The sequence below is a fragment of the Roseovarius conchicola genome (assembly GCF_041403425.1).
Classification (GTDB): domain Bacteria; phylum Pseudomonadota; class Alphaproteobacteria; order Rhodobacterales; family Rhodobacteraceae; genus Roseovarius; species Roseovarius conchicola.
In genome coordinates, this window is record NZ_JBGEHK010000005.1 from 333,607 (window position 1) to 377,679 (window position 44,073).

At 59.7% G+C, this 44,073-nt stretch carries 47 protein-coding genes and 1 pseudogene (1 of these 48 only partly in view); 32 read left to right on the top strand and 16 right to left on the bottom strand.

Translation table 11 applies throughout. The annotated features are described in order from the left end of the window. On the bottom strand, positions 1 to 413 hold the 5' portion of the coding sequence (locus V6N02_RS16075) for a hypothetical protein (RefSeq protein WP_371227039.1). It extends 28 nt beyond the left edge of the window; only the first 413 of its 441 coding nucleotides appear in the window; the start codon lies at positions 411 to 413; its stop codon lies off the left edge, out of view. Positions 414 to 540: 127 nt separating this feature from the next. On the opposite strand from V6N02_RS16075, the gene V6N02_RS16080 reads away from it, so the two are divergent. From V6N02_RS16080 to V6N02_RS16160, 17 genes are all read left to right on the top strand, one after another. Then, on the top strand, positions 541 to 1,737 hold the full coding sequence (locus V6N02_RS16080; RefSeq protein WP_371227041.1) for a phage portal protein: 1,197 nt from the start codon (positions 541 to 543) through the stop codon (positions 1,735 to 1,737). Then, positions 1,734 to 2,036 carry a hypothetical protein gene (locus V6N02_RS16085; RefSeq protein WP_371227043.1) on the top strand — a complete coding sequence of 101 codons (303 nt, stop codon included), beginning with the start codon at positions 1,734 to 1,736 and terminating at the stop codon, positions 2,034 to 2,036. The genes V6N02_RS16080 and V6N02_RS16085 overlap by 4 nt, the downstream gene beginning before the upstream one ends. Positions 2,037 to 2,088: 52 nt before the next feature. Beyond that, a complete protein-coding gene (locus V6N02_RS16090) occupies positions 2,089 to 2,643 on the top strand; it encodes an HK97 family phage prohead protease (protein WP_371227045.1) in 555 nt (184 codons plus the stop codon). Positions 2,644 to 2,679: 36 nt separating this feature from the next. Then, positions 2,680 to 3,864, top strand: a complete 1,185-nt coding sequence (locus V6N02_RS16095) for a phage major capsid protein (protein ID WP_371227047.1) — start codon at positions 2,680 to 2,682, stop codon at positions 3,862 to 3,864. 160 nt (positions 3,865 to 4,024) lie between these two features. After that, positions 4,025 to 4,630: a head-tail connector protein gene (locus V6N02_RS16100; RefSeq protein ID WP_371227049.1), complete on the top strand. Its 606-nt coding sequence runs from the start codon at positions 4,025 to 4,027 to the stop codon at positions 4,628 to 4,630. After that, positions 4,630 to 4,968 carry a head-tail adaptor protein gene (locus V6N02_RS16105; RefSeq protein WP_371227051.1) on the top strand — a complete coding sequence of 113 codons (339 nt, stop codon included), beginning with the start codon at positions 4,630 to 4,632 and terminating at the stop codon, positions 4,966 to 4,968. The genes V6N02_RS16100 and V6N02_RS16105 overlap by 1 nt, the downstream gene beginning before the upstream one ends. Beyond that, complete coding sequence (locus V6N02_RS16110) at positions 4,965 to 5,378, top strand: DUF3168 domain-containing protein (RefSeq protein ID WP_371227053.1); 414 nt, start codon at positions 4,965 to 4,967, stop codon at positions 5,376 to 5,378. The genes V6N02_RS16105 and V6N02_RS16110 overlap by 4 nt, the downstream gene beginning before the upstream one ends. Positions 5,379 to 5,401: 23 nt before the next feature. Further along, entirely contained in the window at positions 5,402 to 5,815 is a 414-nt protein-coding gene (locus V6N02_RS16115) for a phage major tail protein, TP901-1 family (protein WP_371227055.1), read from the top strand. Positions 5,816 to 5,819: 4 nt separating this feature from the next. After that, positions 5,820 to 6,140, top strand: a complete 321-nt coding sequence (locus V6N02_RS16120) for a gene transfer agent family protein (RefSeq protein WP_371227057.1) — start codon at positions 5,820 to 5,822, stop codon at positions 6,138 to 6,140. Further along, complete coding sequence (locus tag V6N02_RS16125) at positions 6,137 to 6,343, top strand: rcc01693 family protein (RefSeq protein WP_371227059.1); 207 nt, start codon at positions 6,137 to 6,139, stop codon at positions 6,341 to 6,343. Before V6N02_RS16120 ends, V6N02_RS16125 begins: the two co-directional genes overlap by 4 nt. Beyond that, positions 6,336 to 6,995: a phage tail tape measure protein gene (locus V6N02_RS16130; protein ID WP_371227061.1), complete on the top strand. Its 660-nt coding sequence runs from the start codon at positions 6,336 to 6,338 to the stop codon at positions 6,993 to 6,995. Before V6N02_RS16125 ends, V6N02_RS16130 begins: the two co-directional genes overlap by 8 nt. Positions 6,996 to 7,013: 18 nt before the next feature. Next, positions 7,014 to 7,646 carry a phage distal tail protein, Rcc01695 family gene (locus V6N02_RS16135; RefSeq protein ID WP_371227063.1) on the top strand — a complete coding sequence of 211 codons (633 nt, stop codon included), beginning with the start codon at positions 7,014 to 7,016 and terminating at the stop codon, positions 7,644 to 7,646. Beyond that, positions 7,643 to 8,533, top strand: a complete 891-nt coding sequence (locus V6N02_RS16140; protein ID WP_371227066.1) for a DUF2163 domain-containing protein — start codon at positions 7,643 to 7,645, stop codon at positions 8,531 to 8,533. The genes V6N02_RS16135 and V6N02_RS16140 overlap by 4 nt, the downstream gene beginning before the upstream one ends. Continuing rightward, a complete protein-coding gene (locus V6N02_RS16145) occupies positions 8,530 to 8,973 on the top strand; it encodes a C40 family peptidase (protein ID WP_371227068.1) in 444 nt (147 codons plus the stop codon). Before V6N02_RS16140 ends, V6N02_RS16145 begins: the two co-directional genes overlap by 4 nt. Before the next feature lie 3 nt (positions 8,974 to 8,976). Continuing rightward, positions 8,977 to 12,978, top strand: coding sequence for a baseplate multidomain protein megatron (locus V6N02_RS16150; protein WP_371227070.1), 4,002 nt, complete (start codon positions 8,977 to 8,979; stop codon positions 12,976 to 12,978). Between the two features lie 117 nt (positions 12,979 to 13,095). Beyond that, the gene (locus V6N02_RS16155; protein WP_371227072.1) at positions 13,096 to 14,898 is read left to right on the top strand and encodes a Na/Pi cotransporter family protein; all 1,803 of its coding nucleotides are present in this window, start codon (positions 13,096 to 13,098) and stop codon (positions 14,896 to 14,898) included. 82 nt (positions 14,899 to 14,980) lie between these two features. Beyond that, complete coding sequence (locus V6N02_RS16160) at positions 14,981 to 15,229, top strand: hypothetical protein (protein ID WP_371227074.1); 249 nt, start codon at positions 14,981 to 14,983, stop codon at positions 15,227 to 15,229. A gap of 15 nt (positions 15,230 to 15,244) precedes the next feature. Here V6N02_RS16160 and V6N02_RS16165 read toward each other — a convergent pair whose 3' ends face one another. Then, entirely contained in the window at positions 15,245 to 15,583 is a 339-nt protein-coding gene (locus V6N02_RS16165; RefSeq protein ID WP_371227076.1) for a TraR/DksA family transcriptional regulator, read from the bottom strand. 85 nt (positions 15,584 to 15,668) lie between these two features. On the opposite strand from V6N02_RS16165, the gene cysE reads away from it, so the two are divergent. Next, positions 15,669 to 16,490 carry a serine O-acetyltransferase gene (gene cysE / locus V6N02_RS16170; RefSeq protein ID WP_371227078.1) on the top strand — a complete coding sequence of 274 codons (822 nt, stop codon included), beginning with the start codon at positions 15,669 to 15,671 and terminating at the stop codon, positions 16,488 to 16,490. Here cysE and V6N02_RS16175 read toward each other — a convergent pair. The 5 genes from V6N02_RS16175 to V6N02_RS16195 form a co-directional block, all read right to left on the bottom strand. Further along, positions 16,487 to 16,783, bottom strand: coding sequence for a CBU_0592 family membrane protein (locus tag V6N02_RS16175; RefSeq protein ID WP_371227080.1), 297 nt, complete (start codon positions 16,781 to 16,783; stop codon positions 16,487 to 16,489). The genes cysE and V6N02_RS16175 overlap by 4 nt on opposite strands. Positions 16,784 to 16,964: 181 nt before the next feature. Beyond that, positions 16,965 to 18,266, bottom strand: coding sequence for a pyruvate dehydrogenase complex dihydrolipoamide acetyltransferase (locus V6N02_RS16180; protein WP_371227082.1), 1,302 nt, complete (start codon positions 18,264 to 18,266; stop codon positions 16,965 to 16,967). Positions 18,267 to 18,278: 12 nt separating this feature from the next. Then, on the bottom strand, positions 18,279 to 19,646 hold the full coding sequence (locus V6N02_RS16185) for a pyruvate dehydrogenase complex E1 component subunit beta (protein WP_371227084.1): 1,368 nt from the start codon (positions 19,644 to 19,646) through the stop codon (positions 18,279 to 18,281). A gap of 27 nt (positions 19,647 to 19,673) precedes the next feature. Further along, positions 19,674 to 20,669, bottom strand: coding sequence for a pyruvate dehydrogenase (acetyl-transferring) E1 component subunit alpha (pdhA, locus tag V6N02_RS16190; RefSeq protein WP_371227086.1), 996 nt, complete (start codon positions 20,667 to 20,669; stop codon positions 19,674 to 19,676). A gap of 205 nt (positions 20,670 to 20,874) precedes the next feature. Further along, positions 20,875 to 22,500 (bottom strand): acyl-CoA dehydrogenase family protein, encoded by a 1,626-nt coding sequence (locus tag V6N02_RS16195; RefSeq protein WP_371227088.1) that lies wholly within the window; start codon positions 22,498 to 22,500, stop codon positions 20,875 to 20,877. A 157-nt stretch (positions 22,501 to 22,657) separates the two neighbouring features. Here V6N02_RS16195 and V6N02_RS16200 point away from each other — a divergent pair, with 157 nt between their 5' ends. Continuing rightward, positions 22,658 to 22,933, top strand: a complete 276-nt coding sequence (locus V6N02_RS16200) for an FtsB family cell division protein (protein ID WP_371227091.1) — start codon at positions 22,658 to 22,660, stop codon at positions 22,931 to 22,933. A gap of 241 nt (positions 22,934 to 23,174) precedes the next feature. Continuing rightward, positions 23,175 to 24,200, top strand: a complete 1,026-nt coding sequence (locus V6N02_RS16205; RefSeq protein ID WP_371227093.1) for an adenosine deaminase — start codon at positions 23,175 to 23,177, stop codon at positions 24,198 to 24,200. Positions 24,201 to 24,289: 89 nt separating this feature from the next. On the opposite strand, the gene V6N02_RS16210 is transcribed toward V6N02_RS16205, so the two are convergent. The 3 genes from V6N02_RS16210 to V6N02_RS16220 form a co-directional block, all read right to left on the bottom strand. Beyond that, a complete protein-coding gene (locus V6N02_RS16210; RefSeq protein ID WP_371227095.1) occupies positions 24,290 to 25,183 on the bottom strand; it encodes a fructose bisphosphate aldolase in 894 nt (297 codons plus the stop codon). 124 nt (positions 25,184 to 25,307) lie between these two features. After that, entirely contained in the window at positions 25,308 to 26,915 is a 1,608-nt protein-coding gene (locus V6N02_RS16215) for a hypothetical protein (RefSeq protein ID WP_371227097.1), read from the bottom strand. 77 nt (positions 26,916 to 26,992) lie between these two features. Beyond that, complete coding sequence (locus tag V6N02_RS16220; protein WP_371227099.1) at positions 26,993 to 28,180, bottom strand: phosphoglycerate kinase; 1,188 nt, start codon at positions 28,178 to 28,180, stop codon at positions 26,993 to 26,995. Positions 28,181 to 28,308: 128 nt separating this feature from the next. Between V6N02_RS16220 and V6N02_RS16225 the strand changes: the two genes are divergently transcribed. From V6N02_RS16225 to V6N02_RS16235, 3 genes are read left to right on the top strand one after another with little or no spacing between them, the layout of a single operon-like run. Next, positions 28,309 to 28,815: a peptidylprolyl isomerase gene (locus V6N02_RS16225; protein WP_371227101.1), complete on the top strand. Its 507-nt coding sequence runs from the start codon at positions 28,309 to 28,311 to the stop codon at positions 28,813 to 28,815. Beyond that, complete coding sequence (locus tag V6N02_RS16230; protein WP_371227103.1) at positions 28,808 to 29,356, top strand: peptidylprolyl isomerase; 549 nt, start codon at positions 28,808 to 28,810, stop codon at positions 29,354 to 29,356. Before V6N02_RS16225 ends, V6N02_RS16230 begins: the two co-directional genes overlap by 8 nt. A gap of 3 nt (positions 29,357 to 29,359) precedes the next feature. Beyond that, positions 29,360 to 30,139, top strand: a complete 780-nt coding sequence (locus tag V6N02_RS16235; protein WP_371227105.1) for a DUF4336 domain-containing protein — start codon at positions 29,360 to 29,362, stop codon at positions 30,137 to 30,139. 65 nt (positions 30,140 to 30,204) lie between these two features. Here the strand turns inward: V6N02_RS16235 and V6N02_RS16240 are convergent, their stop codons facing one another. From V6N02_RS16240 to soxR, 3 genes are all read right to left on the bottom strand, one after another. Then, complete coding sequence (locus tag V6N02_RS16240; protein WP_371227107.1) at positions 30,205 to 31,743, bottom strand: trimethylamine methyltransferase family protein; 1,539 nt, start codon at positions 31,741 to 31,743, stop codon at positions 30,205 to 30,207. Positions 31,744 to 31,969: 226 nt separating this feature from the next. Beyond that, complete coding sequence (locus tag V6N02_RS16245; RefSeq protein WP_371227109.1) at positions 31,970 to 33,142, bottom strand: pyridoxal phosphate-dependent aminotransferase; 1,173 nt, start codon at positions 33,140 to 33,142, stop codon at positions 31,970 to 31,972. A 49-nt stretch (positions 33,143 to 33,191) separates the two neighbouring features. Then, complete coding sequence (soxR, locus tag V6N02_RS16250) at positions 33,192 to 33,680, bottom strand: redox-sensitive transcriptional activator SoxR (RefSeq protein ID WP_371227111.1); 489 nt, start codon at positions 33,678 to 33,680, stop codon at positions 33,192 to 33,194. An 80-nt stretch (positions 33,681 to 33,760) separates the two neighbouring features. Here soxR and V6N02_RS16255 point away from each other — a divergent pair, with 80 nt between their 5' ends. The 5 genes from V6N02_RS16255 to V6N02_RS16275 all read left to right on the top strand — a co-directional run bounded on the left by V6N02_RS16255 (position 33,761) and on the right by V6N02_RS16275 (position 38,863). Next, on the top strand, positions 33,761 to 34,135 hold the full coding sequence (locus V6N02_RS16255; protein WP_371227113.1) for a VOC family protein: 375 nt from the start codon (positions 33,761 to 33,763) through the stop codon (positions 34,133 to 34,135). A gap of 129 nt (positions 34,136 to 34,264) precedes the next feature. Further along, positions 34,265 to 34,714, top strand: a complete 450-nt coding sequence (locus tag V6N02_RS16260) for a DUF411 domain-containing protein (protein ID WP_371227115.1) — start codon at positions 34,265 to 34,267, stop codon at positions 34,712 to 34,714. Positions 34,715 to 34,901: 187 nt separating this feature from the next. Then, on the top strand, positions 34,902 to 36,302 hold the full coding sequence (gene cysS, locus V6N02_RS16265) for a cysteine--tRNA ligase (RefSeq protein WP_371227117.1): 1,401 nt from the start codon (positions 34,902 to 34,904) through the stop codon (positions 36,300 to 36,302). A gap of 187 nt (positions 36,303 to 36,489) precedes the next feature. Beyond that, the gene (gene cimA / locus V6N02_RS16270; protein WP_371227119.1) at positions 36,490 to 38,100 is read left to right on the top strand and encodes a citramalate synthase; all 1,611 of its coding nucleotides are present in this window, start codon (positions 36,490 to 36,492) and stop codon (positions 38,098 to 38,100) included. Continuing rightward, a complete protein-coding gene (locus V6N02_RS16275) occupies positions 38,090 to 38,863 on the top strand; it encodes a squalene/phytoene synthase family protein (RefSeq protein WP_371227121.1) in 774 nt (257 codons plus the stop codon). Before cimA ends, V6N02_RS16275 begins: the two co-directional genes overlap by 11 nt. A gap of 39 nt (positions 38,864 to 38,902) precedes the next feature. Here the strand turns inward: V6N02_RS16275 and V6N02_RS16280 are convergent, their stop codons facing one another. Both V6N02_RS16280 and V6N02_RS16285 read right to left on the bottom strand, forming a co-directional pair. After that, positions 38,903 to 39,490, bottom strand: coding sequence for a YceI family protein (locus tag V6N02_RS16280; protein ID WP_371227123.1), 588 nt, complete (start codon positions 39,488 to 39,490; stop codon positions 38,903 to 38,905). 66 nt (positions 39,491 to 39,556) lie between these two features. Next, positions 39,557 to 40,774, bottom strand: coding sequence for an MFS transporter (locus V6N02_RS16285; RefSeq protein WP_371227125.1), 1,218 nt, complete (start codon positions 40,772 to 40,774; stop codon positions 39,557 to 39,559). A 151-nt stretch (positions 40,775 to 40,925) separates the two neighbouring features. On the opposite strand from V6N02_RS16285, the gene V6N02_RS16290 reads away from it, so the two are divergent. The 3 genes from V6N02_RS16290 to V6N02_RS16300 are packed head-to-tail and all read left to right on the top strand — an operon-like array spanning position 40,926 to position 42,942. After that, positions 40,926 to 41,654: a cobalt-precorrin-6A reductase gene (locus tag V6N02_RS16290; RefSeq protein ID WP_371227127.1), complete on the top strand. Its 729-nt coding sequence runs from the start codon at positions 40,926 to 40,928 to the stop codon at positions 41,652 to 41,654. Next, positions 41,651 to 42,280 carry a DNA-3-methyladenine glycosylase family protein gene (locus tag V6N02_RS16295; RefSeq protein WP_371227129.1) on the top strand — a complete coding sequence of 210 codons (630 nt, stop codon included), beginning with the start codon at positions 41,651 to 41,653 and terminating at the stop codon, positions 42,278 to 42,280. The genes V6N02_RS16290 and V6N02_RS16295 overlap by 4 nt, the downstream gene beginning before the upstream one ends. Next, positions 42,277 to 42,942: an alpha/beta hydrolase gene (locus tag V6N02_RS16300; RefSeq protein WP_371227131.1), complete on the top strand. Its 666-nt coding sequence runs from the start codon at positions 42,277 to 42,279 to the stop codon at positions 42,940 to 42,942. Before V6N02_RS16295 ends, V6N02_RS16300 begins: the two co-directional genes overlap by 4 nt. A gap of 366 nt (positions 42,943 to 43,308) precedes the next feature. Here V6N02_RS16300 and V6N02_RS16305 read toward each other — a convergent pair whose 3' ends face one another. Next, positions 43,309 to 43,818, bottom strand: coding sequence for an ABC transporter permease (locus tag V6N02_RS16305; protein ID WP_371227133.1), 510 nt, complete (start codon positions 43,816 to 43,818; stop codon positions 43,309 to 43,311). Here V6N02_RS16305 and V6N02_RS16310 point away from each other — a divergent pair. Further along, positions 43,736 to 44,073 (top strand): annotated as a pseudogene (locus V6N02_RS16310) (transposase); the annotation flags it as partial. The gene V6N02_RS16305 and the pseudogene V6N02_RS16310 sit on opposite strands and share 83 nt — an antisense overlap.

A 44,073-nucleotide genomic window follows, 5' to 3' on the forward strand; every position in this document is an offset into this window, starting at 1 on the left:
GCGGCTACATAGGTGCCGGTGCTGGGATGCGGCGCAAATGTAGAAAGGTCGTGCTTAACAAGTATACTGCGTGCAAGTTCTCTGATTTCTGACCAGAACTGCGATCTTTCTAGGGCTTCGTCAGTCCAGAATTCCGGTATTCCCCCCTTCGAGTCAATCAGTGCGTCGAGAGCAGTGATTTGGGGATGTTGATCAAGGAATGCCTGCGTGCACGTCAAAAATTGATCATGGAAATCCAGAATCAGTTCGTCGGCTACCAAGACGAATGGAGGATAGAGCTCTTTCTGAACAGCGGCATTTTGAGCTAGCGCGCGCAGGCACCAGATGAGATCACTGCTGAACTTGGCAGATTGTGAGTCTTGCATGCCGCGAAGAAACCAGAGCTTGGCTAAGAAATCAAAGGTTTCCTCCATAGAATCCCACACCGCACGGTGCTGTTTAGATTTCTTAAAGCTTTAAGCGTCTGATGCCCATCAACGGGTCGGACGCCACGGTGCCTCGGACCCCGCGACGCGAGGCATGATCAAGGAGCATGAGCCGATGATTTTGGATTTCTTCCGGCAAGGCGATACCCCCGCCAGCCCCCCTGAGAAAAAGGCCAGCGCCACCGGTGCGGTGATGGCATGGCATGGCTCGGGCCGGGTGGCGTGGAGCCCGCGGGACACGGCCTCGCTGGCGCGGACCGGCTTTGCCGGGAACCCGGTTGGGTTTCGCTGTGTGAAGATGATTGCCGAGGCGGCCGCGGCGCTGCCGCTGGTGTTGCAGGGCGAAGAGACGCGCTTTGCCACGCATCCGGTTCTGGACCTGATGAAGCGGCCCAACCCGGCACAGGGGCGTGCCGAACTGCTGGAGGCGCTTTACGGTCAGCTGCTGCTGAGCGGGGACGCCTATATCGAGGCGGTAGGTGCCGAGGCGGATACGCCGGTTGAGTTGCATGTTCTGCGCAGTGACCGGATGAGTGTGATCCCTGGCCATGATGGCTGGCCGATTGGCTATGAATATGCTGTGGGCGGACGCAAGCATCGTTTTGATGTCAGCCAGGGCCATCCGGCGATCTGTCATATCAAAAGCTTCCATCCGCAGGACGATCATTATGGTCTGAGCGCGATGCAGGCGGCGGCGCAGGCGGTGGATGTGCACAACTCGGCCTCGCGCTGGTCTAAGGCGCTGCTGGATAATGCGGCACGGCCCAGCGGGGCGATCGTGTTCAAAGGCTCGGAAGGGCAGGGCACCTTGTCGGCGGATCAATATGACCGGCTGGTGGGCGAGATGGAAAGCCACCATCAGGGGGCACGCAACGCAGGCCGCCCGATGTTGTTGGAAGGCGGTTTGGATTGGAAGCCGATGGGGTTCAGCCCCTCGGACATGGAATTTCAGAAAACCAAGGAAAGTGCCGCGCGTGAGATTGCCTTGGCCTTTGGGGTGCCGCCGATGTTGCTGGGGGTTCCTGGTGATGCGACCTATTCAAACTATCAGGAGGCCAATCGTGCCTTCTTCCGCCAGACCGTATTGCCTTTGGCGCAGCGGGTTGCGGCGTCTCTGGGCAATTGGTTGGCTGGGCACAGCGGTGAAATGCTGGAACTGAAACCGGATCTGGATCAGGTGCCAGCATTGGCCAGCGAGCGCGATGCGCAATGGAGCCGCGTGGCCACGGCCGATTTCCTAAGCGAAGCCGAGAAACGTCAGTTGTTGGGTTTGCCACCGCGTGAGGTGGAGACCGACGGGGGCGCGGCATGAGGGATGAACGGGACGTGGACAGCACGGTAACGGTCTATGCCACGTTCGAGACGACCCAGGCGATGTTCCGGCATGTGGAAAAACGGCTGACCTCGCTTGAGTTATCCGTTGCGGCAATGGAGACCGAGCGCGCGGTGAGTGAAGAGAAACGTAAGTTCATGGATGCAAGGTTCAATCATATCGACCGGCGTCTGGAGAAAATCGACGGGCATATTTCGCGGCTGGTCTGGCTGATCATCGCGGCGATCCTGGGCGGATTTATGTCGGTGATGATGCAAGGCGGGTTGCTGAGCGTGTGATGCGCAACTGCCTGAGAATGAAGACCCCGTCGCGGGTGTAAGGAGAGAGATGATGGATCACGAGACCGGATTGGAGCGCAAGTTCTGCAAGTTCGATACCGAGATGAACACGGTCGATGGCATGGTTATCGAGGGCTATGCCAGCCGGTTCGGGGACAGCGATCAGGGCGGTGATATCGTGTCCAGCGGGGCCTATGCCCGGTCGCTGAGCCGACTGGAGGCCGAGAACCGCCAGATCAAGATGCTCTGGCAGCACGACCCGGCCCAGCCGATTGGTGTCTGGGACGAGGTGCGCGAAGATGAACAGGGCCTTTATGTGAAGGGCCGTCTGCTGGACAGCGTGGCCCGCGCCCGTGAAGCGGCCGCCCTGATCGAGGCAGGGGCCATTGACGGGCTGTCGATCGGTTATCGCACCGTGAAAGCGGCGAAGAATGACAAGGGCCAACGGCTCTTGACCGAACTGGAGCTGTGGGAGGTGTCGCTTGTGACCTTCCCGATGCTGCCCAGTGCGCGGGTGGGGGCCAAGGGGGAGACCCTGGATGCCGATGCCCTGCGTGATGTGGCGCGGGTTTTCGAGACCGCGCGACAGGAGCTGGCGCAGATGTAGCGCCTCAACGACCACCCCAAATCTAAGGACCGAAAGATGAGCAAGACCGAGGTGAATTCTCGGGCCGGTGGAGATGTGTCTCCGGTGGCCGAGGTGAAGTCTGCCGTGGCGGGTTTCATGAATGACTTCAAAGGCTTTCAGGCCGACATCCAACAGAAACTTCAACAGCAAGAAGAGAAACTGACCATGTTTGAACGTAAATCCAACGCCCAAGTGGCCCGCCCTGTGCTGGCCCGTAGCGCCGAGGCAGAAGCCCCCCACCAGAAAGCGTTCAACGCCTATCTGCGCTCGGGGGATGATGATGCCCTGCGCGGTCTGCAACTGGAAGAAAAGGCGCTGAGCACGGCCGTGGCAGGCGATGGTGGCTACCTGGTGGACCCCGAAACGGCGGCGATGATCAAATCGACCCTGTCCTCGACCGCGTCGATCCGTGCAATTGCCAATGTTGTCAACGTTGAAGCGGCCAGCTTTGATGTGCTGATCGACCATTCCGAGCTGGGCCATGGTTGGGCCACCGAGACCGACCCGACGGCTGAAACCGGAACCCCCACAATTGACCGGATTACTATCCCGCTGCACGAGCTTTCGGCCCTGCCGAAAGCCAGCCAGCGTCTGTTGGATGACAGCGCGTTTGATATCGAAAACTGGCTGGCGGGTCGTATTGCCGACAAGTTTGCCCGTGCCGAAGCGGCTGCGTTTGTGTCTGGTGACGGCATCGACAAGCCTATGGGTTTCCTGACGCATCCGAGCGTCGGTAACGATGCATGGGCCTGGGACAGCCTGGGCTATGTGCCGACCGGTGCGGATGGCGATTTCGCCGATGCAGATGCGATCATTGATCTGGTTTATGCGCTGGGTGCGCAGTACCGCGCCAATGCAAGCTTCGTGATGAACTCGAAGACGGCAGGTGCCGTGCGCAAGATGAAAGACGGTGACGGCCGCTTCCTGTGGTCGGATGGTCTGGCCGCGGGTGAGCCTGCGCGTCTGCTGGGCTACCCGGTGCTGATTGCCGAGGACATGCCGGATATCGCGAGCGACTCGATGTCGGTGGCCTTTGGTGACTTTGCCGCGGGTTACACCGTCGCCGAGCGTCCTGATCTGCGCGTTCTGCGGGATCCGTTCTCGGCCAAGCCGCATGTTCTGTTCTACGCCACCAAGCGCGTGGGCGGCGACGTGAGCGACTTTGCCGCGATCAAGCTGCTGAAATTCGCCGTCTCCTAACAGACAGGCGAAGGGGGCCGGGGCGCATGATGTCCCAGCCCCAGAAAGACGCGCGCGGCCAGACCAATTTGCGTTGTCCTGCTGCTCCCCTCCGTCCGAGCAACGCCGGGCTGTGCGCGTCTTACCAAACAGAGGGTCCGGGATTTATGGAGAGGCATCCATGATGTTAATCGAAGAAACGGCGGTGCCCCAGGCCGCGCTTCCCCTGGCGGAATTCAAGACGCATTTGCGGCTGGGGACTGGGTTTGCGGATGATGATATCCAGGACCCGGTTCTGGAAAGCTTCCTGCGGGCCGCAATGGCTGCAATCGAAGCGCGGACCGGCAAGATCCTGATTGCGCGTAGTTTTTCATGGACGTTGACGATCTGGCGTGACCCGACCGGTCAGGCGCTTCCGGTGGCTCCGGTGAATGAGATCACCAGCCTAACGCTGCGCAACCGTGCGGATGAGGAAGAGGTGGTGGCCTCGGATCACTACCTGCTTGAAAAAGACATGCAGCGCCCTGTGTTGCGCCCGGCCGGTTCGATGCTGCCGATGGTGCCGCCTGGTGGAACTGCAGAAGTGCAGTTTGAGGCGGGGATGTCGGCCAGATGGGGTGAATTGCCTGCCGATCTGGGTCAGGCGGTTCTGCTGCTGGCGGCGCATTACTATGAGTATCGCCACGAGACGGCCCATGGCGATGGCAGCATGCCCTTTGGCGTCAGCAGCCTGATCGAACGCTATCGCACCGTACGCCTGTTTGGCGGCACTGGGGGGCGGGGCTGATGGGGGCGCCGAGGTTAAACCGCAAGCTGGTTCTGGAGGTGCCCGACCGGGTGCCGGACGGGGCCGGGGGCTTTAGCGAGGCATGGATCGCGCGCGGCACGTTGTGGGCGCAGATCACTGCCGGTTCTGGGGCCAAGACCCTGGGCGAGGCTGTGCAAATCTCGCGGTCGCGGATGAAGATCATCGTGCGCGCCATGCCCTATGACGCGCCATCGCGCCCCCGGGCCGAGCACCGGTTTCGTGATGGCACCCGTGTGTTTCGCATTCTGGCTGTGCAGGAAAGCGATGCCGATGCCCGGTATCTGATCTGTCAGGCTGAAGAGGAGGTGGCGACATGAGCTATGGTGTTGCAGCGGCCCTGCAAACGGCTGTGTATCAGGCCCTGGCCAATGATGCCGCGCTGTCGGCGTTGGTCGGATCGGCGATTTATGATGCGGTGCCTGCGGGTACGTTACCGGCCACTTACGTCACGCTTGGTGCAGAAGAGGCGCGGGATCGTTCTGACAAGACCGGGGGTGGAGCCGAGCATAGACTGAACGTGTCCGTGATCACCGAGGTCGCAGGTTTCCAGACTGCAAAGAACGTGGCGGCCGCGATCAGCGATACGTTGGTGGATGCCGATCTGACGCTGACACGCGGCACTTTGGTGACCCTGAAATTCTACAAGGCGCAGGCGCGCCGGGAAGGCACTGGCGGAATGCGCCGGATCGACCTGACCTTCCGCGCTCGCGTAGATGACACCCTCTAACCAACTGATTTTGGAGATAAACGATGGCAGTGCAAAATGGCAAAGACCTGCTGGTCAAGATCGACCTGACCAGTGATGGCAATTTCGAAACCGTGGCGGGGCTGCGTGCGACGCGGGTCAGCTTTAACGCCGAAAGTGTGGATGTGACCAGCCTGGAAAGTCAGGGCGGATGGCGCGAATTGCTGGCCGGGGCGGGTGTGAAAACCGCTGCTGTCAGTGGCTCGGGCGTGTTCCGTGACGAGGCCAGCGACGAGCGTGTGCGCGACATCTTTTTCAATGGCGTGACCCCGGACTTCCAGGTGGTGATCCCGGATTTCGGCATCGTTGAAGGCCCGTTCCAGGTAACTGCGATCGAGTATGGCGGCACCCATGACGGTGAGGCGACTTACGAGCTGGCGCTGGCGTCTGCCGGGCAGCTGGTTTTCACGGCGCTTTGATCTGATGGCGAACCCCTGGGCAGGCGAGGTGCGGCTGGTGATCGACGGGACGTCCCATGTGTTGAAGCTGACGCTGGGTGCGTTGGCCGAGCTGGAGTCCGAGTTGAAGACCGGCACGTTGATGGAATTGGTCGAGCGTTTTGAGACAGGCCGCTTTGCCACCAGTGATCTTTTGGCCCTGATCGTTGCCGGCTTGCGCGGTGGCGGCTGGCAGGGGGTGACATCTGATCTGTTGAGCGCCGAGATCGAGGGCGGATTGGCGGGGGCGGCAAGCGCGGCAGGAGCCTTGTTGGCGCGCGCATTTGCCTTGCCCGGTGAGACATGAGCCAGCCCCTGGACTGGACCGGCCTGATGCGGGCCGGCCTGAAGGGGCTGGGGCTGCGCCCGGCGGAGTTCTGGGCGCTGACGCCAGCCGAATTGCGCCTGATGCTGGGCCGGGAAAGCGGGGCAGCGCCCCTGGCCCGGGATCGGCTGGAAGAATTGCTGATGGCCTATCCCGATGCAAAAAGAGGGACCGAGAATGACTGAGTTTGACCGAGCAAGCGATCTGGAAGCACAGATCGACGCGTTGGATGACACATTTGATACTGCCACCAATATGGCCGCGGCGTTCAATGCCGAACTGGCCAAGGTGCGCGAAAGCTTTGGCACCACGGGATATGACGTCGCGACGCTGGACCGTGGGCTAAGTGGTGGGTTGCGCAAGGCCATCAAGGGAGCGGTGCAGGATGGCGACAGCCTGTCCCAGGCGATGGATACATTGGCCAACACGTTGATCAACACGGCGTTCAACGCGGCGGTGAATCCGGTGGCGGATCACTTTGGCGGGGCCTTGGCGAATGGGATCGGCAACCTTGTGGGCGGCCTGTTGCCCTTTGCCAAGGGCGCCAGCTTTTCGCAGGGACGAGTGCAGCCCTTCGCCAATGGCGGTGTTGTCAGTTCGCCCACAACCTTCCCCATGCGGGGCGGTACGGGCCTGATGGGCGAGGCGGGGCCGGAGGCGATCATGCCCTTGGCACGCGGGGCCGATGGCAAGCTGGGGGTGCGCGGCGCGGGCGGTGGAACCACGAATGTGGTGATGAACATCAACACCCCCGATGCCGAAAGTTTCCGGCGCAGCCAGGGCCAGATTGCCGCCCAGATGGGCCGTGCGCTTGGCCGTGGTCAACGCAACCGATAATTCAGAGGAGAGCATGACATGGGATTTCACGAGGTGCGTTTTCCTGCCAGCCTGAGCTTTGGCTCGGTCGGGGGCCCCCAGCGGTATACGGATGTTGTGACGCTGGCGAACGGATTTGAAGAGCGCAATACGCCCTGGGCGCATTCGCGCCGGCGCTATGATGCGGGCGTGGCAATGCGCTCACTGGATGATATCGAAAAGCTTATTGGGTTTTTCGAGGCGCGGCAGGGGCAGGTCTATGGCTTTCGCTGGAAAGACTGGACCGACTTCAAATCAAGCAGCGCCAAGCTGGATCCGGTCTTTACCGATCAGGTGATTGCTATTGGTGATGACGTCACGCCGTCTTTTCAGTTGAAGAAGACATATTGGTCTGGGCAGCAGAGCTATTTGCGCCCGATCACCAAGCCCGTGAAGGGCACTGTGGTGATGGGGCTTGCGGGCGAAGAGCAGCAGGAAGGCATTCATTACGAGGTTGATGAGACCAGCGGAATCGTCACCTTTGCGCATCCGCCCAACGAGGGCGATGAGATCATGGCCGGGTTTGAATTTGATGTGCCTGTGCGATTTGACACGGACCGCATTCAGACAAGCCTGGCCAGCTTTCAGGCGGGCGATGTGCCCAGTGTGCCGGTGGTGGAGATACGGGTATGAGCGATCTCAATCCTGAATTGCTTGCGCATCTGAAAGGCAGCCTGACCACCTTATGCCGGTGCTGGGATATCACGCGGGCCGATGGCACGGTGATGGGGTTTACCGATCACGATGGGCCGCTGGCCTTTGATGAGATCACGTATCGCGCCGACACCGGTTTGAGCGCGATGGCGTTGCAACAAACCACGGGCCTGTCGGTAGACAACACCGAGGCGTTGGGCGCTTTGCGCGACAGCGCGATCAGCGAAGAAGATATCGAGGCGGGCCGTTATGACGGTGCAAAGATCCGCGCCTGGTTGGTGAATTGGGCCGATGTGCGCCAACGTCAGCTGCTGTTTCGCGGCACAATCGGCGAGATGCGGCGCTTTGACGAAGGGTTTGAGGCCGAATTGCGTGGGCTGACACAACCGCTGAACCTGCCTTTGGGGCGTGCGTATCAGAAGCCCTGCGCGGCTGTTCTGGGCGATGGACAGTGCCGGTTCGATCTGGACCTAGAGGGGTATTCCGAAACGCTTCCAGCAGTTTCAATTGAGGAACGACGCGTGTTTCAGTTCGACGCCCTTGGATCATTTGATGCGGAGTGGTTCCGGCACGGCCGATTGATCGTTCAAGACGGCGCAGCCGGAGGCTTGAGCGGTGTGATCAAGCGCGACCGGCTGGAGGATGGGAGACGCGTGATCGAGCTATGGCATCCGCTGCGTGCGGATGTGCAACCTGGCGATCTGCTGCGGATCGAGGCGGGATGTGACAAGCGCTTTGCGACCTGCAAGGACAAGTTCGATAACCTTCTGAACTATCAAGGGTTTCCTGACCTTCCTGGTGATGACTGGTCCGTTCGCGATCCCACCCGCGCCGGGAGCTTGTCCGGGGGGAGCCGCCGATCATGACTGAGTTCGCAGACAAGGTAGTCGCGGCGGCGCGCGGCTGGATTGGCACGCCCTATCTGCATCAGGCCAGTTGCAAGGGCGCAGGCACCGATTGCTTAGGATTGTTGCGCGGGGTCTGGCGCGAGGTGCTGGGTGACGAACCCGAGGCGGTTCCAGCTTACAGCATGGATTGGTCGGAGGCCGCTCACGACGAACGTCTTTGGCGGGCCGCCGCCACGCATCTGCAGGTCAAGCCGCTGAACGACGAGGCCCCGGGTGATGTGCTGTTGTTCCGTATGCGAGATGGCATGGTGGCCAAGCATCTGGGCATTGCCGCCAAGATCGGTGCAGAGGCCAGTTTTGTGCACGCCTATTCAGGTCACGCGGTGCTGGAAAGCCCGCTGAGCCAGCCGTGGCGCAGGCGCATCGCAGCAAGATTCCAATTTCCCGAGGAGAGCTAGACTATGGCAACGGTACTTCTTTCAGCGGCAGGGGCCGCGATTGGTGGTTCGGTCGGGGGCACGGTCATGGGGCTTTCCATGGCGGCTGCGGGGCGGTTTGCCGGCGCAGTCATCGGCAAGACCATTGACCAGCGCCTGATGGGGCAGGGCTCGGATATTGTCGAGCAGGGCCGGGTTGAGCGGCTGCGCCTGACCGGTGCGGGCGAGGGCGACGGGATGGCCCAGGTGTTTGGCAAGATGCGCACCTCGGGCCAGGTGATCTGGGCCACTGAATTCACCGAGAATGTCACGGTGTCGGGCGGCGGTGGCAAAGGTGCGCCAAGTGCGCCCAAGACTGCGACATATGACTATTCCGTGAGCGTTGCTATTGCCCTTTGCGAAGGCGAGATCACCCATGTGGGACGTGTATGGGCAGATGGGGACGAAATTGCGCGCGATGATCTGGTCATGCGCGTCTATCGCGGGACGCCTGACCAACAGCCTGATCCAAAGATGGAAGCCGTCGAGGGGCCGGGTGCCGTACCGGCCTATCGAGGGACGGCCTATGTGGTGATCGAGGAACTGGCACTGGGTCAGTTCGGCAACCGCGTTCCGCAATTCACCTTCGAGGTCTGTCGTCCGTCCCAGCCTTGGCAGGAGGGAGTAGAACTGGATCCAGCCTTTGGCGTGCGTGGCGTTGCGATGCTCCCTGGTAGTGGCGAATACGCGCTGGCCACCAGCCTGGTGACTAAGGTTTTCGGCCCCGGATCTGTGGCGCTCGCCAACGTGAATTCGCCGTCGGCAAAATCTGATTTCTCAACGTCTCTGGATCAGATGACGGGCGAGTTGACCGGCTGTGAGAGCACGTCGTTGGTTGTCAGTTGGTTTGGTGATGATTTGCGGGCGGGTGAGTGCACCTTGCGTCCAAAAGTGGAACAGAGCGAATTTGATTCGTCGAACATGCCTTGGCAGGTTAATGGACTGAACCGCCAGACCGCCTTGGGTGTGCCGCGCAATGTCGACGATCAACCTGTTTACGGTGGCACACCTTGTGACCAGTCAGTGATCGAGGCGATTGAGGCGCTGATCGCGGCTGGACAATCGGTACTTTACTACCCGTTTATCCTGATGGACCAGTTGGCGGGTAACGGGCTGGGCGATCCTTACAGCGACGCAGAAGATCAGCCAGCGCTGCCATGGCGCGGTCGGATCACAACATCGAAGGCACCCGGCCAACCCGGCAGCCCCGATGGAACAGCTGCGGCCGAGGCCGAAGTCGCTGCGTTTTTTGGCACTGCGGTGGCCAGTGACTTTCAGATACTGGGATCGGGCCAAAACATCGGCGCATCGGTGGGATTTTATGACCTTGCTGGCTTTACCGGTACTCAGAGGATCAGTCCGGTGGTCTACTCTGGCCCTGAAGATGATTGGGGGTATCGGCGTTTCATCCTGCACCAAGCAGCACTGTGTGCGGCTGCTGGCGGGGTCGAGGCCATTTGTATCGGCTCCGAAATGCGGGGCCTCACCCAGATTAGGGGCGAAAACAACAGCTTTCCGGCAGTTGCACAGTTAACTGATCTGGCGAGTGAAGTGCGTCAGATCGTTGGTCCTGGCGTCAAGATCAGCTATGCGGCTGACTGGTCCGAGTATTTTGGCTATCTGCCGCAAGACGGCAGTGGAGACCGGTTTTTTCACCTCGACTCGCTATGGGCAGATTCCAATATCGATTTCATCGCTATCGACAACTACATGCCTCTGAGCGATTGGCGCGATGAAGCAGGGCATGCAGACGAGGCCTGGGGCTCGATCTATAATCTGGACTATCTCAAGTCCAACATCATAGGCGGGGAGGGGTATGATTGGTTCTATCATTCCCCCGAAGCCCGCGAAGCCCAGATTCGCACGCCGATCACCGATGAAGAACACAACGAGCCTTGGGTTTGGCGCTATAAAGATGTGCGCAGCTGGTGGTTGAACGTTCACCACGAACGCATTGGGGGAGTGCGCCAGGCGAACTCGACGGCCTGGGTGGCGCAATCCAAACCGATACGCTTTGCCGAGTACGGCTGTGCCGCGATCGACAAGGGCACCAATCAGCCCAATAAGTTTCTCGACCCGAAGTCATCGGAATCCCAACTGCCCTATTTCTCAAACGGGCGGCAGGACGAGTTGATGCAGAGGCAGTATCTGCGGGCGATGATCTCGTATTGGACAGATCCGGCGAATAACCCCGTCTCGGAAGAGTATGAGGGTCCGATGCTTGAGTTTAATCGCTCATGTGTGTGGGCCTGGGACGCGCGGCCCTATCCATGGTTTCCCAACAATCGGGGATTGTGGAGCGATGGCGATAACTATGGCCGGGGTCACTGGTTGACGGGTCGCGCCTCGGCGCGGTCATTGGCCTCGGTTGTCGACGAGATATGCCATCGCTCGGGCGTGACGCATTATGATGTCGACACACTTTATGGTCATGTGCGCGGCTATGGGATCGAAGATGTCTCGGAAGGGCGTTCGGCCTTGCAACCCTTGATGTTGCGTTATGGGTTTGATGCGGTCGACCGGGCCGGGATGCTGACCTTTCGGTTGCGTGACGGTCTGCTGGATCAGGAAATCGATCCCGAGTGGCTGGTGCGCGACGGCGAAAACAACGCGGTGGTCGAGGAAACGCGGGCCAGCGCTGTCGAACTGGCAGGTCGGGTCCGATTGCGATTTGTAGAATCCAATGGCGATTACGAGGTGATTGCCGAGGAGGCGATATTGCCGGACGAGACAATGCAGACAGTCTCGGTGTCCGAGTTGCCGATTTCGATGACCCGTGCTGAAGGGCGACAAACCGTTGAACGGTGGCTCTCGGAATCGCGTGTGGCACGGGATACCGCGCGACTGACTCTGCCACCCTCGATGATGTCACGCGGGGCAGGCGACGTGATCTCATTGCCCGAAGAAGGTGGACGCGGGTTGTACCGGATTGATCGCACCGAGCAGATGGGCTTGTCCCAGAAGGTCGAAGCCGTGCGCATTGAACCTGAAACCTATGTGCCGATTGATATCGGTGAAATCCGCTCGGATGTGACGGCCTTCGGGGTGCCGGTGCCGGTGACGCCCTTGTTTCTGGATCTGCCGTTGATGACTGGCCAGGAGGTGCCTCATGCGCCGCATGTGGCAGTGACGGCTGACCCCTGGCCGGGTTCTGCCGCAGTTTATTCATCTTCGAATGACACCAACTATTTCCTGAATGCGCTGGTGCAGGTTCAGACGCCAATCGGGGTGACAGAGACACCATTGAGCCCGGCGCCGAGCGGGCTTTATGATCGGGGAGCGCCTGTGCGCGTCCGGATGTTGAACGGGCAACTGGAAAGTGTCGAAGAGCTGGCCATGCTGGGTGGTGCCAACTTATGTGCAATCGGGGATGGTACGCCCGACGGCTGGGAGCTGTTTCAGTTTCAGACCGCCGAACTGGTGGGCGCGCGCACCTATTTGCTCAGTCACCGCTTGCGTGGACAGGCGGGCACGGAAACTGCGCAGACCGGAGAATGGCCCGCTGGTTCGTTGGTGGTGCGTCTGAACGGGACACCGCAACAAATCGATCTGAAAGAAAGCGAGTTGGGATTGGAGCGTTTCTATCGCATCGGCCCGGGTGATCGTTTCTATTCCGATCCGTCCTATCAAAGCGTGATGCAAAGCTTTGATGGTATTGGCCTGCGCCCCTACGCGCCTGTGCATCTGCGAACTCGGTCGACAGATACAGGCGATATCGAGGTCAGTTGGGTCCGGCGAACCCGGGTGGACGGTGATCGTTGGGATCGCCCCGAAGTCCCGCTGGGTGAAGAAAGCGAAAGCTATCTCGTGCGGGTTTCGCAAAATAGCACAGTGGTGCGCGAAGAGATCATAAACCAGCCCTTCTGGACCTATGGCGCTGCCGAGAGGGCCGCCGATGGGCTGGCGGGGTTTTACCAGATTGAGGCCGCACAGATATCGGCCAGCTTTGGGACAGGTCCCTTTACGCAGGTTGTGTTGGCAGCGTAACACACCACAGTTGATGACGCTGACAAAGGGGCTGGGCGCATTGCGTCTGGCCTTTTTTCTTTTCTGCTCGTCGGCCCTTGTGACAAGCCGGTGAAACACTGATAACGTACTAGAATAATGACGATTTCGCCCAAGACACTCATCCTGCCCGTCGTCATCGCTTTGTTGATTGGCGGTTTCTGGGTCAGCCCGGAGTTTCAGGAGATCGCAGCAGGTGTCGCGATCTTCCTGTTTGGCATGTTGATGCTGGAGGATGGATTTCGGCTGTTCAGTGGTGGTTTTCTTGAGCGGATATTGGAGCGCGCCACCCGATCTATCCCGCGCTCGTTAGCCTTCGGCGTCGTAACCACCACCATCATGCAATCCAGTTCACTTGTCTCGGTGATCACGATCTCCTTTCTCAGCGCCGGCCTGATCTCTCTTATCGCGGGGGTCGGGATCATTTTCGGAGCCAATCTGGGGACCACGACCGGTGCGTGGCTGGTGGCTGGATTCGGGATGAAGGTGAACATCTCGGCTTACGCGATGCCGCTTCTTGCCGTTGGCATTATTTTCGTCTTTCAGACTTCGAAATACCTGCGCGGTACGGGCTATGTCCTTGCCGGGCTTGGGTTCCTGTTTCTTGGTATCCACCACATGAAAGAAGGGTTTGAGACCTTCAAGGACACGATTGATCTGACGCAATTCGCTCTCGGGGGGCTTGCCGGTCTGATCATTTACACGCTGATCGGCACCTTCGCGACTGTGGTCATGCAATCCAGCCATGCCACCATGGTGCTGACCATTTCGGCGCTGGCGGCCGGGCAGATCACCTATGAAAACGCCCTTGCGTTGGCCATCGGGGCGAATGTGGGCACCACGATCACGGCGATCATCGGCTCTTTGACCGCGAATTATCAGGGCAAGCGGTTGGCTTTGGCGCATCTGGTGTTCAACATTGCCACGGCTGCGGTGGCGTTGGTGCTGATCAGCCCGTTGCGTGATGCAGTGGATATGATCAGCCACTGGGTTGGGATTGATGCGGATGATTTCACCCTCAAGCTGGCGGTGTTTCACACGATTTTTAACGCTCTCGGGATCACCTTGATGTTACCGCTGATGCGTCGACTGATCGCGTTGATCGAGCGGACCATCCGAGAACCCGTGCGCGACCTCAGTCAACCGAAGTTCCTGAACGAAGCCGTTGATGAGTTTCCCGCAACCATTGAAGTTGCCATGCAAAAAGAAGTTCTTCACCTCTACGAAAACGCGGTCGAGTTGATCACGCATGGGCTGAACCTGCATCGGAAAGACCTGTTCGAGGCCAAGGACATTGAAGCCATGGTCAAAGCCAGCCGCAGCGAAATCGATTTCGACATCGACGAAAGATATGAGCAGCGTGTCAAAACGCTTTACTCCGCGATCGTCGAGTTCGCGACCAGGGCCACCGGTCGAGAGCTGCCCCCGGACGTGGTCGCGCGGGTGTACCAACTTCGCGATGTTTCCGAGCGGATCGTGCGCGCCGTCAAGGCCACGAAGCACCTTCGTCGCAACGCCACGCGCTATACCCAGACCCAGCACGGGGCCATCACCGATCTTTATAACGGTTTGCGAACCCAGATCGCCCGCATTCTGGTCGAGATCAACCGGCTGGAACTGGCTGACCCGGAAAGCCGTAGCCGCCTGTGGCTGGATGATGAACTGGTGGTGATCGAGGCCGAGTATCGCAAGACCAATGCCATTATCGAGACCATGATCCGCGAGGAGAAAGTAACCGCTTCGGTGGCCACGTCTTTCCTGAACGATTCGAACTATGCCTACAAAGTCATGCGTGAATTGCTGGAGGCTGCCCGCGATTACTATGCTGCCCGGGACAGCGCCTTGTCCGAGGTCGAACAAATTCTGGCGATGGAAGAGGATGATGAAGAAACTGTCACATAACTTTCATATCCATGTGTCAACTACGTAATTCTCAAACCGATGCGGACCGGGCGCCGCACCGCCAAATCAAAGGTTGCTCCCCATGGGCCTAAGTAAGATCGCCGAAAAGCTGGATGACCACTATGACCGTGTGAAGGCGGGCAAAGCGGCCAAGATCAAGCCGCGCGATGTAGAAAAGGCCATCGCCAAACTGGAATCCCGCGAGCGGGCCCTGCTGGTCGACCTCGAAGAGACAGAGAAAGCGTCCAAGATAGAGCGTTTGAAGAAAAAGCTGGACACGACGCGGGATATGATTTCACGGGCCAAGTGGCTTTTGGAAGAGGTCAGTTAACCGGAAAGGGCGTGGTCACCCTCTGGCGCATTGAATGCACTTGGTGGCCGCCGGGTTCAGATCTAGCCGGGCAGGGGCAATGTCATCGCCACAGTCTTCGCAAAATCCGTATTCTCCTTCATCCATCCGGGTGAGGGCGGCTTGCAATTGGCTTCTTTCTGCCTGACGGCGGGTGGAGTTGGCCTTGGCCATCGCCTGATTTTGTAGGGCGTCCATCCGGCTGAGACGCCCGACGGCCTGCTGATCCAACTCAACCGTGGCTTGGCCGGCCTCGCCCAGCCTGTCTTCCTCCTCCAGAGCCGCCAGGCGTGCGGCAATCAGCCCGCGCTTTTTTTCGATCTCAGCCTTATTCATGCCGGTTATCTCCGCTATCACCGCTTTGCATTTTACGTCCCAACTCTATCTGGTATAGTCAAGGAATGCACAAAGGAGCATGACCATGGCCGAGAAACGCGCAAAACTGACCGAGCTTGATCCGGTCTGGGCAATGATTCGTGAGGAATCTCATGATGTTATCGCTGACGAGCCGCTTTTGGGCGGGCTGGTCCATTCCTCGGTTCTGCACCACAAGAGCTTTGAATCCGCGCTGGCGTATCGCATTTCGCTCAAGCTGGCCTCGGCTGAAATGCCCGAGCAGATACTGCGTGAAATTTGCGATGAAGCCCACGCCGCCGATCCCGAATTGGCGATTGCAGCGCGCGCCGATATCGTTGCGGTACGTGATCGTGACCCGGCCTGCCACCGGTTTGTTCAGCCTTTGCTGTTCTTCAAAGGGTTTCAGGCGGTGCAGGCCTATCGCGTTGCCAACTGGCTGTGGAACAGCGGCCGCCAGGACATGGCGCGATTCTTCCAGATGCGCGCCTCCGAGGCTTTCGGCGTGGATATTCATCCCGGTGCACGTATCGGTAAGGGCATCATGATCGACCATGCCCATTCCATCGTGATCGGTGAAACTGCCGTGGTGGGCGATAACGTTTCCATGCTGCATTCCGTCACCCTTGGCGGAACCGGGAAGGAAGAAGAAGATCGTCACCCCAAGATCGGCGATGGTGTTCTGATCGGGGCCGGGGCCAAGGTTCTGGGCAATATCAAGGTCGGCTATTGCAGCCGGATCGCAGCAGGGTCCGTTGTGCTGGAAGAGGTGCCGCCGTGTAAGACCGTGGCTGGTATTCCTGCTAAGGTCGTCGGAGAAGCGGGCTGCGAACAACCTTCCATGACGATGGACCAACTGCTGCAGTCCTGCCCCGGCAGTACCTCTTAAACGGCGCGTGGGCGGTTTGACCGCCACGCCCGCATTCGCAGCAGAATTCCCCCCAGCGCCATGACCAGATAGAATATCTGGATCAACGCCGCGCTCAGGTTGAAGTCGGTGAACAAAGAGATCATCACACAGCTTGAAGCTGCAAGGATCAGGCAGAAATAGGTAGGCTGCGTGCTGTTCAGCCGCCCTGTGCAGAGCAGGAAAAACCCGATCACGTAAATGCAGACACCGATCAGGCCGACGGCCCGGCAAAGAAAAGGAAGTTCGAAGTAAGCGGGGTCAATGAGTGGCATTATAATCGTCCTTGAAAAAGTGAGTGGTCGTTAAAAAAGAGAGCAGTCAAAAATGATCTGGGAAAATTCTGCGCCGAGCTTGGAAAATGGCCAAGTCTGGAAAACCTGACCTGGCGTCAACGTAAAAACGCCGCCCCCGGATTAGAGGGGCGGCGTGAAAGACTTGGAAAGGTATCGGCGCTTAGGCCAGCATCACCATCGGGTTTTCAAGGTTCTCTTTGATTGCGGTCAGGAATTGTGCGCCAAGCGCCCCGTCGATCACCCGGTGATCCACAGACAAGGTCACCGACATCACCGTGGCCACGGTCAGTTCGCCATCTGCACCCACAACCGGCTTTTTCACACCGGCCCCGACGGCCAGAATCGACCCATGCGGTGGATTGATCACCGCATCGAAATTGTCGATCCCGAACATGCCCAAGTTGGAAATGGCAAAGCTGCCGCCCTGATATTCATGCGGGGCCAGTTTGCGATCCCGGGCGCGGGTGGCAAGGTCTTTCATCTCGGCAGAAAGCGCCGACAGGGATTTCAGATGCGCATCTTTCAGGACTGGGGTGAACAGACCGCCTTCGATGGCCACGGCCACGGCAACATCCGAGGGCGTCAGTTTCAGCATCCGGTCGCCTGCCCAGACGGCGTTGGCATCGGGCACCTCTTGCAGGGCCAGGGCACAAGCCTTGATGATGAAATCGTTAACCGACAGTTTCACCTCTTTGGCTTCTAGCTGTTTGTTCAGCTGGCTGCGGAATTTCATCAGTGCATCCAACTGGATATCCCGGCGCAGATAGAAATGCGGTATGGTCTGTTTGGCCTCGCCCAGTCGGGCGGCAATGGTCTTGCGCATGCCATCAAGCGCAATTTCCTCGTACTCGCGGCCTTCATACATCGCAGCCACGGCACTGGCCGATGGCCCTGTGGGCGCGGTGGTCGGTGCAGAGGCCGCAGGCGCAGGAGCGGCTGCAGCGGCGGGGGCCGAAGCACCGGGTTGCGCGCCCTCAACATCGGCTTTCACGATCCGCCCATGCGGACCTGACCCTGACAAGGATGCCAGATCAACACCTTTTTGTTCAGCAATCCGGCGCGCAAGCGGCGATGCAAAAATGCGCTCCCCCGAGGCACGGGCCGGTGCGGCAGGAGCCGGCGATGCCGCCGCGGGGGCAGGGGTTTCTTCAGCCGCCTCAGCAGCAGGAGCCGCCGCTGCCGGCCCCGCGCTGATGTCGCCGATGTCATCGGCGCTTTCGCCGTCTTCCAACAGTACCGCGATGGGTGAATTCACCTTCACCGCCTCTGTCCCTTCCGGAACGAGAATCTTGCCGATCACACCTTCATCAACCGCCTCGAACTCCATCGTGGCCTTGTCGGTTTCGATCTCGGCCAGCAGGTCACCGGACGAGACGGTATCGCCCTCTTTGACAAGCCATTTGGCCAGGGTGCCTTCCTCCATGGTGGGGGACAAGGCGGGCATCAGAATTTCAGTAGGCATCGCTTTGTCTCCTTACCGGTAGGTCACTTGCTTGACCGCGTCGAGCACTTCGGCCGTCGAGGTCAGGGCCAGTTTCTCAAGGTTTGCGGCATAGGGCATGGGTACATCCTTGCCGGTGCAGTTGATCACCGGTGCATCAAGGTAATCAAAGGCGCGCTCCATCAAGGTTGCCGAGATATGGTTGCCGATCGAGGCCACGGGCCAGCCTTCTTCCACGGTCACGCAGCGGTTGGTTTTCATCACCGATGCAATCACCGTGTCGTAATCAACCGGGCGCAGGGTGCGCAGGTCGATCACCTCGGCCGAGACACCCTCTTCGGCCAGCTTGTCAGCGGCTTCCAGCGCATAGGTCATGCCGATGCCAAAGCTGACAATCGTCACATCATCGCCGCTGCGGTGAATGCGGGCCTTGCCGAAGGGAATGGTGAAATCGTCGATCATCGGCACCTCGAAGGATTTGCCGTACATGATCTCATTCTCAAGAAAGATCACAGGGTTGGGATCGCGAATGGCCGACTTCAGCAGGCCTTTGGCATCAGCGGCCGAATAGGGCTGCACCACTTTCAGGCCGGGCACCTGGGCGTACCACGCGGCGTAATCCTGGCTGTGCTGAGCACCCACGCGCGCGGCGGCACCATTGGGCCCCCGGAACACGATGGGACAGCCCAACTGCCCGCCAGACATGTAGTTGGTCTTGGCGGCCGAGTTGATGATCTGGTCAATTGCCTGCATGGCGAAATTCCATGTCATGAACTCGACAATCGGTTTCAACCCGCCCCAGGCGGCGCCGACACCGATCCCGGCAAAGCCATGTTCGGTGATCGGCGTGTCGATCACGCGTTTGGCACCAAATTCGTCCAGCAGGTTCTGGGTGATCTTGTAGGCACCCTGATACTCGGCCACTTCCTCGCCCATGACAAAGACACTTTCATCAGCGCGCATTTCTTCGGCCATGGCGGTGTTCAGAGCTTCGCGTACGGTCATCGACTTCATCTCGGTGCCCTCGGGCCAGTCTGGGCTGGTATCGGGGGCAGGGGCCGCGGGGGCCGCTGTGGCGGCAGCCACCGGAGCAGCGGCAACAGGCGCTTCGGCCGCGGCCGGGGCGCTGGCGGCGCTTGTGATATCATCTGCGCTTTCACCATCTTCCAGCATCACCGCGATGGGCGTGTTCACGCGCACCCCTTCGGTGCCTTCTGCGACCAGAATCTTGCCGATGGTGCCTTCATCCACCGCTTCAAATTCCATCGTGGCCTTATCGGTTTCGATCTCGGCCAGAATATCACCTGACGATACGGTATCGCCTTCTTTGACCAGCCATTTCGCCAGTGTGCCTTCTTCCATCGTCGGCGACAGGGCGGGCATCAGAACTTCTGTTGGCATTTCAATTTCTCCTGATAACTCTGTCGCTTAAGCGTCTACGTAGACATCTGTCCACAGTTCATCTGTGGCCGGTTCCGGGCTTTCCTTGGCAAATTCTGCCGAGGCGTTGACGATGTTCTTGATCTCTTTGTCGATCGCCTTGAGGTCATCCTCGGAAGCGTGTTTGCCGGTCAGAAGCAGATCGCGCACATGTTCGATCGCGTCTTTTTCCTCGCGCATCTTCTGCACTTCTTCGCGGGTGCGATATTTGGCGGGATCCGACATCGAGTGACCGCGGTAGCGATAGGTCATGACTTCCAGAATGTAGGGGCCTTTGCCAGCCCGGCAGTGTGCCACGGCCTTTTCACCAGCAGCCTTCACGGCCAGTACATCCATACCATCGACCGCTTCGCCGGGGATGCCGAATGCTGCACCGCGATGATAGATATCGGGTGACGAGGTCGACCGTTTCTGTGCGGTGCCCATAGCATATTGGTTGTTCTCGATCACGAAGATCACCGGCAATTCCCACAGGGCCGACATGTTGAAAGTTTCATAGACCTGGCCCTGGTTGGCCGCGCCATCGCCGAAATAGGTGAAAGTAACGTTGTCATTGCCGTTATACTTGTCGGCAAAGGCAAGGCCTGCACCAAGCGGAACGTTTGCCCCGACAATGCCGTGACCACCGTAGAAATGCTTCTCCTTCGAGAACATATGCATTGATCCGCCTTTGCCGCGCGAGTAGCCGCCTTCGCGGCCGGTCAGCTCGGCCATGACGCCGTTGGGGTCCATGCCGCAGGCCAGCATGTGACCGTGGTCGCGGTAGGTGGTGATGCGTTTGTCGCCCTCTTTCGCGGCTGCTTCCAATCCGACCACAACGGCCTCCTGACCGATGTAAAGGTGGCAGAATCCCCCGATCAGGCCCATACCATAAAGCTGGCCCGCCTTCTCCTCGAATCGGCGAATAAGCAGCATCTCGCGATAAAACTCCGTCAGTTCATCGCCTGAAACATTTGATTTCTTTGTTGTTTTGCGCGCGGCCATGGTCCGGGACCTCCCTCGTTTCGCAAATAGTTTAGCGTTAAACTATCTAATACATGATCCATCGCGATCTGGCGAGTGCGAAATTGACGCGGGGGAACAAATGACCACTCGCCCGCATTCTTCTGGCCAAAAATATCCTGGGGAGTTTGAGGGGCAGCGCCCCTCATTCAAAACAAATGTTTTGCAACGCAGTTGCGCATTTCGGTCAAACCCCGCCTAGCCGCGTCAGAATGCCATCCTGATCCAGCCCGCCAATGGCGCCTGCCACGCGACCCCGCTGTCCGGCCAGCCGTGTGGCGATGTATCCCTCGGACACCGCCGCAGGGGCAGTGCGGATCAAGACAGATGCGGTCAGCAACGTCGCCAGGCTCTCGACATACCACCGCGCTTCGCCCTCGGCGGGCAGGGACGGGAAGCGTTGAATATGGGCCTGCAAGGCCGCATCAAACCGGCGATACTGCCCCGCAACCGCGCCCAGTTCCTCGCTGAGGGCGTCGCCCGCTGCTGGCAGGGTTTTCAGGGTCCGCAGGATGTCGAGGCATATTACGTTGCCCGATCCTTCCCAGATCGAATTCAGCGGCGCCTCACGATAAAGCAGGGGCAAGCCGGTCTCTTCGACATAACCGATACCGCCCATGGCCTCCATCGCCTCGTACACCAGCCCGGGGCACAGTTTGTTGCCGAGGAACTTGGCCAGCCCAACACCCAGCCGGGCAAAGGCGCGATCCCGCTCGCTGGTGCCGTCAAAGGCGCGCGCCACATGCAGCCCCAGCGCCAGCGTGCCTTCCCAATCCAAGGTCAGGTCGGCCAGCACGGCCCGCATCAGGGGTTGATCAATCAGCTGGGCTTCAAAAGCACTACGGTGGCTGGCCCAGTGATGCGCATGACCCAAAGCCGCCCGCATCAGCCCGGCGGGGGCCATCGCCGTGTCCAGCCTTGTGTGATGCACCATCTCGAGGATCGTCGCGATCCCGCGGCCTTCTTCGCCAAGGCGCAGCGCGTATGTGTCGTCGAACTCGATCTCGGATGAGGCGTTGGCGCGATTGCCCAGCTTATCCTTGAGCCGCTGGATATGGATCGCATTACGCTCGCCCTCAAGCCAGCGGGGCACCAGGAAACAGGTCAATCCACCATCCGATTGCGCCAGTGTCAGAAACCCGTCTGACATCGGGGCCGAACAAAACCATTTGTGCCCGCGCAGCCGATACCCTTCGCCATCCGTCTCGGCCCGCGTGGTCGTGGCACGCAGGTCCGATCCCCCCTGTTTCTCGGTCATCGCCATGCCCAGTGTCGCACCGGGTTTGCGGCCCAACGGTTTGGGCGCACCGTCATAGACCCGCGCGGTCAGCTTGGGCACCCACTTGGAAAACAACTGGGGATCAGCCTTCAGCGCAGGCACTGCGGCGTAGGTCATGGTCATCGGACAACACACGCCCGGTTCAATCTGACTGGTCAGATAAACCATCGCGGCATGGGTTGCGTGGCCACCGGGCCGCCCTTCCCACGGGATTGCCGAGTAGCCTGCGGTGATCCCAGCACTCAGCAATTGGTGATAGGCAGGGTGAAAGCGCACCTCGTCCAGGCGTCGCCCGGCGCTGTCATGGCTGATCAACTCGGGGATATGACGATTGGCATCGCGGGCGGCCTCCTGCATCTGTTGGGTACCGATCGTCTGACCATAGCCTGACAGGTGGTCGGCCTCGGCCCCTGCATGCGCTGCGTGATCCTGCAACGCCGGGTCATCGCCCCAAAGGTCCAGATCGCCGCGCGCAGGTGGCTGGTTGGTCACTTTATGGGTGGCCAGTTGATTGCGCGGTGCACTGTGTGGCATCTGAGACTCTCCTTAGGCGAGATATCGTACCGCGCTTCGGGTTTCGGGCGAAAGGGGATTCACAAAGCGAATCACCTGTGCCATGGTGATTTTCGACCGCCCGAAAGAGGTGGCTTAAGAGGCAGACATCGTGAGACGTATCCGCAAACCACCCGCTTTGGGTATTTTGGTATATTCCGCCGTGGTCTTTGGCCTGGGCGTTTACTTTACCTTTGCCGCCGTGCAGGGGGATTTCGGCCTGTTCCAACGCGCCGAGATCGAGGCCGAAACCCGTGGGTTGCAGGCACAGTTGGATCAGCTGAACGTCCAGGTGGTCCGGATGGAAAACCTGACCCGGCGGCTGTCGGATACTTATCTGGATATCGATCTGCTGGACCAGCAGGCGCGTGATGTGCTGGGAATGCTGCGCAGCGACGAGATTGTCATTCGCTGATCGATTGCCGTCTCGGCAACTGGTTCGTGACTGCCAAATAGACACCTCGGAAAAGATGGCAGGAGATTGCTCTTTGGCGGAGTCCGAAGGGACCGTGCGAAGTGTCTCACCCTTACAGTGTCAACAAAAGAACGTTTTGAGATTAAGCTAGGTCACAACGTGATTTCGGAACGCCTTGGCTTTCCACAACGGCAAGTGGGTGACATAGTTTTCTGAAAGACAAATCTGTAGGAGACATCCCATGGCGGACCTGTCGCTGTCCCTTATCGACACGCTTCCCAAGGCCGAGCTTCATCTTCATATCGAAGGCACTCTGGAACCGCAGATGATGCTGGATATGGCCAGCAAAAATAACGTTGAACTGCCCTATACCACTGTTGAAGAAGTCACCAAAGCCTACGAGTTTGATTGCCTTCAGGACTTTCTGGACCTGTATTATCTGGGCATGTCGGTGTTGCAGACCGAAAAGGATTTCTATGATCTGACATGGGCGTATTTGGAACGCGTGCATGCCGACCGCCTGACTCATGTGGAAATGTTCTTTGACCCGCAGGCTCATACTGATCGTGGCATTGCTTTTGAAACAGTTCTGGGCGGTATTACGTCGGCTTTGGAAGACGCCGAAAAACAACTTGGCATCACGTCCAAGCTGATCATGTGTTTCCTGCGCCATCTGCCCGAGGAAGAGGCCTTTGAGGCGCTGGAATGTGCATGCAAGCACAAGGAACACATTTTTGGCGTCGGGCTGGACAGCTCTGAAAAAGGCAATCCGCCCGGCAAATTTGCCCGCGTTTTCGAAGAAGCCCGCAAAGAGGGGTTCACGCCTGTTGCCCATGTTGGCGAGGAAGGCACAGCCGAAAACGTGCGCGAGGCGCTGGATGTTCTGAAAATCGATCGCGTGGATCATGGCAATCATGCCTTGGACGATCCGGCGCTGACCAGGCGTCTGGCAAATCAGCAGACGCCATTGACGATGTGCCCGATTTCGAACTGGCGGTTGAAGGGCATTCCGTCCCTTTCGGCAAGCCCGGTGAAGAAGGCGTTGGATGCCGGTCTGTTGGTGACGGTGAACTCGGATGATCCATCGTATTTTGGCGGATATCTGAACGACAATTATCGCGCGGTCCTGGAACATCTCGATCTGAGTGAGAATGACGTCGTCAAGCTGGCGAAAAACTCTTTCGCCGCATCCTTTATGACTGACACGCAAAAGCAGAATCAACTCGACAGGATTGACAGGCAGATCGAAAGCCTTCGAGCGTCGTAGTCGCTCTGGTGGCGGTCACTGGCGCATGCGCCGGGACCGCTCACTTTGTTCTTACGAAGCCAACGCCTTCTGCTTTCCGCGCCGACGTGTCAGCCCGCCACGGATGCGGCGTGAATGCTGTCGATGCTCGCCGCGATCGTGGAGTTGAATTCATCATCCGATTGCTGGGCTGACAACCCTTCGCTCAGGGCGCGTGAGAAGCTGGCGATCATGCCGGTGTTTTGCGACAGGCGGGTGTTGGCCTCGTCCCGTGAATACCCTCCGGACAGGGCAACAACACGCATCACGCGCGGATGATCGACCAATGATTTATACTTGTTAGCCGTCTCCGGCAGGGTCAGTTTCAACATCACCTGCTGATCGCCCGGCAGCGCATCAAGATGCTTGGTCAGCTCGCCAAGCAGGATGTCTTCTGCCTCGACCTTGTCGGCAATCGAGATGGTCACTTCCGGCTCGATAATCGGGATCAGACCGTGACCCAGGATTTGCGCGCCGACCTCGAATTGCTGGGCTACGTTGGCCGCGATGCCACGGGGCGCAGCGGCGTCGATGACCGAGCGCATCTTGGTGCCGAAAATGCCGGCACCAACCGCGCGGGTCAGTAGGGCGTCCAGATCCGGCATGGGTTTCATCAGGCGCACGCCGTTTGCCTCATCGGCCAGGCCCTTATCGACTTTCAGAAACGGCACCACACCACGCTCTTCCCACAAGAATTGCGCCGATGGCTTGCCCGCGATCTCGCGATCCATGGTCATTTCAAACAGGATCGCGCCGATCACCTTGTCGCCGGTAAAGGCCGGGGCCTGGGCGATGCGGGCCCGCATGGCGTGGATCATGTCGAACATCTCGGCATCTGAGCTATAGGCGTCGGCCTCGACCCCATAAAGCTGCAGGGCCTTGGGAGTAGAGCCGCCGGATTGATCCAAGGCTGCGACGAACCCGCCGCTGTTGCGCATCTGCTGTGCCTGTTGCTCTTTCGACATATCTGCCCCCGTTTATCCTCTGTTGGGGGGCTTCTAGGCGAGCCTTAAGCAGGTTGCAATTCTGGTGGCGCTAACGGGCTGGACGAACCCCGTTTCAGCACGAGGTTTCGCCCAGTGCCCGCGCTTATTCGCCGCGGTCGAACCGGCTGGCCATATCCATGGCGATCCAATCAGACAGCGCTTGTTCCTGCGTGCCCAGACGCAGATCGCCCCAAAGTGCATCCACCTCTGCACCGCGGTTGGCAAAGCGCGCCTCGATATCCTCGCGCAGCGGACGCGCGCCGATATCACCAGCGGCTTCAGCAATCAGTGCATAGTAATACGCCAGCTGATATGACCGTGGCGCACCAAGGCCGGTGAAATGCGACAAGGCCAATGCACGCACCGCACGGACGTCATTGTCTTCGGGCAGTGCCTCGGTGGGGTCGGCAACGCTGGTTGCACCCAAATGAGCGAGCTGGGCCGCGATCACCTCGCCGGTGGTCAGGCGCGCCTCAAGTGCATCCAGCAGCGACACGGCACCGGGCAGGCGGGCCGAACTGGCGGCCAGTGCATTGCCATAAGCGGCTGAGGCATCAACGGTCATTTGCGCACGGGCGGTCAGCAGCGCGGCCTCGGCTGCCTCGGGGGCATCGGAATTCAGCAGGGGCTGCAGCAGGCCCGGCACCAACGCCTCGGCCTTCGGTACACCTGTGCCCGAAATTAGGGCATTGGCCAGTTCGATCAGTTCGGGGCCGCTCAGATCATCGTTAATCCGTGCCAGCAGGCCGGGATCGAACAGGTCTGATTGCGCGCGGGGCGCGGTTCGCGCATCGGGGGCCAGCGCCTGCAACAACTGTTCAGGCATTTCGTAAATCTCAGGCTCCAGAACGATGCCGCCCGGCGGCAACTGTGCTTCGATGGTGATCTCACCGGGATCGCGGATGAAATCGGCCACATGTGCCATCAGATCGTCGATAAACAGACGTTCAGTTGCGGTCAGTGCGCGGGTGCCGCCATTGCCAAGCGCGTCGATGATCGCCTCGGTGCCAAGCGCCTGAACCACCTCGGGCTGACGCAGGTTTTCAGGGATTTGCGACGACAGACGGTCCCAGCCGCCAGTGTCCTGCAGGCCCAGAACCGCGTGTTTCATGCGAATTGCCGGGTCGCCAGGATTCCCAAACTCGTCGAGACGTGGCAGGATCGCACCGGCCACCGCCAGATCAAGCGTCAGCATATCATTGATCGCGGCCGAGCCATTCGTGCGGATTTCACCGGTGCCGTGAATGTAATCAATTTCATAGTTCAGCCGGTCAATTTCGATCTCACTATACCCGGCCGACCGCATCATCAACCCGGCGTCACGCGGCAGGCAGGCGATGTTGCCCTTGGCACCGACAATGGTGATCGAGGCGTTGCTGGCCGACAGTTCGGGGCGGAACTTGCCAAGGTCAAACGCAGCCTGTTGCAGGGTGATTTCGCATTGGCGGGCGCGATCATAGGGCAGTTGCGGGCGCAGGGTCACGCCGGACAGGGATACCGTGCCGCGCATCACATCGGTACTCAGATGCTCGTACTCAACCTCCATCACCACGCGCAGCGAGGATAAGATGATGCTGGCTACCGATTCGGCGATACGATCAGGGGTAATGATATCTAGGATGCCGGGCTTGGGATCGCCCTCGGCCAGGGCGGGGGCGGACAGGGTCAGTCCAAGGCAGGTGGCATAAAGGGCAGATTTCAAAGGGCGCATGAGGATATCCTTCTGCTTAAAGCTATCCCTCAAGCTAGGCACACGCGGTTGTGATCCACAGTATGGAAAACCTTACCTCAGTCCGCGGACAGGGCCGCGACACCGGGCAGAGGTTTGCCTTCCATCCATTCCAGAAACGCGCCCCCGGCGGTGGAAATATAAGTGAAATCATCCGCCGCATGCGCTTGGTTCAAAGCCGCTACGGTATCACCGCCCCCCGCCACGGAAATCAGGCTACCCTCTCGGCTCAAACGCGCGGCATGGGCAGCGGCGGCCTTGGTGGCGGCATCAAAGGGCTCAATCTCGAACGCGCCAAGAGGGCCGTTCCAGATCAGGGTGTTCGCGTTGTCTAGAGCCGCAGTGATACGCGCTACGCTGGCGGGTCCGGCGTCCAAAATCATCGCGTCTTCCGGGCAGGCATGTGCCGGCACGATTTCATGGGCGGCCCCGGCCTTGAATTCCTGCGCAATCACCACGTCGGCAGGCAGAATGATCTCGCAGCCCGATGCGCCCGCCTTGACCATGATCTCGCGCGCGGTGTCGGTCATATCGTGTTCGCACAGCGATTTACCCACGTTCAGCCCTTGTGCGGCCAGAAAGGTATTGGCCATCCCCCCGCCGATCACCAGATGATCGACCTGTCCCACCAGATTGCCCAGCAGGTCCAGCTTGGTCGACACTTTCGCCCCGCCAACCACAGCCACAACCGGGCGTTTGGGGGTGCCAAGTGCGGCCTCAAGCGCCTGCAACTCGGCCTGCATAAGGCGACCAGCGCAAGAGGGCAGGTGACGCGCGATGCCTTCTGTGCTGGCATGCGCGCGGTGCGCCGCCGAAAAGGCATCATTGCAATAGATGTCACCAAGACCGGCCAGTCGGGCTGCGAATTCGGGGTCATTGGCCTCTTCACCCGGATAGAACCGGATATTTTCCAGCAGGATCACATCAGCGGCAAGGGCTTCGGCCGTCAGGGTCTCGGCTCCTTCCAGCGTCTCGATCAGGGTGACCTTGCGCCCCAATGCCTCTTCTAGAGCCGGCAGTACCACGCGCAGCGACATGTCCAGCACGACCTTGCCTTTGGGGCGGCCAAAATGCGCGATCAGCATCGGTTTGCCGCCCTTGGCGAGGATATCGGTAATGGTGGGGACGATCCGTTCGATCCGCGTCGCATCGCTGACCAGCCCATCCTCAACGGGAACATTGATATCCACGCGGATTAGCACGCGTTTGCCTGCCAGTTCCATATCGTCGAGGGTTTTCCAGCTCATGCCCTTGGCCTCCTGCGCCGTCTTTGGCGCCCTTCTGGCGTGATCATGCTGGGGCGTCAACCTCTGCCCCTTGGCAATCCGGAACCAACGGCATAGGTATTTGCCAACTGATGATAAAGGAGTGCGGCATGGCCGAGATCAAAGACCCCGAAAACACCATTCTGCTGGAGCTGAAAAACGGCACCGTCACGATTGAGCTGATGCCCGATGTGGCCCCCGGCCATTGCGATCGGATGAAAGAACTGGCCCGCTCAGGTGCCTATGACAATGTCTGCTTTCACCGGGTGATTGATGGCTTCATGGCTCAGACCGGCGACGTCGCCAATGGCAACATGGAAAAGAATTTCAACCTCGGGCGCGCGGGCACCGGCGGGTCGGACCTGCCCAACCTCAAGGCCGAGTTCTCCAAACTGCCCCATGATCGCGGCACCATTGGTGCAGCGCGCAGCCAGATGCCGGACTCGGCCAACAGCCAGTTCTTCATCAATTTCAAGGACAACCATTTCCTGAATGGTCAATACACCGTCTATGGCCGCGTGATCGAAGGTATGGAGCATGTCGATGCCATCACCCGGGGCGAGCCGCCTGCCGACCCCGATCGTATGGTCAGCATGAAGGTGGCCGCAGATGTTTAAATACGCTCTGGCACTCAGCCTGTTGGCTAGCCCCGCCTTGGCGACGGGCCTGACCATCGAAGTGGCCGGCGAGGCCAATGGCACCATCACCATCGACCTGCTGGAAGATGTGGCACCGGGTCACGTGGCCCAGATCACGGCGCTGGCCGACGAGGGCGCGTATGACGGAGTCGTCTTTCACCGCGTGATCGAAGGCTTCATGGCCCAGACCGGCGATGTGGAATTCGGCAAGCTTGAGGGCGGTGACATGCGCCGCGCGGGCATGGGCGGCAGCTCTAAGCCTGACCTCAAGGCCGAGTTTTCGGATGTGCCCTATGATCGCGGCGTTGTCGGCATGGCCCGTTCGCAGGATCCAAACAGTGGCAACAGCCAGTTCTTCATCATGTTCGCTGAAGGCTACTTCCTCAATGGCCAATACACCGTTGTGGGCCGGGTGACCGATGGCATGGACGTTGTCGATGCAATCAAACGCGGGCAGGGCCAAAGCGGCGCTGTGACCGGCAAGCCCGATGTGATGACCTCGGTCACTGTGACCGAGTAAGCCATGACCGGCTACGAGCCTCTCAACACCCTCAAGCCGGTGGCTGAGGGGCTCTGGCTGATTGATGGGCCCGCGATCAAGGTCGCGGGCTTTCCGTTTTCCACCCGCGCCACTGTGGTGCGGCTGGAAAGCGGTGATCTTTGGGTGCATTCGCCGACCCAACTGACCGAAATCCTCCATGCTGAACTGGACGCGCTTGGGCCGGTCCGGCACCTTATTGCGCCAAACCAGTTCCATTACACCCATCTGAATGATTGGCAGGCGACCTTTCCCGAGGCGCAATTCTGGGCAGCCCCCGGTGTGGTGGAGCGCGCAGCCAAGCACGGGCTGACCTTGCCTCAGGATCAGCCGTTGCAAGCGGATCAGGCAGAGAGACCTTGGGCGGAGCAGATCGACCAATTGCTCGTCCGGGGCAGTAAATGGCACAATGAAGTGGTGTTTTTTCATCGTCCCAGCAGCACGCTGATCCTGACGGATATTCTGCAAGCCTTTGAAACCGCTAAGCTTCCGGCGCATTGCCGCCCTTGGGTGTGGCTGAACGGGATTGAGGATGTGGATGGGCGCATGCCGCCGATCATTCGCCGCTCTTACAGGGATAAAAACGCTTTGGGTGAGGATATCGAACAGATGATCGACTGGGGTCCTCGCCGCGTCATCATCGCCCATGGGAAATGGTATGAGCGCAATGGCGTGGCTGAATTAGAGCGTGCCTTTCGCAAGCTTCTGCGCGACCGGCAGTGGACGCGCGCCTTTGACGAAATGGAAAAGCAGCAGGGCCGCTAGCATCAGGCCTCGGGGTGGATGGCAAGATGGCAGGAAATACCTGCCATCTTTCCGATGATCTCAGCTCACGCAGGCAGATAGATGTTGAACGCCTTGCGGATTTCCGCATCCACCATCGGATCAAACCGGGCGGCCGAGCGTTCGGACAGGATTTCTTCCTTGCGCGCGGTGGCCTTGTCCAGCAGGGCGGGTTTGCCCAACTCGGCCCATTCCTTGGGCGAGGTCCGGTCGCCCAGGGTCGGGTAAACGTAATCCGACTGCATCCGCGCCAGTGTCTGACCGGTGCCGAGGTAATGGCCGGTGCCGCCCAGACAGACCTCTTTGATCTGGTCCAGCGCGAGGGTTTCATCATCCACCTCGATGCCGCGCACACAGCGCAGGGCATGGCCGATGATGTCATCGCCGAGGATCAGCGACTCGTGACAAAAGCCCAGCAACGACGCATGCATGCCGGCCGCCTCGTAAACCATGTTCACGCCCGAGAGGCCCGCCATCACATTGGTGCACATCTGCTCCCACCCGGCCTGCATGTCGGGCATCTTGGAATCCGAGGCGCCTGCAGCGGCCCCGCCGGGGATATCGTAGAACTGGTGCATCTGCCCACAGCCGGCCGTCAGCAACGCTTGCTCTGCCGAGCCAATGGACATCGCCCCGGTGCGCAGATCCAGCCCAAAGGGCCAGGTGCCGAAGATCGCCGGATGCCCCGGAGCAATGGCGTTAACATAGACCAGCCCGGCCAGGCATTCGGCCGTGGCTTGCACGATGGCCCCCGCGACGGTGGAAGGGGCTGTTGCCCCGGCCATACCTGCCGAGAGCAGCAGCACGGGCATCCCGCCCTTGATGCAGGCCTCCATCACTTCGCAAGACTCCGTGGCGAATTTCATCGGCGGAACGACGAAACAGTTGGAATTGCTCATGAAGGGGCGCTCGCGCCACTTGTCTTCTCCCCCGGCAATCATATGCAGCATTTCCAGGGCAGGGGCCACGTGGTGGGGTTCGGTGAACGAGGTGCCGATATGTTTGGTGGTGCCCGCTGCGGTGCCATAGACCGTGTTCAGGTCCATCTCCATATTATCCACGATATCGCGGCACACCATCGGGCGTTGCAGGAAGTGGATATTGTCGAGCTTGTCGACGATCCGGGCTGCATCATGCAGGTCCTGCAATGTGCTTTCGCGATACTCATTGCCATGCACATCAACCATATGCACAGCGGCCCCGGCGGTGCCGTAATGTACCTTGGCACCCGACAGTTCCAGATCGTATTGCGGGTCGCGGCCATGCAGGGTGATCGAGCGGTTCGCCTTGGTCAGCATGTCCTCGACCAGTGCGCGGGGGAAGCGGATGCGCCCGTCATCGCCAAGGATCGCGCCTGCACTGGTCAAGTACTCGATCCCGCTTGGTGGAGCATCGGCCAGGCCGATCTGTTCCAGCGCGTCCAGCGCGGTTTGGTGGATGCGTTCGACCTGGGCCTGGGTCAGGGGTTTGTACATGCCGCCTTCAAGGCCAGGGCGGATGGGGCGCAGCGCCTCTTCCAGAGGGGCGGCACGGCTGGCACGGCGGGCATTACGACCGCCAGAGCGGCGGGGGGTGTGATCATTCATGTTTGTGGTCCTGTACGTGGGATAAGTTGGCAAAGATGTGGGCTTACACCAATGCCGGACGTCCCCGGGCCGCACGGCCCCGCTGCGCACCGATGGTGCGAATGATCACAGCGATTTTGCAACACGGCGTCATGCCGGTCTCTCCCTCTTGGTCTTGGGAGGGGACGCGATTCACTCTGCGCTGTCTAGTCTGTTTGCGACCCGAGGGCCGAAAGCGACATCTCGATCAGGCTGCCACTTGGGCGGCGTAGTCCAAAATATGCCGGACCGCTTCGCCCAAACGTTCGTCGTTGACTGTCAGGGCCACGCGCACATGGCCCGCTGCGGCCTGACCAAAGCTTTCGCCAGGCATCACCGCCACATGGTGGGTTTCCAGCAGCCCGGTTGCGAACTCTTCTCCTGTCAGACCCGTCGCGCGCATATCAAGCATGATGTACATGGCCCCATCCGCGGGGATCGCACGTACAACGTTCTGTGCCTCGACCAATTCCAGCAGCAAATCACGACGACGGCGGAACGGTTCGGCGATCTGCTCTTCAAAGACTTCGCCCTGATCCAGCGCAAAACTGGCCGCCTCCTGCACGAACCCTGCGACACCATAGGTAGTGTTGGTGGCCAGATGTCCCATGTGCTCCAGCGCCTCGGCAGGGCCGACGACCCACCCTATGCGGCTGCCCGTCATGGCGTGGCTTTTTGACATAGAGCCGATGACCAATGTGCGCTCTGCCATATCGGGCAGGGCGCGGGGACTCAGATGGGTGCCGGTCCACACTTGCGTGTCATACACCTCGTCCGAGATGAGCCACATTTCATGATCGCAGCAGACCCGTGCAATGCCGTCCATCGTTTCGCGGGTATAAAGCACGCCCGTCGGGTTGTTGGGTGAGTTGATCAGCAGCGATGATGCTCCATCTGCCTGCGTCTCAAGGTTGGCGGCATCGGGTTGAAACGCCCGCTCGGGACGCGCCCGGACAGGGACAGGCACGGCACCGACGCTGCGGATCGTGCCGGGATAGGTGGCATAATAGGGGTCGATGAACATCGCCCTGTCGCCGGGATCGCAACACGCCATATGGGTCGCGAAAAGCCCGGCCTGACCACCAGGAACCACCAGCACATTCTCGGGCGTTGTGGCCACGCCGGTCCGTTCTCTCACGCGTTTGGCGATGCGCTCGCGCAGGCCGGGATTGCCGCTGCCAAAGGCATAGCCGGTATGGCCGTCAAGGCCGGCCTTGTACATTGCTTCAAGGATGATCGCGTCGGTTTTGATGTCATGCTCGCCGATTGTCAGATGGGTGACGTCAATGCCATCACGCTCCATCTGCCGGGCCATCATATAGATGCCCCAACCGTCCGAGCCGCCTGCATTGATCCCGGTGATCCTGTTTGAAAGCTTCATGCCCTACCTCCGCCTGATCCGGCGACGTGGCCAAAGTGGTGCCGGATTGTCAATCGGATTCGCCTTGTAGGCCGTTGTCCGGCGTATCCCCCATCAAATACCTTGGCCCCGTGCCGCGCCGCGCCGCGCGGTCCTCGGGGTTGTAAAGAGTACAGGTTTTCAGGGACAGGCAGCCGCATCCGACGCAACTGTCCAATCGTTCACGCAGGCTTTGCATCCGGACGATGCGTCTGTCCAACTCGGCCCCGAACCGGTTCGAGATTTTCGCCCAGTCCGCCTTGGTCGGCGTGCGATTGTCCGGCAGGCTGTTCAATGCGGTGCGAATCTCGGCAATGCCAAAGCCCAGATCCTGCGAGATCATCACGAAGGACAGGCGGCGCAGGTCTGAACGCTCATAGCGGCGATGCCCTGAGTCGTTGCGATCTGGATGCACCAGCCCTTCATCCTCGTAATAGCGGATCGCCGAAGTGGCCAGCCCCGTGCGTCGCGCCACGGTGCCAATGGTCAGACTACGTTTGGCAAGGGCCTTTGATGCCATCCGAAATTTTCCTCTTGTCTTAAAGTATACTTGAAGAATTACCTTGGATGCCGAAGTGATTCAATGACAAAGGAAAGCCCGTGAAACTGGAACATGTAAACATCACCGTCCCCGATCCATCCGCCAGTGCTGCGATCCTGTGTGATCTTTTCGGCTGGCATATCCGCTGGCAAGGTGAGGCCAAGGACAACGGCTTTACCGTACATGTGGGCGATGATGACAGCTATCTGGCGCTCTATCGCCCCAATGTCACTCTCAGCCCGATGGGCAATACCTACCAGCAAACCGCGGGGCTGAACCATGTTGGCGTCGTGGTCGATGACATCGAGGCCACCGAGGCGCGGGTAAAAGCTGCCGGGTTCACACCGCACAGCCACGGGGACTATGAGCCGGGCCGCCGGTTTTACTTCGATGGCCCCGACGGGATCGAATTTGAGGCGGTGGAGTATGAGTGATGCCCCTGATCCTGCTTTTTTATCTGTCACAGGTGGACGAGGCCAAGGACCGCTCTGTCTTGAGGAAGGTCCGGTTCTCCGCCATACTTGGATTCGGTAACGAAAAGCCAAAACATAGATGAGGCCCGCATGAACCGTAGACTCTTTATCGCCATGTCGATGACCCTGCCGCTTCTGGCGCGTACCGCACTTGCAGACACACCGCGCCTGATGGTTGCCAAGTCTCCGACATGCGGGTGTTGCGGCGCCTGGGTTGACGCGATGCGAACCGCAGGCTTCGACGTTGAAACACGCGACGTCACGCAATCGGCGCTTTGGGAGTTGAAAGAGCGTGTCGGCATCACCGATGAGCTGAGTTCATGCCATACCGGCATGATCGATGGCTACGTGATCGAAGGCCATGTGCCCGCCGAGGATATCAGCCGCCTATTGACTGAGCGTCCCGACGCGCTGGGACTTACCGTACCCGGGATGCCGGTCGGCTCTCCCGGCATGGAAATGGGGGATACGCGCGAGCCGTTCGAGACGCTGCTGGTGCATACTGGTGGTCGGTCCGAGGTGTTTGCGCGCCACAACTGATGCCCGTAGCGCCCATGGGCTTGACCGGATAAGGGGCCGGGGCGTATGGTCGCGCCATGACCAACGCAACCATCATCATTTGCTGCATTACCCGCTGAGAATTCTCAGGCGGGCCGGTCTTCTATTCCATCCACGACGTTAAGTTGCTAAGCCCGCCGCGGGACACCTGCGCGCCAACGAGGGCTTTATGACTAAGATCAAGCTGCACAACACCCTGACACGCAAGAAAGAGGAGTTTGCGCCCCTCGATGAGAAAAACGTGCGGATGTATGTCTGTGGCCCCACCGTCTATGACCGCGCGCATCTGGGCAATGCACGGCCCGTGGTGGTGTTTGATGTGCTGAACCGGCTGCTTAGGCATGTCTATGGCGACGATCACGTCACTTATGTGCGCAATTTCACCGACGTAGATGACAAGATCAATGCTCGCGCCGCCGAGAGTGGCCGTGCCATTGGCGACATCACCGCCGAGACCACGCAATGGTTCCTCGATGACATGGCCGCTTTGGGCGCTCTGGAGCCCGATGCCATGCCACGCGCCACACAGTTCATCCCGCAGATGGTGGCGATGATCGAAAAACTGATCGCCGATGGCCATGCTTATCCGGCCGAGGGCCATGTGCTGTTCCGCGTGCGATCCTACAAGGAATATGGCCGTCTGTCTGGCCGCTCGGTCGATGACATGATCGCCGGTGCCCGGGTCGAGGTGGCGCCCTACAAAGAAGACCCGATGGATTTCGTGCTGTGGAAGCCCTCCAGCGATGACCTGCCCGGATGGGACAGCCCGTGGGGCAGGGGCCGCCCCGGTTGGCACATCGAATGCTCGGCCATGGCCTATGAGTTGTTGGGCGAGAGCTTTGACATCCACGGCGGCGGCAACGACCTGATGTTCCCCCACCACGAAAACGAGATCGCCCAAAGCTGCTGTGCCCACCCCGAGGGCGGCTTTGCCCAGGTCTGGATGCATAACGAGATGCTGCAGGTTGAGGGCAAGAAGATGTCCAAGTCACTGGGCAATTTTTTCACCGTCCGTGATCTCTTGGACCAAGGCATCCCCGGCGAGGTGATCCGTTTTGTGTTCCTGAGTACCCATTACCGCAAGCCGATGGACTGGACGGCTGAGAAGGCGAGAGAGGCCAAAGATACACTTTGGAAATGGCGGCAGTTCACAGATGGTGCAGAACGTCAAAGGCGCCCGCATCTAGAAGTCGTTGATGCTTTGGCTGACGACCTCAACACTTCTCTGGCGATCTCGCTCCTACACCGAAAGTTCAAAGAAGCTAAAAACAGAGAAGACGTAAATCGCTTCCTGGCGACCTTAGAACTCTTAGGTATTGGCTCAGATTGGCGAGATGGAGTCCGGGTTTCTGTTGAGAAAGCATTCCATATTGGTGGGTTGCTCGATGAGATAAAAAGCCGTTTGTGGGCAATGCGCATTGATGCGCTTGACACAAAAGATTTCTCCGCCGTTGACCACCTCAAAAAGGCGTTAGGTGACGCGGGAGTAGAAGTGCGTATGTCTAAGACAGAGGTGGAGCTGATTAGGGGGCCCGACTTCGACCCTGCCAAGCTGGAGGCCCTCAAATGATCCTCCAAGCACAAGGGATGCGCCCGAGCCTGGGTGGGCGCTTGCATCGTCAGTACAGCATGAAACAGTGCAGCTATCGCACCAGTGCTTCGGTGCATGACGGCACGAAATGCGCCCTCCCGGGGGGAGGGTCGGGCGCGGCCCGTCGCTGCGCTCCTGGCAACCCGGTAACAGCTGGGGTGCGATCATGACACGCGCCCGCCTCTCCCTCTACGACACCACCCTTCGCGACGGACAGCAAACCCAAGGGGTGCAGTTCTCAACTGCCGAGAAACAGGCGATTGCCGAAACGCTGGATGCGCTGGGCCTCGACTATATCGAAGGCGGCTGGCCCGGGGCGAACCCGACCGACAGTGCGTTTTTCGATGCGGCCCCCCAAACCCGCGCGACGATGACCGCCTTTGGCATGACCAAGCGGTCGGGTCGTAGCGCCGAAAACGACGATGTGCTGGCCGCTGTGATGAACGCGGGCACCCCCGCCGTCTGTCTGGTCGGCAAGACCCATGATTTTCATGTCGAAAAGGCCCTTGGCATCTCGCTGGCCGAAAACACCGCCAACATCGCCGCCTCGATCAGCCATATCGTTGGGCAGGGGCGCGAGGCGCTGTTTGATGCCGAACATTTCTTTGATGGTTTCCATTCCAACCCCGATTACGCGCTTGGCTGTCTGCATGCCGCGCTTGAGGCCGGCGCGCGCTGGATCGTGCTGTGCGACACCAATGGCGGCACGTTGCCACACGATATCCATGACGTGACCAAGGCGGTGATCGCGGCGGGTATTCCGGGCGACCGGCTGGGCATCCATACCCATAACGACACGGAAAACGCCGTCGCCGGGGCATTGGCCGCCGTCGATGCAGGCGCGCGGCAAATTCAGGGCACGCTCAACGGGTTGGGCGAACGCTGTGGCAATGCCAATCTGACCGCGTTGATCCCGACCTTGCTGCTGAAAGAACCCTATGCCAGCCAGTATGAGACCGGCGTCACACCCGAGGCGTTAAAGACGCTGACCCAAGCCAGCCGCCAGTTGGATGAAATCCTGAACCGGGTACCGCTGAAACAGTCGGCCTATGTGGGGGCCTCGGCCTTTGCCCACAAGGCCGGGCTGCATGCCAGCGCGATCCTGAAAGACCCCACCACCTACGAGCATATCGACCCTGAGGCGGTCGGTAACACGCGCCTGATTCCGATGTCCAACCAGGCCGGGCAATCCAACCTGCGCCAACGTCTGGCCGAAGCCGGGCTGGATGTGGCCCCAGACAACCCCGCGCTGGCCCGCATTCTGGACGAGATCAAGACCCGAGAGGACCACGGCTATACCTATGACAGCGCGCAGGCGAGTTTCGAGCTGTTGGCGCGCGCCGAACTGGGCGAGCTGCCCGATTTTTTCGAGGTCAAGCGCTACAAGGTCACGGTCGAGCGGCGCAAGAACAAGTATAACAAGATGATATCGCTGTCCGAGGCGGTCGTCGTGGTCAAGGTGGACGGCGAAAAGAAACTATCGGTCAGCGAGTCGATGGACGAGGCGGGCAGTGATCGCGGCCCGGTTAACGCGCTGTCCAAGGCACTGGCCAAGGATCTGGGCCGCTATCAAAACGCCATTGAGGATATGCGACTGGTCGACTTCAAGGTGCGCATCACCCAGGGCGGGACCGAGGCGGTAACCCGTGTCATCATCGATTCAGAAGACGGGCAGGGACGGCGCTGGTCCACTGTCGGGGTCAGCCCGAACATAGTTGATGCGTCCTTTGAGGCGCTGCTGGATGCCATAAACTGGAAGCTTCTGCGTGAATCCTGACGATCTGAACGCCTGTGCCGATCTGGTGCGCCGGGGCGATCCGGAGCGGTTCATGGCTGCGATGGCCGCGCCAGTTGCAGCGCGCCAAATCCTATTCCCGCTTTATGCGTTCAACGTCGAAGTGGCCCGTGCGCCATGGGTAACACAAGAGGCGCTGATCGCCGAAATGCGCCTGCAGTGGTGGCGCGATGCGCTGGAAGAAATCCGCGCGGGCGGCTTTGTGCGGCGTCACGAGGTGGTCACGCCCCTGGCCGGAATCTTGGATGCCGAAGGGGCAAGCCTGCTCGATGACCTGATCATCGCACGGTATTGGGATATCAACCGCGATCCGTTCGAGGATGTGGCGGCGTTTGACACCTATATCACAAACACCTCCGGCCACTTAATGTTGGCCGCTGCCCGCGCCTTGGGGCAGGCCGACAAAGGCGTAGTGCTCGACGCGGGCTATGCTCATGGCCTCGGCAATCTGCTGCGCGCGATCCCTGCGCTTGAGGAGGCGGGCAGGGTGCCATTGGTCGATGGCCGCCCTGATACTGTGCGCAGCTTGGCCGATACAGGGCTGGCGCGTCTCCACTCGGCCCGCAAAGCCCGCAGAAAGATTTCCAAAGAGGCGCGTCCTGCCTTGCTGCCAGCGTGGAAAACCGGCGCAATCCTGCGCCGGGCCGTTGCCTCTCCGATGCGGGTGTCAGAGGGACGGCTGGATATCTCGCCTATTGCCAGCCGTCTTCGGCTGATCGCCCGGGCTGGCAGCGGACGGTGGTAATCCTGCCAGAGCGCATCGATGTCGTTGCCGTTGGTGGGGCTACCACCCGCCGGCGCGAAGCTCGGACGAGATCCGAAGCGTGACCTCGTCTCCGGCAAGCTGGGGCAATGTACCCAATCCCAGCGCGGAGCGGCTGAGAAGGCCGGTGACGCGCACACCAATCCAATCCCCCTTGAAATAGGCGAAACCACTACCGAGCGGATGCTCGCCCATAAAGGTCAGTTCGGCCTCAAGCGTGATCGGCATAGTCTGACCTTTCACGGTCAGATCGCCAGTCATGCGCAGCCGGTCTTCACCGATATCTTCGGCACTTGTCGACACAAAGGTGATCTCGGGAAAGCGATCCACATCAAAGAAGGCGCTGCTTTTCATATAATCGTCCAGCGGGCTGACCCCGGTGTGAAGGCTGCCGCTTTCGATGGTGATTTCAGCCGAAGTGGCGGCCAAATCCGCGGGGTCGAAATCGACCGTGCCGTCGACGCGAGTCCATTCGCCGGATTGTTCAGAAACACCCGCATGGCTGTAGAGAAACCGGACCTCGGTATGGGTGGGATCAAGATGATATGTTTCGGCAAGGGTTGGGCCGGCCAGAAATGCCGCCAGAATTGCGTATCGGGCGAGGGACATGATACCTCCTGTCGTGGTTTTTCCTGAGTCTAGAAATGAATGGCGCTTTGGGCAACAGCTGTGTGGTCAGGCTGTTTTCGGGCGCAGCACCAGCCAGATCAACGCACCACCGGCCAGCACCAGGAACGGTGCCATCGCCAGGTTGACCGACATCCAGCCCGCTTCGGCGGACCCGCCCGAGCAGTTCATCAACCCACCCGAGGCGAGCGAGGCGACGGTGACCCCGCCGAACACCAAAAGATCGTTGAGGCCTTGCATCCGGCCCCGTTCATGCGGTTCATGGGCACCGGCCAGCATGGTGGTGGCACCGATAAAACCGAAATTCCAGCCAATCCCCAAAAGGATCAGCGCGATAAAGAAATTCTCAAGGCCAACACCCTGAAGCGCCACGGCACCCGCACCCGCAAGGATCAACAGCCCCAGCCCCATGATCTTCTCAACCCCGAAACGGGCGATCAGGTGGCCCGTGAAAAACGAAGGCGCGAACATCGCCAGCACATGTCCGGTGACGATGTCGGCTGCGTTACCCTCGGTGAAACCGCAGCCCACTACGGCCAGTGGAGTCGACGTCATTACAAGGTTCATCAACGCGTAAGAGACCATCGCGCAGATGACCGCCACGGCAATACGCGGAGTGGTGATCAACTCCCACCGTGTACGACCACGTGGACTGTCTTCGGCAGGTTTGGGTGGTTTGGGGATATCAAGGAACAGAAACAGCAATGCACCGACGATATTCAGCACGATGATTGCGATGTAGGTGCCAAGGAATGGGATCACCATCGCCTGACTGGTTACTTTCACCAGTTGCGGGCCGATGATGGCGCTGGCCAGACCACCGGCCAGAACATAGGAAATCGCCTTTGGGCGGAAGGCCTCGCTGGCGGTGTCGGCAGCGGCGAAGCGGTAAAATCCTTGCGCTGACATGTAGACACCGGAAATCAGGCTGCCCAGAAGGAACAGCGGGAATGAGGCGACGTAAAGCCCCCAGGCCCCGACAACGGCGCCCACCGCACCGGCTCCAGCCCCGATAAAGAACCCGGCCTTGCGGCCATATTTCTGCATCGCCATCGAAAGCGGATTGGCCGCCAGCATGGACCCCACGACGATCAGCGAAATCGGCAAAGTAGCAAAACAGACATTACTGGCCAGCGATTGCCCGGCCCAGCCGCCGACGACAAACATCATTGCCATTTGCGATCCCAGAATCGCTTGGGCAAGCACCAGAACGGTCACGTTCCGCTTGGCGCGGGTGTCATCGATATGGAGGGCTGCGTCGGTCATGGGACGAGTGCTAGACCTGTTCGTACTCCCCCGCAAGAGGGCGTGAACAGCCGTGTGATTTGGCGATTGGCAAGTCCGGCTAGGCTGCGTAACCTGCGCCGGATATGCTTGATGATGCTTGTTTTTCCGATCATGCTGCCGGACTACGCCGATGACCCTGCTTTTACTGGCCGGTACCTTGGAGGCGCGCGAGATTGCGAAGGCGCTGGCGGTGAAAGGCGTCGCGGTCGTGGCATCGCTTTCCGGCGGGGCACGCGAGGTCGGCCCGCTTGCCGTGCCCACCCGTCTGGGGGGCTTCGGTGGAGAAACAGGGTTTCGCGACTATCTGCGAGAAGAAAATATCACCGCCGTTCTGGATGCCACCCATCCCTTTGCCGAGCGGATCACCCTGCGCACCGAACGCATCTGCGTTGATCTGGGCTTGCCTTATTGTCAGGTGTTGCGCCCGCCATGGGTGCCGGAACCGGGCGACAGTTGGGTTACGCTGGCACGCGAAGAAGACGCGGTGCATCACATTCCCGAAGGATCGACGGTTTTCATGACGACAGGGCGCGACACGTTGGAGCGGTTTGGTAATCTGACGGGTCGTCACCTGATCGTGCGGCGTCTTGACCCGGCGGCGCGGCCCTTTCCATTGCCCAATGGTGAGTTTCTTGTTGGCACGCCGCCCTTCTCGGTCGAAGAAGAAAAAGAATTGTTTCAACGCCTTGGGGTGGATTGGCTGGTGGTCAAGAATGCGGGCGGCGAGGCACCACGCTCTAAACTGATTGCCGCGCGGGAACTGGGATTGCCAGTCGCGGTTCTGGCGCGCCCGCCCAGCAGCGATGGCAGCCGGGTCGAAACCGTGGCCGAGGCGTTGGAGTGGGTGGCCAAACTGTGAGCGGGCGAATTATCGAAACTCTGGACGATGTCGAAGAGGGGGCCGAGGCTTTGGCCCTGATCTGTCCACGGCTGGCCCACGCACGCACCCTGACAGGGCCGCTGCCCCTGCGCCGCAAACCTGATGGGTTCGGCGAATTGCTGAGCGCGATTGTCAGCCAGCAGGTCAGTGTCGCTTCGGCCTCCGCCATCTGGGGGCGGATACAAAAGGCAGGTCTGGATCAGCCCGGGGTGGTTCTGCAAGCGACGGAGGATGACTTGCGCGCGGTTGGGTTGAGCCGTCAGAAGATCAGGTATTCCAAAGCACTGGCCGAGGCCGCGATTGATTACGACAGCCTGCAGGTTGCAACCAACGAAGATGTCATTGCCACGCTGACCGCCGTGCCCGGTATTGGCCAATGGACTGCCGAGATTTATGCGATGTTCTCACTTGGCCGCGCGGATGTATTCGCGCCCGGCGATCTGGCCCTGCAAGAGGCGGCACGCGTGCTCTACGAATTGCCCGAACGTCCCAAGGAACGTGCATTGCGTGACATGGCCCGGGCCTGGAGCCCATGGAGATCGGTTGCGGCACGTATCCTTTGGGCCTACTACCGGGTGGTGAAAGACAGGGAAGGGATCAGATGACACGGGTTTTGCAAGCGGGCCGCAAAGAGCCGCATTCTGGGACGACGCGCTCGATTGTGGTGTTTCTGCACGGGTACGGCGCCAATGGTGCCGACCTTCTGGGCCTTGCCGATGTGCTGGGCGAGCATCTGCCGGATACGCTGTTTGTCGCGCCTGATGCCCCCGAGACGATCCCGATGATGCCCACCGGGTTGCAATGGTTTCCTATCCCTTGGATTGATGGCAGTTCCGAGGAAGAGGCTGAACGCGGGCTGATGGCCGCAAGCGAAGACCTAAATGCCTTTCTTGATGCGTTGATGGTGGACGAGGACGTGCTGCCCGAACAGGTGGTTCTGTTTGGCTTTTCCCAAGGCACCATGATGGCGCTGCACGTGGCTCCGCGCCGCGAAGACGAGGTGGCCGGAGTGGTGGGCTTCTCGGGGCGCTTACTCTCGCCAGAACTGCTCAAGGATGAGGTGGTCAGTCGCCCGCCAGTTATCCTGATCCATGGGGATGCGGATGACGTTGTGCCACCCCAATCGCTGCCTCAGGCGGCCGAGGCATTGCAGGACGCGGGCTGGCAGGATGTCTATGCCCATATCATGAAGGGCACCGGCCACGGGATCGCGCCGGATGGCTTGCAGGTGGCGCTGGCCTTTATGCGGGATAAGCTGGGGCTTTAACTAACTGCTGGCTGGTCAAGGTCGATTGTTTTCTTGAGGTTGCTTTGAGCCCAATCTTGTCGTGTGTTGCATGATTGGTGGATGGTGGTAATGCGCAGAATGCAGACTTTGCAAAGTTTCAGGGACGGCCCAAAGCAGACGTTGAGCGCCCGGTCTGGATGCTGCGGTCGCAGTCCATATTGCTGCCATTAGCTGCACAAGCAAAACAAGCCTGTGCTTGAACTTACGCTTTGGCACACAAACACAAGGTGGCAAGAGCTCTGGACACGGGGTCACATCAACAGAAAACTTCCAGCTAACCTCCACTTGCCTATCGCGGTTATTGCCTGCCAACCTTCCAATGCCAAAACAACTTTGGCCTCGGTCCTAGCCGTCGTGCACAACGGATTGCCTGAAGCGCACAAGGCTTATCGTCAGAAGTGTGGCACCCAACAAGGCCATCCACATGAACTCCGGCCAAACAGTTTCTAGCCCGGCACCTTTAAAAACAATAGCTTGGCTGGCTGCCATATAGTGGCGCGACGGCAGAATCAGAGTGCCGATCTGTAGCCAGTCGGGCTGCCCTTCGACGGGTGTTTCCCCACCTGACAACATCAACATGGGCAAGATGATCAACATCACCAGAAGGGCGAATTGTGCCATGGACCGCGCGATCGTCGCCAGAAAGACACCCAACGCTGTCGCGGTGAAGAGGAAGAGAGCAGTGCCCAGAAGAAAAAAGGGTTTTTGATCCTGCGATCGTGATCCCCAACCCGGAACACGTAAGAGCCACGGCGAGAAGGTCGTCAAGGACATCCGCCGCGCGACGCGCAAGCAGTATTCGGCGGAAGAGAAGATCCGGATCGTGCTGGACGGTCTGAAGGGCGAGGACAGCATTGCCGAACTGTGCCGCCGTGAGGGGATTGCCCAGAGTTTGTACTACAGTTGGTCGAAGGAGTTTCTTGAAGCTGGCAAGAAGCGCCTGGCGGGTGATACGGCGCGTGCAGCGACGTCGAGCGAGGTTAAAGGCCTGCGCCGTGAAGCCCGAGATCTGAAGGAGGTCGTGGCAGAACAGGCACTGGAACTGCGGCTGCTCAAAAAAAGCATGATCGCGGATGGGGACGACGACGAATGAGGTATCCCGCATCCGAG

Coding starts and splice junctions, on each gene's coding strand:
- V6N02_RS16080 (WP_371227041.1), top strand. CDS start 541: ATGATTTTGGATTTCTTCCGGCAAGGCGATACCCCCGCCAGCCCCCCT.
- V6N02_RS16085 (WP_371227043.1), top strand. CDS start 1,734: ATGAGGGATGAACGGGACGTGGACAGCACGGTAACGGTCTATGCCACG.
- V6N02_RS16090 (WP_371227045.1), top strand. CDS start 2,089: ATGGATCACGAGACCGGATTGGAGCGCAAGTTCTGCAAGTTCGATACC.
- V6N02_RS16095 (WP_371227047.1), top strand. CDS start 2,680: ATGAGCAAGACCGAGGTGAATTCTCGGGCCGGTGGAGATGTGTCTCCG.
- V6N02_RS16100 (WP_371227049.1), top strand. CDS start 4,025: ATGATGTTAATCGAAGAAACGGCGGTGCCCCAGGCCGCGCTTCCCCTG.
- V6N02_RS16105 (WP_371227051.1), top strand. CDS start 4,630: ATGGGGGCGCCGAGGTTAAACCGCAAGCTGGTTCTGGAGGTGCCCGAC.
- V6N02_RS16110 (WP_371227053.1), top strand. CDS start 4,965: ATGAGCTATGGTGTTGCAGCGGCCCTGCAAACGGCTGTGTATCAGGCC.
- V6N02_RS16115 (WP_371227055.1), top strand. CDS start 5,402: ATGGCAGTGCAAAATGGCAAAGACCTGCTGGTCAAGATCGACCTGACC.
- V6N02_RS16120 (WP_371227057.1), top strand. CDS start 5,820: ATGGCGAACCCCTGGGCAGGCGAGGTGCGGCTGGTGATCGACGGGACG.
- V6N02_RS16125 (WP_371227059.1), top strand. CDS start 6,137: ATGAGCCAGCCCCTGGACTGGACCGGCCTGATGCGGGCCGGCCTGAAG.
- V6N02_RS16130 (WP_371227061.1), top strand. CDS start 6,336: ATGACTGAGTTTGACCGAGCAAGCGATCTGGAAGCACAGATCGACGCG.
- V6N02_RS16135 (WP_371227063.1), top strand. CDS start 7,014: ATGGGATTTCACGAGGTGCGTTTTCCTGCCAGCCTGAGCTTTGGCTCG.
- V6N02_RS16140 (WP_371227066.1), top strand. CDS start 7,643: ATGAGCGATCTCAATCCTGAATTGCTTGCGCATCTGAAAGGCAGCCTG.
- V6N02_RS16145 (WP_371227068.1), top strand. CDS start 8,530: ATGACTGAGTTCGCAGACAAGGTAGTCGCGGCGGCGCGCGGCTGGATT.
- V6N02_RS16150 (WP_371227070.1), top strand. CDS start 8,977: ATGGCAACGGTACTTCTTTCAGCGGCAGGGGCCGCGATTGGTGGTTCG.
- V6N02_RS16155 (WP_371227072.1), top strand. CDS start 13,096: ATGACGATTTCGCCCAAGACACTCATCCTGCCCGTCGTCATCGCTTTG.
- V6N02_RS16160 (WP_371227074.1), top strand. CDS start 14,981: ATGGGCCTAAGTAAGATCGCCGAAAAGCTGGATGACCACTATGACCGT.
- V6N02_RS16165 (WP_371227076.1), bottom strand. CDS start 15,583: ATGAATAAGGCTGAGATCGAAAAAAAGCGCGGGCTGATTGCCGCACGC.
- cysE (WP_371227078.1), top strand. CDS start 15,669: ATGGCCGAGAAACGCGCAAAACTGACCGAGCTTGATCCGGTCTGGGCA.
- V6N02_RS16175 (WP_371227080.1), bottom strand. CDS start 16,783: ATGCCACTCATTGACCCCGCTTACTTCGAACTTCCTTTTCTTTGCCGG.
- V6N02_RS16180 (WP_371227082.1), bottom strand. CDS start 18,266: ATGCCTACTGAAATTCTGATGCCCGCCTTGTCCCCCACCATGGAGGAA.
- V6N02_RS16185 (WP_371227084.1), bottom strand. CDS start 19,646: ATGCCAACAGAAGTTCTGATGCCCGCCCTGTCGCCGACGATGGAAGAA.
- pdhA (WP_371227086.1), bottom strand. CDS start 20,669: ATGGCCGCGCGCAAAACAACAAAGAAATCAAATGTTTCAGGCGATGAA.
- V6N02_RS16195 (WP_371227088.1), bottom strand. CDS start 22,500: ATGCCACACAGTGCACCGCGCAATCAACTGGCCACCCATAAAGTGACC.
- V6N02_RS16205 (WP_371227093.1), top strand. CDS start 23,175: ATGGCGGACCTGTCGCTGTCCCTTATCGACACGCTTCCCAAGGCCGAG.
- V6N02_RS16210 (WP_371227095.1), bottom strand. CDS start 25,183: ATGTCGAAAGAGCAACAGGCACAGCAGATGCGCAACAGCGGCGGGTTC.
- V6N02_RS16215 (WP_371227097.1), bottom strand. CDS start 26,915: ATGCGCCCTTTGAAATCTGCCCTTTATGCCACCTGCCTTGGACTGACC.
- V6N02_RS16220 (WP_371227099.1), bottom strand. CDS start 28,180: ATGAGCTGGAAAACCCTCGACGATATGGAACTGGCAGGCAAACGCGTG.
- V6N02_RS16225 (WP_371227101.1), top strand. CDS start 28,309: ATGGCCGAGATCAAAGACCCCGAAAACACCATTCTGCTGGAGCTGAAA.
- V6N02_RS16230 (WP_371227103.1), top strand. CDS start 28,808: ATGTTTAAATACGCTCTGGCACTCAGCCTGTTGGCTAGCCCCGCCTTG.
- V6N02_RS16235 (WP_371227105.1), top strand. CDS start 29,360: ATGACCGGCTACGAGCCTCTCAACACCCTCAAGCCGGTGGCTGAGGGG.
- V6N02_RS16240 (WP_371227107.1), bottom strand. CDS start 31,743: ATGAATGATCACACCCCCCGCCGCTCTGGCGGTCGTAATGCCCGCCGT.
- V6N02_RS16245 (WP_371227109.1), bottom strand. CDS start 33,142: ATGAAGCTTTCAAACAGGATCACCGGGATCAATGCAGGCGGCTCGGAC.
- soxR (WP_371227111.1), bottom strand. CDS start 33,680: ATGGCATCAAAGGCCCTTGCCAAACGTAGTCTGACCATTGGCACCGTG.
- V6N02_RS16260 (WP_371227115.1), top strand. CDS start 34,265: ATGAACCGTAGACTCTTTATCGCCATGTCGATGACCCTGCCGCTTCTG.
- cysS (WP_371227117.1), top strand. CDS start 34,902: ATGACTAAGATCAAGCTGCACAACACCCTGACACGCAAGAAAGAGGAG.
- cimA (WP_371227119.1), top strand. CDS start 36,490: ATGACACGCGCCCGCCTCTCCCTCTACGACACCACCCTTCGCGACGGA.
- V6N02_RS16280 (WP_371227123.1), bottom strand. CDS start 39,490: ATGTCCCTCGCCCGATACGCAATTCTGGCGGCATTTCTGGCCGGCCCA.
- V6N02_RS16285 (WP_371227125.1), bottom strand. CDS start 40,774: ATGACCGACGCAGCCCTCCATATCGATGACACCCGCGCCAAGCGGAAC.
- V6N02_RS16290 (WP_371227127.1), top strand. CDS start 40,926: ATGACCCTGCTTTTACTGGCCGGTACCTTGGAGGCGCGCGAGATTGCG.
- V6N02_RS16300 (WP_371227131.1), top strand. CDS start 42,277: ATGACACGGGTTTTGCAAGCGGGCCGCAAAGAGCCGCATTCTGGGACG.
- V6N02_RS16305 (WP_371227133.1), bottom strand. CDS start 43,818: ATGCTGTCCTCGCCCTTCAGACCGTCCAGCACGATCCGGATCTTCTCT.